This is a genomic window from Enterobacter sp. AG326 (genome assembly GCF_004362415.1).
Taxonomy (GTDB): Bacteria; Pseudomonadota; Gammaproteobacteria; order Enterobacterales; family Enterobacteriaceae; genus Enterobacter; species Enterobacter asburiae.
The window spans coordinates 113,467-169,752 of the sequence record NZ_SNXG01000005.1; the positions used below are offsets into that span (position 1 = coordinate 113,467).

Genomic DNA, 56,286 nt, shown 5'->3' on the forward strand with positions numbered 1-56,286 from the left:
TGCACTACACTTAACGTCCAACCGTGCAAATGAAAGGAATTCTCATGAAGCTATGGCCTGTAGTGACCGGTGTTGCCATTGCGCTGACGCTGGTCGCCTGTAAATCCCCCACGCCGCCGAAGGGCGTGCAGCCGATTTCTGGTTTTGACGCCAGCCGCTATCTCGGCAAATGGTACGAGGTCGCCCGTCTGGAAAACCGCTTTGAACGCGGGCTGGAGCAGGTAACCGCCACCTACGGCAAACGCAGCGACGGCGGCATCAGCGTGCTTAACCGCGGTTACGACCCGGTGAAGAACAAGTGGAACGAGAGCGAGGGCAAAGCGTACTTTACCGGCGAGCCGACCACCGCCGCGCTGAAGGTGTCCTTCTTCGGCCCGTTCTACGGTGGCTATAACGTGATCAGGCTGGACGATAAGTACCAGTACGCGCTGGTCAGCGGCCCAAACCGCGACTACCTGTGGATCCTGTCGCGCACGCCAACCATTCCGGATGCGGTGAAGCAGGATTACCTGAACACCGCACGCAGTCTGGGCTTCCGAACCGAACAACTAGTGTGGGTGAAGCAGTAGCCCTACTGGTAGGAAAACGTAATGCTGGCCAGCGCGTTGGCCGAGCCGGGGACCAGTTCGCCGGTTCGGATGTACTGCGCCTGGAACGGTAACGTGAGCGTCTGTGCCGCCGTGGTGCTCTGGATTAAGAACTGTCCGGTCGCACCCGCGGCCGAGCTGTCCGGCCCCATCGTCAGCGGCCCGCTGCCGTTATAGAAAAACTGCACCCCAACGCCGGACGCCGTGGAGTCTCCGGTCAGCGTCACCACCGACGAGGTGTTCGACGGCGTGGTCTGATCGGTCATCACCGCGTGAACCGCCACGTTCGCGTCGCAGGTCAGGCCGACGGTAAACGTCCCCGATGGCGACGTGCTTCCCACCGTGGGCAGAGTGCGAATATCAATGGTGCCCAGCGCCACGCTGGCGTTTTTGCTGCCGACCGTACACCCGCTGGCGGTTACCGTGATGGTGGTCGGGCTGATAATCACCTGCGCCGTTTTCGTCTCGTTGTTATAGGCGGTGAGCACCGCGGCGTTGATGGTCGGGATGTTATAGACGCCGGATTTCAGGGCGGCACCGGTTTTAATAAAGGTGACCTTTGCCGACCAGCCCAGATCCTGGGCATACCCACTGGTGCCCTCTGCCGGGTAGCTTTGCGTGATACCGGTTTGCAGGGGAATATATTGCGTACTCTTAAAATCCTTCAGCCCGATGATATAGCCCACGCCCGGTACGCCGGTCTCAAAAATGGTGTAATTCGCGCCGTCGACGGTGACAGTCGCACCGCTAGAGATGGCGCTGCTGCTGGGCTGCAGCGTGCCTTTGGTGCAGGTAAAAATAAGCCCGCACCAGAACACCTGCTGCACGCTGGCGGTGGCGCTCCAGGTCGAGCCGATAATGCTGCCCGGCACCACGGAATCCGCCGGCCCGCTGTAGGTCATCGGCTGAGGGGAGAGCGTAATATCCGATTTCCAGTCCAGCGCCTGCACGCTGGCGCAGAAAAGTAATCCGCTGAGAAGAAACGCTAAACGCATCATAGATACTCCGTTGTCCAGGTGGCGAGGGCTGACACATCGCCGGCGCTCACCGGCGTGGCGGTGGCAACCAGCTGCGCGTAAAAAGTCATCTGTACGCTGTCATCCCCCGCCGTTCCGTACGCGGTGGTTTGCGTGTTCAGGGGAATGAGTACGCTCTCTTTATCGAGGATTTGCACCGCCACGCCGGTAGCGCCGCCGTCGGCAATCTTCAACAGCTGCAGGTTGGCATCATCCGGCGTACCGCTGAAGCGGATTTTTACGCCCGCAAAGGTTGGCCCGCACGCTTCAAGCCTGAGCGTGAAGGGCGTTTTGATATTGCTGACGGCCCCGGCACGGCTGAACTGTTTAATACCAATGGTGCCCAGAGGCACGTTTTGCTCCCCGGAGTCCTGCGCCACCACGCAGGTGTTGCCGATCAAATTGCCGGTGACGGCAACCAGCACGTCATACCCGCGAACGGGGAGAGCGAAAGCCAGCAGTGCGATGCAGCCGATCCGAAACGTTACTGACATACCACCTCCTGAGAATAGAGACCGGTGCGGGCGTTAAAGTGCTGCTTGTTTAAGGCATAGGTAATAGCGCAGCGCTGGCGGCTGCCGCGGCCCCACACGGCGTTCAGCGTGCCCTTTTCTGATAAACCGGAAAGATACAGGCTGCCGCCATCGCCGACGATGCCGCTGGTTTTGTCATCATCGAGCGAGACCAGCGTGCCGAAGGGGAGCACATCGTTGCCGTGACGCACGATAAACATCGCTTTTGCTCCCTGATGCGTGGTGAAGGTGGCGCGAACCAGGGCGCCGTCGGTAGGCGTTTTGTTGGCGATGGCGTTTTCCAGCTCCACGTCGTTGCCGGCGGTCGTCACGTCCAGCGCGACCTGGTTAACGCGGTACGGCGTGGCGTACGGGATCACCGCGTAGCCACGGCTGTCCGTTTTGATGCCCTTATGGTTAAGCACGGCGACGCTGCTGGCCCCCGGCGCTTTTACCAGAATGTTGGTATTTCCGAGCGGCTGGCTCAGCGTCAGGCCATCTTCATGCACTACCGCACCGCCGCTGATGCCGTAGCTGAGGTTGCGGGAGTCGCTGGCGTAGCTGTAGCCCAGGTTGTAGTCTCCCCACGCGCCTTCGTACTGCAGGGTGGCATCGCCGCCGTAGTGCTGCTGGGCGCTGTAGCGCTGGTTGACGCTATAGAACAGGTTTTCCTGGCCCGGCAGGTAGCCGCTCACGCCCGTGCTGGCGGTTGTGCCGGTGGAGTCCGCATGGGTCGTGGTAAAGCGCGCGCGGGTCGACAGCGTCGGGTTGCCCAGCGGGACCGAAATCGACATCGACAGGATGTTATCTTTCTTGTCGTCATACAGGCTCGAGCTTCGCTGGACGCTGACGCCAAGCGACACGTTGCGAAACGTGGCGTTCCACGCAAACTGCAGGCTTTGCGTGGTATTTGACGTGTTCCAGTATGTCTGCTGATCCCACGACAGTGACAGCGAGCCGTATTGTCCCATCGGCTGCGACAGCAGCAGCTGGTTTTTTGCCTTGCGCGACATGCGCAGGTTGTACACGGTGTCGTATTGGGTGGTGACGGTGCCATCGTCTTCCACCGTCTGCTTTGGCGATCCGCCCGACATCCCTTTGTACGTCGTGTCGCTGAGGGTATAAAACCCTTTCGTGGAGTAGCGCAGCGAGAAGAAGTTCACCCGCGTGCCAATGTCGTTCAGCAGCTTGCTGTAGCGCAGGCGCACCGAATCACCGCTGTAGTGCCGATCGTCCGCCAGCTGGCTGCGGGCGTGGGTCAGGTCGATGGAGTAGGCGCCAAAGCGGCCGAGGTTCTGCCCAAACCCGAGGGCCAGGCCGTTATAGCGATCGGCAAACTGCGCCCCGCCGTAAAACGTCAGGCCGTATCGCCAGCCGTAGAACAGCTCGCCCTGCGCGAAAGAGGGCGCGTCCTGATTGCCCGTCGGACGGTATTTCCCGGCACCGAGGGCATATTTCACCTGTCCGTTACGCACCAGGTTCGGCACGCTGGCAAAGGGAAGCGTGTATTGCGTTATGCTGCCGTCGTTCTCCTGAATGGTGACCGCCAGATCGCCTCCCGAGGAGGTCGGGTAGAGATCTTTCAGCACAAACGCCCCCGGCGGGACGGAGGTTTGATAGATGATGTTGCCGTTCTGGCGAACCGTTACGGTCGCGTTGCTGCGCGCGATGCCGCGAACTTCAGGCGCATAGCCGCTGAGGCTGGCGGGCAGCATGTTGTCATCGGTTTTCAGGGCGATACCGCGCAGGCCCACGGAGTCGAAGACTTGCGCCGAGGTATACGTTTCCCCGGCATACACCTGCGCGCGCAGGGCGTGAATATCGCGCTGCAGCCAGGTCTGCACGTGGGTGAGCTCATTGCTGTCTTTGGTCCACGTGGTGAAATCACGCAGCCGCCACGCGCCCAGGTTGACGCCGCTGTTGAGGCTTGCAAACAGCTGCTGTTCCCGCGTGCGCGTCTCGCCGCGATACTCATTGTTCGAGCCGTTGACCACGTAATTCAGCCACGCGGCAGGAATGCCCGCCTCCCAGCTTTCCGGGCTGACGTATCCGCGCGGCAAATTGCGCATCGCACTTTGCGGTACGGTGAAGCTCAGGGTGAGCGTCTTCTGGTCCAGATCAAACTGCGTATCCGCAAACGCCTTCGTTAAGAAGATGCAGCGCTGCGCCAGCGGCAGCGCTCCGCCCTTCGCCTGATGGCTATCGATGCCCAGCGCGTCGAATTGCTCAGGCGTGAGGCAGGGCAGCGCTTCACCTGTGCTGTCCTCAGCAAGGCGGAACGTGACGTTACCCGTGAACGCATAATTCGTATTGATATACACGTTGAGGTTGTAATCACCCGGTGGCAACGCGCTCCCGGCGTTGACCCAGGCGAGATCGGCGCTGTTTGCGCTCTCGCCGTTGAGGAACGCGGGGTTAAATTGCAGCTCGCTTTCAGCAGCCACGGCTTGCCGAATCACCAGGGAGATCACCGTGGCGCACAGGATTTTTATTTTCACGTGGTCACGCCTTACTGTTTTTATTATTGGGATAACGACGCGCGCGTGGCGGGGGTCCATGCCCCGTAATCGTTAATGGTCTGATAGCTCATGCTGCCCGCATGGCTGAAGGTTTCGGCCAGCGTCACGCTGCCTTTCGGGGGCACCATCACCGGCTGCACCGGCATACCGTCAATTTTCACGTTGATGGTGGTGAGGTAGTACGGCGTGGGGTTGCTGAGCGTCACTTTTCCGGCGCGATAGGCACCGGCCAGTTTTTTCCACGCCTCTCCCGGGCTCTCACTGAGTCCTTCCGGGCGATAAAAGACCTTGATGCGGTTAGCCGACGCAAACTGCAGCGTATTTCCGGCGCCGCTTTTCGCCTGCTGGGGGATGGCTTTGACCGTCATCCAGTAGAGCGTCTCCCGATCCGCTGGCAGGGCTTTGCCGTTAAACATAATTTTCACCGCGCTTTCGCTGGCCGGCTTCATGACGTACAGCGGCGGCGTGATCGCGAAGTCGTTGGTGCGTTCGCCTTGCTCATTCTCCATCCATGACTGGATCAGGAACGTGGCGTCGGGATGGGTGTTTCTCACCTGCATCATGGCCTGGCTGGTGGCGCTGGAGTAGACCATTCGCGTTGCGCCCAGCCCCACGCCGCCGGCATAGACGGCGGAGGAACATAACGCGCCCGCCAGGCAAATCCATGTGTTTACGCGCATAGTGCTTCTCCTGAAAGCTAAGACAGGCCCGGCTCGCAGACCGGGCCTGAGGATTACGAATAGGTTACGGTGTAGGTTGCGACGGCGCTGGCATCACCCGCGGTGGCGCCGCCCTTCGGCGAGTAATATTTCGCGCTGAAGTTCAGGGTGTTGGCACCCTTACGCAGAGGGATGGCCGCAGCAGGTTCACCCAGGTTCACCACGTTGCCCTGCTCGTCATAAAGGCGAATAGCCACGTTTTGCGCAGAGTTGGCGCTGCCGTTTGCCCCGACGGACAGGCTATTAACATCGGAAGTGTCCGGCGTGCCGGTGAAGGTGACGGCCACGGTTGTGGCGGCAATCGGGTTCTCATCCGTAGAGGCTGATGTATCGGCGATTTCGCAATCTTCCAGGGTGATGGCAAACGCTTTTGCCGTGCTGGCAACGCTGCCGGCGGTCGCCAGCGTTGCGGTACGCACTTCACCCATATCAACGTCAATGTTGGCGCTTCCTGCGCTGATGGCGCAGGCGGAGGTCACCACTTTGCCGCTAAAGTTCACCGTGCCGCCGCTGGTGCCGGCAGCCAGGGCCGTGCCCGCTGGCAGTAATGCCGCAATAGCGATCGCGAGCAGCGTTTTATTATTGAATTGAGCTTTCATTGTCCTGATTCCATTATGGTGTTATGTCGAGATTTGCTCTGAAAGCAGCAGGTCTAACTGGTTAAAAAGACCAGCAAATCTGTCTTGTTCCTGAGCCCGAGTTTTCTTATCGCTGAGCTTTTTAACGCGCTGACACGACGGTAAGAAAGCTGCTCTGTTTCGGCGATGTAACGCATATCCAGACCCTTTCGCAGTTCCTTCAATACCCTCCATTCACCCGGCGTCAGCGATAACGCCGTGGGTTTTTTTAGTGGGCGATAACGGCTATCGACCATTTTTAATACGCTGGCTCGCCAGTGATAAAGCGGGTCCTGCAGCGAGAGATAGGCGTCTATTTCACCGCGTATCCACAGCCAGGAATTTGCCGGTGCGGAATACATGCAAATAAGTACGTCGGGATAAAGGACTTTCATCTTCCTGATATATTTCAGGCAGTCATATCCCGCGTGATATTTCTCCATGCCGGATAAAAAAATCACGTCTACCGGTGCGGCCGCGAGTATCGTTTCGATCTCCGCGTAATTATCGATCGATGCTGTAATCTGCATAGCCGGGACAATATTTTTTAATAACGCGGTGATCCCCTGGCGCGCAAAGTGATCTCCACCCAATAGCGCGATATTTAAATGACGTGTGTTGTTGAGCTTATTCGCCATGTCATTCCCTCGATTTATAATTGTAATGAGACTCGTCTGTCTGGCAGAACGATGCCTGTATTTTCGAAGCAATTAAGCATTGCACGGTGTGAGCCCACTATACTCAGGGCGTAAAAGAGGTAACCTGAATTAATCTTAATTTGTTTTAAGTACGGTTTAGGTGTAGCGTCAATTTCTCCTCGCTGAACCGGCTTTTGCTTATCTGCCTGCAAATAATCATACCGGTAGTTTTTATTGAAAAGTTGGCTTTAATAAATGTTTTGTAAGGAAATAGTCTGGGGACGTCATGCGAAGCGGGTTGTTACTGACGGTGGCTAACAGTTTCGCACCGAAATTGTTAATTAAGACGACAGCTTTCGAATTGGTCGTAATTTCGAAACCCGCTGGCAGAGCGCGTCCTTTCTGCTTTTTATTAAAAAAACAAATTAAGCGCGCTGAATAATTCAGACAACGATGGCTAAAGCGTTCAACAGGCGCCTTTGTCGAGTTTTGTCAGTGTCAAGACGGCTTAAAATGGTGGTTAAGAAAACTTCAGACCGGTCAGATAAAGAGAAAGGAAAAATAAGATTTTTCGCCAGGCGCCAGGATATACAGTTGCGCATTAATCCGTCACATTAATCCTTACACAGGCGAGGGATACGCAGGTTAACCGTGAAGGGAATCTACTGGAGCAACAGGCGTTGACCGGAGGTATTTAGCCCATTCTATGCATAAGCATTACATTATTAATGGCCTGGTAGAGTTTCATCCAGCGGCCAGCACATTACGCGATCTCAACAATCCTGACCGGGTGGTGGTATTAAATTCCCCGGCGGGGCGCTGTTTGTTGTTATTAATAGAAAGAGTCGGAAGTATAGTGACTCAACAGGAGTGCATGGATATTGTCTGGCAGCGCCGGGGGATGCTGGTTTCGCCTAATACCTACTACCAGAATATTTCTATTCTGCGTAAGGGGCTGAAGAGAGTAGGGTTTGAAACCGATCCGATTGTCACTATCCCGCGCATTGGACTGACGCTCGCAAGCGATACGCAAATCACCGTTAAAGAGACGCCGCCGCAGGCTGAAGAGGAAGAACGTGCTGCTCCGGATGTCTGCGAAGAGGCTGTCGCCCCGACGGTCTCGACGCGCCGCTTCTGGCTGCCGGGCGCGCTGGTGCTATTGCTGATGCTGGCTGGCGTGAGCGTTATCAGCCATAACCTGCTGCATGACAGCTATTTCGTCGACGGGTACCGCTTCGCGATGAAGATGGGCGAATGCCAGCTCTATTTTTCTCGCGATATTGAAACGCAGCGCGACCGGGATAAAGCCCTGGCCTATGCCGCCCCGTTTAAGGACCAGTGCGCGAACTATCCCTGGGTGTACGTCAGCGGCTACATCCTGCTTCCTCGCGCATCGGTCATTCGCTGTGACAGGCCGATGACGGAACCCAACCGCTGTATGTCCGATTATTTTATAGAGGATCGCTAGCATGGTTCGCTACCGTCAAACGCTTGTTGCGCTCTGCCTGTGCCTGCTGATGGGGGCTGTCGTGGCGGCGTATTACCTCTGGCATCGCCATTACATCCAGCCCTTTTCATGCCAGGCGAACTTTATTCAGCATCACCGTGATGAAACGCTCTCTCTGTGGCTGAATTACACCGTGGAGGGTAACAGCGGAATACTCAGCATGAATGGCCGGTTGAAAAGCGATCCTACGAAGACCCTGAATCGCAAAGTTTTCTTTCAGATTGAGCGCAAAGACAGCGTCTTTAATCTGACGTCCATACGCAATATGAAATTTCCGGACGACAACATCAGCGACAGCTGGCTGGAGAAGTACGAGCCCTTATTTTTTATCTATCCAAATAAGAATATTTATATGCGTATTAAGAAACAGCAGAATGAGAATTATTTATTTATTCTGGGGACGCTGCCGACCTATGTGTGCCACACGTCAAAAAACGGATAGCGACAGGGAGAAATGTTTTTAAGTTTTTGCGACCATCATTTATGCTTGATTTAACAGCCAGGACCTATCTTAGGAAAATATAACAGCAACAATAATGTTGCGATAATGTAATTATTCTTCGGCAAGTTAATGAAAAATATAATTGATGATAGCGTCAGAATGACGCCTGCACGGAATAAATCCCTGCATATGGGTTTACTCCTGTGGCCCCATTTCTCGCTTTTCGCATATTCAGGATTAATAGAGGCGTTACGCATTGCATCCAGCGTCCAGAAGCGTAGCCAGAAAATACGCTTTAAACTCAGCCTGATAAGCACTTATCCCGACTTACCGGTAGTGAGCAGCTCAGGGCTCAGCGTGCGGCCCGAGGCCGCCCATGCACCGCCCGGCAACTTTGACTATATTGCGGTGATTGGTGGGGGGCTGGAGCATCTTCACCAGGGACACCGTGGCGACAGAGCGTTTCTCACGGATGCTTATCACAACAACGTTCCTCTGATTGGTATTGGTACCGGCAGCTTTATCCTGGCGGAGGAAGGCTTACTGAACGAGCGCCGCGCCTCGATTCATCCTCATCACCATGACGTTTTCACCCAACGCTTTCCGCAGGTTTATGCTGAGCAAGGCCTCGATTTTATCGACGAAGGCGATGTGCTGACCTGCCCGGGCGGGATCTCAACGCTCACCCTGATAACGGCGCTGATCCGCGCCCACGGGGGAGACGACATTGCGGCCACCACCTCCCGGCGGCTGTCCCTTCCTTCGCATGACGCCGCCACGCCGCGGCCCGCGAATATCGCCATGATCCCTGATTCACGGCTGCGCAGGGCGGTGACGATCGTCGAACAGTATCTGACTCACCCGCTGAACGCCGCCAGGCTCGCGCAGGACGTCAAGCTGAGCGAACGTCAGCTTAACCGCCTGTTTCACGCCGAGTTTGGCAAAACGGCGCGGGAATTTATCCGCAGCGCCAGGCTACGCTATGCCTGCTGGCTGCTGAAAAACTCTCAGCAAAGCGTGACGGATATTGCGCGGCGGATGCGGTTTAGCGACTGCGCCCATTTTATTCGTCATTTTCAGACCGAGTACGGCTGCACGCCGGGGGTATGGCGCACGTCGCAGAACTGATGCACCTATTTCGTGCTTTCTTCGTAGGGTATTACTGGCCCGCCTGGATAGACTTCCGTTAAAAGCCTAACGGAGGGAAGACGACATGAACTGGCAGCCTTTTCGCGGCGATGCACCGGAAAATATGACGATTTTCAGCGCGTCATTTCCCGACGTCAGCGACCAGTGGCCGATGAAAGACGACGCTGCCCGTGAGATCGCCTCCCTTGACCGCGCCCTGAAAGCCGAGCCAGCGCTCCGGCCTCCGAGGGTGGAATACGACGAAGGGGGGCAGGCCGTGCTTGTCCCGCAGAACCGCTATTCCGAACAGGCCTTCCGCAACCGCCCGGCGCTCACCGCGTGGCGCACCCGGCTGGTGCCCTCCGCGCTGGCGCTGTTTGTGGTGCAAAACCCGCTGGAAGACCGCCTGCCCGACGGCACTAAAATGGACAGCGACAGCCGCCAGTGGTTTATCCACGCTAACGATGCGATTGGCGTGCGCTCCCGCGCCCGGGTGCTGGCCGCGCTGGTGGATAAGTACATTCATAATGAGAGCGAGAACAACTGGGTCAGCCTCGCGAGCGGTGCCGCCATCCCGGTGCTGGAGGCGCTGCGTGAAGCAAAGCTCGACGGCCAGCGGGTGTATCTCACGCTGGTGGACAAAGACCCGGTGGCGCTCAGCTGGGCCGAAACTATGGCGGCGCAGGAAGGGATTGTGGTGGGCGAACAGCTGACGCTGCTCAGGCGCAACCTGCTCCATGCGCTGGTGCGTAACGAGGACCTGCTGCTGGAGCTGGGCGAGCATCAGGCCGAACTGGTTGACGCGCTGGGGATTTTCGAATACTTCAACGATACCGATGCGGTGATTTTTCTCCAGCGCGCGCTGCGGCTGGTCAAGCCCGGCGGGGCGGTGATTGTGTCGAACATGCTGACCAGCAGCCCGCAAATTGACTTTGTGCTGCGGGGTATCGGCTGGGAGGATATTCACCCGAGGTCGTTACAGCAGCTGCAGGATATCCACCTCGCGGCGGGCGTGCCGGTGGAAAACGTCACCGTGGTGGTGCCGAAAGATGGGGTGTACGCGGTGATGGAGATTAGGGTTTAGCTCGATCTGTTCCCTCTCCCTTGAGGGAGAGGGCTAGGGTGAGATGGGGAAGAGCCCGCAAAGCGTGGCTTGAAATAGTTCGGTTTTCCAATCATGATCCGCCCCATGAAAATAGAAACCGCACTCCACACACACTTCGAACGTCTGGTCGCGATCTGGGAATCCTCCGTCCGCGCCACCCATCACTTTTTACAGGAAAGCGATATTGCGGCGTTGCGCCCGTTATTGCTCAACGCCTATCTGCCTAACCTCAAGGTCGTGATCGCTCGCGATGACGCAGGCGTTATACACGGCTTTTTAGGCGTGGATGAAAACCGCATTGAAATGCTGTTTGTTGACGACGCGAGCCGCGGGAAGGGCGTCGGGAAATTACTGCTGCAACACGCCATCGCAGCGTTTGGCGTAAACGAAGTGGACGTGAATGAGCAGAACCCGCAGGGCGTCGCGTTTTATCGTCATATGGGGTTTGAGCAGGTCGGACGCTCGGAACTGGACGGGCAGGGGAATCCGTTTCCGCTACTACATATGCGGTTGGGTGAATGAATATTAACTTAACGCAGAAATCATACTTTTAGATATGAAATGCAACGCGTTTTCCTGTGGGAAGTTCAATGTCGATATGAAGTTTCCCCCCCATTGCCTCAATGTAGCGCTTAAGCGTGGCAATTTTGAGTTCATTTCCACGTTGCTCTAGCTGCGTTACTGCGGGCTGACTCACCCCCATCAGATCGGCAACATTTTTTTGCGAAAGTCTCAGCTCTTCACGTAAAAGTTGCAGACCCGTCTCGAGGATCATTTCATCTGCCATCTCTTTAATACGTTGTTGGCTTTCCGGTGAACGTGACGCAATCACTTCATTTAAGGTTTTCACTTGGTTGCCTCCAGGCTTGTCAGATGGAAGGAAAATTCGGCATCTGCGATGCGAATCATTTTTTCATAAAAGGCTTTGTCGTTATTCTTATCGCCCGCGCAAAGCACAATGGCCTGACGGACAGGATCAAATGCGAAGAAAGCACGTATCGGACGTCCAGCATATTGAATACGTAATTCCTTCATATGGTTATACCGTGAGCCTTTAACCGTATCTGCATAGGGCCGTGGAAGACGTGGCCCATATTTTTGCAGATTTAGCAGGTCTGCCAGTATCTTATCCTGTAATCCTTCTTCCTGCTCAAGCAGTCATTGCTCGAATACCTTTCCGAACAGAACCGTCCACATGCTTTCGTCCATGATAAGCTGTAGCTTATAAATAGAATATAAGCTGTAGTTAATAAATGCAATGGCTGCCATCGACAGCCAGGCTGTTAGTGGCAAGAGTATGACAAAGAAGGGAAATCAAACTGATCGCGCAATTAAATAATTGCGAGGCACTTTCCAGCATTTTTTCTATTCATGCTGGCGAGTATTGCTTCGAGGTTATAGTGACCTATCTCTCTGAAAATTTGGCGTTTTCCTAACTAGTGAACTATCCAGGATAACCGGTTGGTTGAATGTTATTCAACTTTGCGACCAGAAAAATTTTTCATGAGATGCCCATTAATAGTTCGAACATCTTTACCTTACAGATCGGCAATGGCTGCCGGAGATTGGATTACGTCTCAAGAAAAAGAAACCAAATCTTGACCGCACAAAAAGCACGAGGAATAACATCCGGTTCGAGGATGAGCTTTTGGAAAATGTTGAGAAGGCTGCGGGGAAAGGAAATTTGAGTACGTGGTTGAAAGAGGCGTGTAGGCTTAGGTTTTTGAGTGAGTAGTCATCAAAGCTTTATAGGTCGTGTTGACGATGAAATAAATGATAAGTTAGGAATATATGCTCCAAACTTATCATTGATGATGATGTTATAATTATCAATTATATCCTTAAAATGAATCAGCTATTTTTAACCGAATCTGCTTTTAAATTTTTGCGAACTTATCCGTCGTTGCATTTTTCCATTACAATTGGGACATAAATGTTGTTTCTTCCCTTCAATTTCCCATGTGTAGTATTTCTTCTTAAAGTGATTATGACAGATATCACACTGTCTGGGCTTCAATATAGCACCAATAATGACCATTAAAATTACAGCACCTATAATCCATTCCATTACACCTTCCCTTGGTGATAGTTTTGAAATGGGGGAGAGAATAACACTCAATATTTAAATTAATAAGTGATCATGTTCACTTAAGGTGACTGGATTGGGCGAATCTATTTATTAATAAAGTTTTTATTAAAGCGGATGGCATTTTGGCGGAAGATCACAGGAGTCGAACCTGCCCGGGAACGCTGGCGTCCCCAACTGGATTTGAAGTCCAGCCACCTCACCGGAGATGACGATCTTCCGCGCCTCGATTGCTACATGGAGGCGGGGCGCATTATAGCTACTTTCAGGCATTTACCACATACCCCGACACACTTTTTTCACCTCTCTTTTGACCTGTACACCCCTGTTTCAGTTAATTCCTAAGAAAATCCTCATGTTAGCCCCTCGTGCTCCCAACATTTACCGCGATCACAAAAAACAAGAAACGTAATCTGCTAACCAGAAAACGCAATACCCGCCTTTGAAACAATGGTTTAAAACCAATGCAACCGGTCTCAGCGCCCCCTACAGCGTGAAGGATAAAAAAAGATGAGAGAAGTATTGTCAGTAAAAGAGAAGATTGGCTACGGCATGGGAGACGCCGCCAGCCACATCATTTTTGATAACGTCATGTTGTACATGATGTTTTTCTACACCGACATTTTCGGCATTCCCGCCGGGTTTGTCGGCACCATGTTCCTGCTGGCGCGCGCGCTGGATGCGATCTCCGACCCGTGCATGGGGCTGATTGCCGACCGCACCCGCAGCCGCTGGGGCAAGTTCCGTCCGTGGATTTTGTTTGGTGCCATCCCGTTCGGCATCGTCTGCGTGCTGGCCTACACCACGCCGGACCTCAGCCTCAACGGCAAAATGGTTTACGCTGCCGTTACCTACACCCTGCTGACCCTGCTCTATACCGTGGTCAATATTCCCTACTGCGCGCTGGGCGGCGTGATCACCAACGACCCGACGCAGCGTATCTCCCTACAGTCCTGGCGCTTTGTGCTGGCGACGGCGGGCGGCATGCTCTCCACGGTGCTGATGATGCCGCTGGTGAACCTGATTGGCGGCGACGATAAGGCGTTCGGCTTCCAGGGCGGGATTGCCGTGCTGTCGGTAGTCGCGTTCCTGATGCTGGCGTTCTGCTTCTTTACCACCAAAGAGCGCATCCAGGTGCCGCCGAGCACTACCTCCATGCGGGAAGACCTGCGCGACATCTGGCACAACGACCAGTGGCGCATCGTCGGCGTGCTCACCATCCTCAACATCCTCGCCGTCTGCGTGCGCGGCGGCGCGATGATGTACTACTGCACCTGGATCATGGGCTCGCCAGAGGTGTTCGTCGCGTTCCTCACCACCTACTGCGTCGGCAACCTGATCGGCTCCGCGCTGGCGAAACCGCTCACCGACTGGAAGTGCAAGGTCAGCATCTTCTGGTGGACCAACGCCGCGCTGGCGGTGGTCAGCGTGGCGATGTTCTTCGTCCCGATGCATGCCACCGTGCTGATGTTCGCCTTTATCTTCGTCATCGGCGTGCTGCACCAGCTGGTGACGCCGATTCAGTGGGTGATGATGTCCGATACCGTCGACTACGGCGAATGGACCAACGGCAAGCGCCTGACCGGCATTAGCTTTGCGGGCACGCTGTTCGTGCTGAAGCTCGGCCTGGCGCTGGGCGGGGCGATGATCGGCTGGATGCTGGCAGGCGGCGGCTACGACGCGGCAGCCAAAACTCAGAACAGCGCGACCATCAGCATCATTATCGGCCTGTTTACCCTGGCCCCGGCGGTCTGCTACGTGCTGAGCGCCATCATCGCCAAACGCTATTACACGCTGAAAACCCCCTTCCTGACCAAAATCCTGGGCGAGCTGGCGCAGGGCGCGCGCCGCAATCAGCAGGAGTTTGAAAAACTGCCGGTCAGCAAAGAATTACAGAACTAAGAGGACGAGAGCATGAAAATCAGTGATGGAAACTGGCTTATTCAACCGGGCCTGAACGTGACGTATCCAGTTCAGGTGTTCGACGTGGAGCAGCAGGGCAATGACCTGGTGGTGTTTGTTGCGCCGCGCGACGTGCGCGAGCGCACCTGGCAGCTCGACACGTTGATGTTCACGGTGCGCCTGTTTGCCCCGCAGGAAGGGATTGTCGGGGTGCGCATCGAGCACTTCCAGGGTGCGCTGAATAACGGCCCGCACTATCCGCTGAACGTTCTGAAAGACGTGAAGTTAGAGATTGAGAACAACGCCGAGTTTGCCGAGCTGAAAAGCGGAAGCGTCAGCGTGCGCGTCACCAAAGGCGAGTTCTGGGCGCTGGATTTCCTGCGCAACGGCCTGCGCATTACCGGCAGCCAGCTGAAAAACAACGGCTACGTGCAGGACAGCAATGCCGACCGCAATTACGTGTTCGAACGTCTGGATCTGGGCGTGGGGGAAACGGTCTACGGACTGGGCGAGCGCTTTACCGCGCTGGTGCGCAACGGCCAGACGGTCGAAACCTGGAACCGCGACGGCGGCACCAGCACCGAGCAGTCCTACAAAAATATCCCGTTCTACCTGACCAACCGCGGCTACGGCGTGCTGGTGAATCACCCCGAGAACGTCTCGTTTGAAGTCGGCTCCGAGAAGGTCTCCAAAGTGCAGTTCAGCGTCGAAGGGGAATATCTCGAGTACTTCGTGATCGAAGGCCCGACGCCAAAAGAGGTGCTGAACCGCTATACGCAGTTCACCGGGCGTCCGGCGCTGCCGCCTGCCTGGTCGTTCGGCCTGTGGCTGACCACCTCGTTCACCACCAACTACGACGAAGCGACGGTAAACAGCTTTATCGACGGCATGGCCGAGCGCGACCTGCCGCTGCACGTGTTCCACTTCGACTGCTTCTGGATGAAGGCCTTTCAGTGGTGCGACTTCGAGTGGGACCCGGTGACCTTCCCGGATCCGGAAGGGATGATCCGCCGCCTGAAGGAAAAAGGGCTGAAGGTCTGCGTGTGGATTAACCCGTACATCGGCCAGAAATCCCCGATCTTCCGGGAGCTGAAAGAGAAGGGCTACCTGCTTAAGCGCCCGGACGGCTCCCTGTGGCAGTGGGACAAATGGCAGCCGGGGCTGGCGATCTATGACTTCACCAACCCGGAAGCGTGCCGGTGGTATGCCGACAGGCTGAAAGGCCTGGTGGAGATCGGCGTCGACTGCTTCAAGACCGACTTCGGCGAGCGTATCCCGACGGACGTGCAGTGGTTCGACGGGTCCGATCCGCAGAAGATGCACAACCACTACGCCTACATCTATAACGAGCTGGTGTGGAACGTGCTGAAAGAGACGGTGGGGGAGGAAGAGGCGGTGCTGTTTGCCCGTTCGGCGTCCGTGGGTGCGCAGCAGTTCCCGGTGCACTGGGGCGGCGACTGCTACGCCAACTATGAATCGATGGCCGAAAGCCTGCGCGGCGGGCTGTCGATTGGCCTGTCCGGCTTCGGGTTCTGGAGCCACGATATCGGCGGGTTCGAAAACACCGCTCCGGCGCACGTCTATAAACGCTGGTGCGCGTTCGGGCTGTTCTCCAGCCACAGCCGCCTGCACGGCAGCAAATCCTACCGCGTGCCGTGGGCTTACGATGACGAGTCCTGCGACGTGGTGCGCCACTTCACCCAGCTGAAGTGTCAGCTGATGCCGTATCTGTATCGTCAGGCGGCGCTGGCGCGCGAGTTCGGCACACCGATGCTGCGCGCGATGATGCTGGAGTTCCCGGACGATCCGGCGTGCGATTATCTCGACCGCCAGTACATGCTGGGGGATTCGGTAATGGTCGCGCCGGTGTTCTCCGAGGCGGGCGACGTGCAGTTCTATCTGCCGGAAGGCCGCTGGACGCACCTGTGGCACAACGACGAAATTCAGGGCAGCCGCTGGCATAAGCAGCAGCACGATTTCATGAGCCTGCCGGTCTACGTGCGCGATAACACCCTGCTGGCGCTGGGTAACAATAACCAGAAGCCGGACTACGCGTGGAATGAGGGGACGGCCTTCCAGCTGTTTAACCTGGACGACGGGGCAACGGCGGTGAGCGAGGTGCCTGCGGCGGACGGCTCCGTGACGTTTACGCTGAAGGCGTCACGTCGGGGCGACATCGTGACCTTTACCGGCGCGGGAGACGCACAAAACTGGTCGGTGTGCTTGCGCAACGTGCAGAAGGTGAGCGGCGTGAAGGGTGGTTCACACGCGGGCAGCGAGTGGGGTGTGGTAGTGAAAGCGGAGGGGAATGAGGTGGTGGTTCACCTTTAATTCCCCTCACCCTAACCCTCTCCCCAAAGGGGCGAGGGAAGGGTTTACTCCCTCTCCCTTTCAGGGAGAGGGCTGGGGTGAGGGTGCGGTCGATACCACACCGCCCGTCATCGTCTGCTGAACCTGCTGTTTATCCATATTCACCGCGTTCAGCTTGCCGTTCACCGTTGGCTTCAGCGGGGCATTTGCCTGCACGCTGCCGCTGGCGGTGAGCTGAATATTGCCGTCGCCCGTAATCGGCAATGCAGGCCAGCCCCACTGCTGCAGTACGTTGAGCGGCACGCCGCGCCCGTTCAGGCTCACCGTGGTCTGCCGCTGCGGCAGCTGCGAAACCGTCGCCGTGGCTTCCAGAATACCTTTCTCGGTAAACGCGCTCAGGTCGGTAATGTTCACCGTGGCGGCGTTGGCATTCAGCGCCAGCGACGGACGACGCACGTCCACGCGGTTAAAGGTCGCCGCCGCACCGTTCAGGGTTGCGCTGCCGCCCCAGATGCCCCACTGGCGATCTTTCACCAGCTGCAGGTTTGCGCCATAGCCGTCCAGAGAGGTGATCTGCCACGGGAAGGCGGGATCGATGTCGATCACCAGGTTGCGGCTCAGGCCGAATTTTTGCAGCGTGACGCTGTTAAGCCATTCCGGCAGAGGCTCCATCCACAGCGTTTTCCAGTTCTGCGGCAGGGTGTACTCCAGCCCGGCGATGGCAACATCGTCCAGCACCAGCGCTTTACCGTCGCGCAGCCAGTTACCGGACGTGCGCACCATGCCGCCTTCCCAGCGGGAGGTGAACTGACGCAGCGCCATGCCCTGCGGGGAAAACTCCGCATTCAGGATCGGGTCGAAAAGATGCAGCGAGCCGTAGATAAACTCGCTGGCGTTCATGGACAGGCGGCCTTCCTGGCTCTGCCAGTCGCCTTTGCTGAGAGTCAGGTTGCGCAGGCTTAAATCGAGATCGGTCACCGCCCAGTCCGGGCCCTGAAGCCGGGCGTCGGTCACGTCCAGACGACCAATCTGCAGAGAGGGAATAGTGGCCAGCGGCGCGAAGAACGCCATCAGCGTTTTATCGCTCTGCAGGCGAATTTCGTTCAGGCGCATCGTTTCGATAATCCAGCTTCCGTCGGCGTTGCGCAGGGCGGAGCCGGTAAGCGAGCCACGGGCCATGTCGGCGCCAATCGTTTTTAGCACCACTTCCTTACCGTTAAGCTGGCCCTCGATCAGCACGTTGGTGGCCGGTACGTCGTTCAGGGTCAGCGAGCCTGCGCTCATCTGGATCTGCGCGTTGTTCCCCAGCACGTTGCCCGCTTCCGGCTGCCACGGGCTGACGCCGCCTGTGACCTTCTGCGCGCTCAGGTCCCATTCGGTATTCGGGCTGTTAAACGCCATATTGTTCAGCTGCAGGCGATCCGCCTGGAAAGGCAGCGGTGCCGTCTGGGGCGAGAGATTCAGCGTGCCGTCGAACAGGGTGATGGTGTCCATATGCAGCGGATCGGTTATCTGGCGGCTGCTCAGGCCAATATCGACTTTTTTGGCTACCAGCGTGGCAGGTTTACCGTCCCGACCGAAGGTGACGTTTTCCAGAATGATGTGGGAAGGCGACGAAAAGCGGTGATTCATCTTGTCGAAACTGAGTTCGTAGTCGGTATTCACCGTCACCCAGCTGCTGACCTGAGAAGCGCCCCAGCGGGTCTGGAGCAGAATGTAGAACGCCAGCAGCACAATGAGCAGGGCTACCAGAAGATAGATGAGGAGCTTTCCAATAAATTTCATGGTCTTCCATCCCGCAAAACGCACATAAGGGAGTTATGCACGATTTATGCGCAATCCTCAAGGCGGGAATGGTGTAATTAGATGTCACGGCAGGCATTGACTGCCTGCCGTGAGAGAAATCAATTTTTCTCAGGCGGGAAAACGAGGTTCAGTACGATAGCGGTGATACCGCCCGCGGCAATGCCGGAAGAGAGCAGGTTTTTCACCCAGTCAGGCGCAAACTGCAGGATCAGCGGCTGCTGGGAAACACCCAGACCGACGGCCAGCGACAGCGCGATAATCATGATCGCGCGGCGGTTCAGCGGCTCGCGGGAGACGATACGCACGCCGGAGGCCGCGATAGTCCCGAACATGACCAGGGTTGCGCCGCCCAGCACCGGCTCAGGAATGTGCTGCACAAAGCCGCTTACCGCCGGGAACAGGCCGAGGACGATCAGCATCAGCGCCACCACAAAACCGACGTAGCGGCTGGCAACGCCGGTCAGCTGGATCACGCCGTTGTTCTGGCCAAAGCAGGAGTTCGGGAAGGTGTTGAATACCGCAGAGACAAACGAGTTCAAACCGTTCGCCAGCACGCCGCCTTTCAGGCGCTTCATGTACAGCGGGCCGGACACCGGCTGCTCGGAGACGTCGGAGGTGGCGGTGATATCACCGATGGTCTCCAGAGAGGTGATCATAAAGACCAGCATCAGCGGCAGCAGCAGGCCCCAGTCAATGCCCAGTCCGTAGTACAGCGGCGTGGGAACGACGATCAGCGCGCTGTTGGTCGGCGCGGTGTTCTCCGGCAGCATGCCCAGCGCCCACGCCAGCAGGTAGCCCACCGCCATGGCGATCACCAGCGAGGCGACGCGCAGGTAAGGGTTACGCTGACGGTTAAGCAGAATAATGATCGCCAGCACGACACCCGCCAGCAGCAGGTTCTTCGGCGCGCCGAAGGTATGGTCGCTCATTGCGGCATAGCCGCCGCCGATGGAGGTGAGGCCCACCTGGATCAGCGACAGGCCGATAATCATCACGACGACGCCGGAAACCAGCGGGGTGATGACGCGGCGAGCCAGATGCAGAACGCGGGAGATGACCATCTCCGTGCAGCTGGCCAGCATCAGGGTGCCGAACAGCGCCGCCATCATGGTCGGAACATCCGCACCGCCGGTCTTCAGCGCCGTACCGCCCATGATCAGCGGTGCCACGAAGTTAAAGCTGGTGCCCTGAATCGACAATAAACCTGACCCCACCGGACCCCACGCTTTAATTTGAATAATCGAGGCCACGCCGGAGGCGAAGAGAGACATGCTGATAATGTGCTGCGTGTCCTGCGCCGGTAAGCCGAGCGCCTGGCAAATCAGCAGCGCCGGGGTGATCACCGCAACAAACATCGCCAGAAGATGCTGGCAGGCGGCGAAAAGCGTTTGCGGTAGCGGCGGGCGGTCCTCAAGGCGGTAAATCAGTTCGCTATTTTGCTTCTGCGCAATCGGTTGCGCATCGGGCGACTCTATGGTGTTAACGGACATCGGCGGCAATCCCACGGTGGAAAAGCGGGCATTTTATCTGACCACCTGGTAAAAGCAAACGATTGCCAGCAAAAAAAGGGAAGAAAATCTGCTGCTGTGAGCAGGTTTTCTACAACGCGTGAGGAAAAAAAATTACACTTTTTGCGCCGGGGGCTCATGACGAGCGCAAACCGGCCCAGGATAACGCCGCGTGTGTATGGAACACGCGCATAACAGGAGCCTTTTATGATTCATCTCGATACGTTGTCGACCCTTGTTGCCGCAACGCTGGTTCTTCTGCTTGGTCGCAAGCTGGTACACAGTGTTTCCTTTCTGAAAAAGTACACCATTCCTGAACCTGTCGCCGGCGGTCTGCTGGTGGCGCTGGCCCTGCTGATACTGAAAAAAAGCATGGGCTGGGAAATTGATTTTGACATGTCCCTGAAGGACCCGCTGATGCTGGCCTTCTTTGCCACCATCGGCCTGAACGCCAATCTGGCAAGCCTGCGCTCGGGCGGTAAGGTGCTGGGCGTCTTTCTGATTGTGGTGGTGGGGCTGCTGCTAATGCAAAACGCCATCGGCATCGGGATGGCGACGCTGCTGGGGCTGGATCCGCTGATGGGGCTGCTGGCGGGGTCGATTACCCTTTCGGGCGGTCACGGTACCGGGGCCGCGTGGAGCAAGCTGTTCATCGAGCGCTACGGGTTTGAAAACGCGACGGAAGTGGCGATGGCCTGTGCGACCTTTGGCCTGGTGCTGGGTGGTCTGATTGGCGGCCCGGTGGCGCGGTATCTGGTGAAGCACTCCACCACGCCAAACGGCAGGCCGGATGATGAGCTGGTGCCGACCGCTTTCGAAAAGCCGGACGTTGGCCGCAGCATCACCTCGCTGGTGCTGATTGAAACTATCGCGACGATCGCCATCTGTCTGACCGTGGGCAAAGTGGTTGCGCAATGGCTTGCGGGTTCCGCATTTGAACTGCCGACGTTTGTCTGCGTACTGTTTATCGGGGTGATCCTGAGCAACGGTCTGGCGCTGATGGGCTTCTACCGCGTGTTTGAACGGGCGGTATCGGTGCTCGGCAACGTCTGCCTGTCGCTGTTCCTGGCGATGGCGCTGATGAGCCTCAAACTGTGGGAGCTGGCCTCGCTGGCGCTGCCGATGGTGGCGATTCTGGCGGTACAGGCGCTGTTTATGGCGCTGTACGCCATGTTCGTGACCTGGCGCATGATGGGCAAAAACTACGATGCGGCGGTGCTGGCGGCGGGTCACTGCGGGTTTGGTCTGGGGGCCACTCCAACGGCTATCGCCAATATGCAGGCGATCACAGAACGGTTCGGGCCATCGCACATGGCGTTTCTGGTGGTCCCGATGGTTGGCGCCTTCTTCATTGATATCGTCAACGCGCTGGTGATCAAGCTGTACCTGATGCTGCCGATGTTTGCCTGAGATCAGGCGTTGGAATAGCGTTCGGTTTCCGGCATCCAGCGCTCAATTAACGCTGCCGCCTGTTCGGGGTAGCGTTCATGAATATGGCGAGCCAGGCGCTGAACTTCGGGGATTATGGCCTGATCGCGCAGTAAATCCGCTACTTTGAATTCCGCGTTACCCGTCTGACGCGTGCCCAGCAGTTCGCCCGGGCCGCGGATCTCCAGGTCTTTTTGCGCAATCACAAAACCGTCGTTGCTGTCGCGCAGCACCTGCAGACGCATCTGGGCGGTTTTGGAAAGAGGCGCTTTGTAGAGCAGTACGCAGTGGGACGCAACCGCGCCACGGCCGACGCGCCCGCGCAGCTGGTGGAGCTGGGCAAGGCCGAGACGCTCCGGGTTTTCGATGATCATCAGGCTGGAATTGGGGACGTCCACGCCGACTTCGATCACCGTGGTGGCGATCAGCAGATGCAAATCACCCTGTTTGAACGACTGCATCACCGCCTGTTTTTCGGCGGGCTTCATGCGTCCGTGAACCAGACCCACGTTCAGCTCGGGCAGCGCCAGCTTAAGCTCTTCCCACGTTGCTTCGGCAGCCTGTGCTTCCAGCAGTTCAGACTCTTCAATCAGCGTACAGACCCAGTAGGCCTGACGCCCTTCCTGGGTGCAGGCGTTGCGCACGCGGTCGATGATATCGCTGCGGCGCGTGTCAGGAATCGCGACCGTTGTGACCGGCGTACGGCCCGGCGGCAGTTCGTCGATGGTGGAGGTATCCAGATCGGCGTAGGCGGTCATCGCCAGGGTGCGCGGAATCGGCGTGGCGGTCATGATCAGCTGATGCGGGTGGAAACCCTGCTGCAGGCCTTTCTCCCATAATGCCAGACGCTGATGTACGCCGAAGCGGTGCTGCTCGTCGATTATCACCAGCGCAAGACCGTTAAACTGCACCTGCTCCTGGAAGATGGCGTGCGTGCCGACAATCATCTGCACCTGCCCGCTGGCAATAGCCTCCTGTTGCGCAAGGCGAGCTTTGCCTTTTTGCTTCCCGGCAAGCCAGCCCACTTCAATCCCCAGCGGCGCAAACCAGGCGCGGAAATTATTGGCGTGCTGCTCGGCCAGCAGCTCGGTCGGCGCCATCAGCGCCACCTGCTTACCGTGGGCGATCGCGCGTAGGGCGGCCAGGGCGGCAACCAGCGTTTTACCGGACCCGACGTCGCCCTGCACCAGGCGCATCATCGGCACGTCGAGCGCCATATCGCGTTCAATCTCGGCGGTGACGCGCGCCTGCGCGCCGGTGGGTTTAAACGGCAGAGAGGCCAGCAGCTTATCTTTGAGCTCATCACGCGGGCTTAAGGGTTGGGCGTGGAAACGCTGCGCGCCCGCACGAAGTGCCAGCATGCTCAGGTTATGGGCCAGTAATTCCTCAAGGATAAGACGCTGTTGGGCGGGGTGTTTGCCGCTTTCTAAATCGCTGAGCTGCAGCGTTGGCGGCGGGCGGTGCAGGGTGCGCAGCGCCTCGGGCAGGCTCATCATGCCCTGCGCCAGCTCGGGCGGCAGCAGCTCGGTAATGGCGCAGGTATCCAGCAGCTCCAGCGCCTGATCGGTGAGCTTACGCAGCGTCGCCTGCTTGATGCCTTCGGTTGTCGGGTAAACCGGGGTGAGCGTCTCCTGCATTTCCGGCGTGCTGAGATCGCCCTGCACGCGGTACTCCGGGTGGATCATCTCTGCGCCGTACTTCCCGCGTTTGGCTTCGCCATAGGCCAGCACCCTGCGGCCCGTCGCCAGGCTGTTTTTCATCGCCGCGCTGAAGTTGAAAAAACGCATGGTGAGAATGCCGGTGCCGTCGCTGATCTGGCAGGTCATCATCCGGCGTCCGCCGAAGGTGATGTTGCAGTTCAGGACTTCGCCTTCAACGGTGGCGTAAATGGCGGGAAGGAGATCGCCAATCTTGTAGAGCTGGGTGCGGTCTTCGTAACGCAGGGGGAGGTGAAGCAGGAGATCCTGCACGGTGTGCAGGCCAATTTTTGCCAGCTTATTGCTTTGCGCCGCGCCCACGCCCGTCAGGCTGTTAAGCGGGATGGCATCCAGCAGGCGGCCTTTCATCGCTTACCCGGCGTACTGCATGGTGGCCCACCACTCGGCATCGGCTTCAATTTCGCCCTGCGCGTTGACGTGGGGGTAAGGCAATTTTTTCTGCTTCGCAACGCGAGCCAGCACCGGATAACCACCTTCAAACAGCAGGCGCTGCTGTTCCTCTTCCGGCAGCATGCTGTTGCTGCGCTCGTACATCCCGGCGTTCTGACGCTGGCGCTGCGCTTCATACAGAATGAGCGCGGACGCCACGGAGACGTTGAGAGACTGGACCATGCCGATCATCGGAATGATGATGTCCCGATCCGCCAGATCCAGCGCTTCCTGGGTGATCCCGGTTTTCTCCTGACCCATCAAAACGCAGGTCGGGCGGGTGTAGTCGATCTCGCGGAAATCTACGGCTTTAGCGGACAGGTTAGTGGCCAGGATCTGCATCCCGCGCCCTTTCAGGTGCGATACGGCTTCGCCAATGGTGTGATGATTTTTGACAGACACCCAGCTGTTGCTGCCTGCCGCCGCCGAGACCGTATTGCGCATACGGCCGTCCGGCCAGACGGCGTGCACTTCATGCACACCGACTGCATCTGCGGTACGAACGATAGCAGAGACGTTATGAGGTTTATGCACCTGCTCCATGCAGACCGTCAGGTCAGGCTGACGCCTGGCGAGCATTTCGCAGATACGTGCATAACGTTGTGAATTCATAAACCTAGTTTCGGTTTCGGGTGACTTTAATCACGTCCGGCATGACGCGGATCTTGCGCATAATATTCGCCAGATGCACGCGGTCGCGGGCGGTCAGACGAATAAAGGCGCTGTACACGCGGCCGTCTTTTTCTTCCGTATTCAGGCTCTGAATGTTGGAAGAAGCCGTGTTGATCGCTGCCGTCAGATTCGCCAGGGCACCCTGGTGGTTGAACATATCCACCTTAATTTCGGTGATAAATTCCTGTGCGGTCTCTTTATCCCACTCGACGGCCATAAACTTCTCGGCTTCTTTCTGGTAGCCGCGAATGTTACGACAGGACTCGTGGTGGATAACCAGCCCTTTACCCGGGCTGACGTGCGCAATAATCGGGTCGCCAGGAATTGGACGACAGCATTTTGCGAAGGTGATCAGCACCCCGTCCGCGCCTTTAATCGGCAGGTGTCCGTGGCTTTGCGTCGTTGCCGGCACCGCTGTCGTATCGCCTTGCTGCAGGTTCTTCGCCACCACTACGCTCATGGCGTTGCCGAGACCAATCTCTGCCAGCAGGTCGTCAAGCGACGCGAGCTTCATGCGCTCCAGCTCGCGCTGGACGTTCTCCTGCGGAATTTCAGCCAGCTTACGGCTGCCGCCCAACGCGTGGTTGAGCAGACGACGTCCCAGGCTGACGGAATCATCACGCTTGAGGTTTTTCAGCAGCTGGCGGATTTTGGCGCGTGCTTTGGAGCTCACGACAAAGTTCAGCCAGGCCGCGTTCGGACGTGCGCCCGGCGCGGTAATAATTTCTACCGTCTGGCCGCTGGAGAGCGGCTGAGACAGCGGATAAGGCTGTCTGTCGACACGCGCGCCGACGCAGGCATGCCCGATATCGGTATGCACGGCGTAGGCGAAGTCGACCGGCGTGGCGCCCGCAGGCAGTTCGACAATGCGACCTTCTGGGGTGAAAACGTAAATCTCATCCGGGAAGAGATCGGATTTAACGCTCTCGATAAATTCAAACGAGCTACCCGCACTCTGCTGAAGCTCCAGCAGGCTCTGCATCCAGCGCTGGGCGCGGATTTGTGCGGTCGTGCTGCTTTCGCCACCGTGCTCTTTATACGCCCAGTGTGCGGCAACACCCATCTCTGCCATCTGGTCCATGTCTTCGGTGCGAATTTGCACCTCAACAGGCACGCCGTGTGGCCCGATCATCGAGGTGTGCAAAGATTGATAGCCGTTCGCTTTTGGAATGGCGATGTAATCTTTCATGCGGCCCGGACGCGGTTTGTAGAGGCTGTGCATCTGCCCAAGCACGCGATAGCAGGTGTCCGAGTCGTGGACAATCACGCGGAAAGCGTAGATATCCATGATCGAGTGAAAACGCTGCTCCTTGAGCACCATTTTGCAGTAGATGGAGTACAAATGTTTTTCGCGACCGCTGACGCGGCACGGAATTCCCGCTTCCTGTAAGCGCCCTTCAATTTCCGAGAGGATTTTTTGAATCATCTCTTTACGATTACCGCGTGCGGCTTTCACCACCTCTTTAATCACGCGATAGCGGTTCGGGTACAACGCTTCAAAACCCAGCTCTTCCAGCTCGGTTTTAATGTGGTGAATACCTAAACGGTGCGCCAGCGGACTGTAGATTTCGAGGGTTTCACGGGCAATGCGGCGGCGTTTATCCGGGCGAAGTGAGCCCAGCGTGCGCATATTGTGGGTACGGTCAGCGAGTTTGATGAGAATGACGCGGATATCCTGCACCATCGCCATAATCATCTTGCGGAAGTTTTCGGCTTGCGCCTCTTTCTTGTCGCGGAAATTCAGCTTATCAAGCTTAGAGACCCCTTCCACCAGTTCGGCAACGCTTTTGCCAAACAGCTGTTCCATGTCCTGATAGGTGGCAGGGGTATCTTCGATCACGTCATGCAGCAGAGCGGCCATCAGCGTTTCGTAGTCGAGTTTCATCTCGGCCAGAATACAGGCCACCGCTACCGGGTGCGTGATATAGGGTTCACCGCTTGAACGTGTCTGGCCCTCGTGAGCGTCACGTGCAACGAGATACGCCTGCTGAAGACGCTTAATCTGGTCTTCAGGCAGGTAGGTTTGAATCAGTTGATTCAGGCTTTCAAACAGATACAAGGGCGACCCGCAGGTTTAATTAACGACGACCTTCAGCAATAGCGGTTACGGCCTGCAGTTCTGCGGCTTCCTGCTCTTGCTGCTCCTGGCGCTCACGCACGTCGAGGATCTGGTTGTTGATCAGACCTTCTTCGATTTCGCGAAGTGCAATAACGGTGGTTTTATCGTTTTCTTCCGGTACCAGCGGATCTTTACCGCCTACCTGCATCTGACGAGCGCGACGCGCGGCGACCAGCACCAGGTCAAAACGGTTACCAATTTTCTCTACAGCGTCCTGAACAGTTACGCGTGCCATACTTAAAATGCTCCACAGGTGAAGAAATGACTGGGCATGATACTGAAAGTGGGTTCAGTCTGCCAACAGTTTGGTGATTAATGCGTCATGTCGCTGCTTCTGGCGGCTCATACGCAGACGTTCTGCACGAAGAATGGTTTTGAGATCGCTCAGCGCGGCATCAAAATCATCATTCACAATAAGGTAATCATATTCCGCGTAATGGCTCATTTCTGCAACAGCCTGTTCCATACGCTTTGCGATCACTTCTTCGCTGTCCTGACCGCGGCCACGCAGGCGGCGATCCAGCTCATCTTTCGATGGCGGTAAAATAAAGATACTGCGCGACTCAGGCATTTTCTTGCGAATTTGCTGTGCGCCCTGCCAGTCGATATCCAGGAACACATTCACGCCCGTGGCCAGAACCTGCTCAATGGTTTCACGCGAGGTACCGTAGTAATTACCAAATACTTCAGCGTGTTCAAGAAACGCGTCTCTGCCGATCATCGCTCTGAATTCGTCGTGATCCACAAAGAAATAGTGTTCACCGTGCACTTCACCCGGACGCGGCGCTCGCGTGGTGTGAGAAACAGAAACCTGTGTGTCGTACAACGGTTGGGTTTTTAACAGTGCCTGAATAAGGCTGGATTTACCCGCGCCACTAGGGGCAGAAACAATATAAAGCGTGCCTTGAGCCATGAGAGTCTTTTGTATGTGTTAACGAAGAAGTCCTACATACGGGCTTATTATACACGTCACCGACGTGTGACGTAGCCTTTGTCACACTTTTTCCCCTGGATTATTGAATTTTGCGTGCCGTTTTCAGGTTTTATCCGTGGTTTTCAGCAACCAAAAGAAACACCGGATAGCGTCTCGCATTGTGAAATGTTGCCGTTAGCGTTGTTTCAGGCATCCGGGTATACCTCCTGCAATGAAAAGGAGGGGTAGCGATGTGGCGATGGATAAGCGGGTTAATGCTGTTGTGGTGTGGCTATGGCGCGGCGGTGTGTCCGGTGTGGTCGCAGGCAAAAGCAGAAAAAGAGATGGCGTCGTTAAGCGCGCAAATCAAACGCTGGGATGAGGCCTACTGGAAGCAGGGCGTGAGCGAGATCAACGACGAGGTTTACGACCAGCTTCACGGGCGATTGACGCAGTGGCAGCGCTGTTTTGGCAGCGAGACTTCAGAAGATAAACTCCCGGCGCTGACGGGAAGCGTAAAACATCCTGTTGCCCAAACGGGCGTGCATAAAGTGGCCAGCAAAGAGGAGTTGAGACAGTGGATGCGTGTCCGACAGCATCTGTGGCTGCAGCCCAAAGTTGACGGTGTTGCGGTAACGCTGGTCTATCGCAACGGAAAGTTAACTCAGGCTATTAGTCGCGGTGATGGCCTCACAGGGGAAGACTGGACCGGGAAGGTACGTTTAATCCCGTCGGTTCCGCAAAAGCTCACCGGCGCGCTGGCGAATAGCGTCTTACAGGGCGAGCTTTTCTGGTTACGCGACAACCACATTCAGAACCAGATGGGCGGAATGAACGCTCGCGCAAAGGTGGCGGGGGCGATGATGCGGCAAAAGGATAACGCGCTATTGAGCAAGATCGGCGTATTCATCTGGGCCTGGCCGGACGGACCGAAAGATATGCGTACCTCCTTAGCTGAACTGTCTCAGGCCGGTTTTCCGCTGTCGGCACGGTACACGTTACCCGCCGAGTCTGTCGATGCCGTCGAGAAACAGCGCGCGGCCTGGCACGTGACCGCATTACCCTTTGCCACGGATGGCATTGTGGTGCGTTCGGAGGATGAACCCGCGGGCGAAGAGTGGTTACCGGGAGAAGGCAGCTGGGTTGTCGCGTGGAAATATCCTCCCGCAGCCCAGGTCGCTGAGGTGAGAGACATTCATTTTTCCGTAGGGAGAACGGGTAAAATTTCCGTTGTAGCAGCGCTGGAACCCGTGCAACTGGATGATAAACAGGTGCAGCGGGTGAGTCTGGGCTCGGTTGGGCGCTGGCAGAATCTTGATATTGCTCCAGGGGATCAGATACAGATCAGCCTGGCCGGGCAGGGTATCCCCCGGTTTGATAAGGTGCTCTGGCGCGGGACTGACAGACATAAACCAGAGCCTCCGGCCTCGCGCTATCATGCTTTCAGCTGTTTCTATGCTTCGCCGGAGTGTATGGAGCAATTCTTTGCCCGGCTGACCTGGCTCAGTTCAAAGCAGGTATTTGATATTGAAGGAGTAGGTGAGTCAGGCTGGCGGACCCTCTGGCAGGCGCATCATTTTGAACATCTCTTTTCATGGCTGTTATTAACGCAGGCGCAGCTGCAGGCTACACCGGGGTTTTCCTCAGCACGCGGGCTGGCGCTCTGGCATCGATTTAATCTGGTGCGCGATAAGCCGTTTATCCGCTGGCTCATGGCATTGGGTGTACCAATGACGCAGGCTTCGCTAAAGGCGATGGGCGACATATCGTGGCAGGAGATGAGCGGGCGCAACGCAAAGGACTGGCAGGCCCTGCCGGGAACGGGCGAGGAGAAGGCAAGGCAAATCGTTAACTGGATTCACGCGCCTCAGATTAATGTGCTGGCGAAATGGCTCGCTGAACAGCACATCAACGGGTTCTGAAGCTAGTGGGCGCTGTGTTTGTAATGAAAAACGGGCAGCCCGAGCTTCAGACGCAGCGCCAGCATGCGGGCCGTAAAGCCAAACAGCAGCGTCGAGATGACCACCACGTCATGGTTCGAAACGTAATGCTGCAGCGCGATATAAAGCACCGCTGCCGCAAAGGAGATGCCGGCATACAGCTCTTTTTGAAAGACCAGGGGGATGCGTTTGCAGAACATATCGCGCAGCACACCGCCGAATACGCCTGTGACCACGGCGGCGATGGTGGCAATAACCGGTCCTTCCCCCATATCGAGCGCGATTTGCGCGCCGATGATCGAAAAGACAATCAGCCCCAGCGCATCAAGCACCAGGAACAGGCGGCGAAGATGGGGCATAACGGGCGCCACAATGGTGGTTAACACGGCGGCCGTCGCCACAATAATCACGTACTCAGGGTGTTTAACCCAGCCGAGCGGGTAATGGCCAAGCAGAATATCGCGCACGGAACCGCCACCCAGTGCGGTCGCCGTAGCAATAATGATCACGCCGAAGGTGTCCATACGGTGACGTCCGGCGGCAAGCGCGCCGGTCATGGCTTCTGCGGTGATGCCAATGAGATAAAGGATGTGAAGCAGCATATACCCTCCGGTGTGAACGCGGGGGAGGTTAGCGATTTGTGCGCAAGATCACGATTGAGATTTTCTAAGGCGAGTCAGTTTGCCCTATAAATTTTTATCAAGTTCTATAGAGAAAGCTTAATAAAAGGCGGTAAACCGACAAAATGGACGTTAAGATGGATTAGAAATAGTAATGGGTGGTGCTGTCGACACCACCCAAAAGGCATTACTCGATATTCTGGATCTGCTCGCGCATCTGCTCAATCAGCACTTTCAGCTCAATCGCTGAATTCGTCACTTCTGCATTGATCGACTTCGACGCCAGGGTGTTCGACTCGCGGTTGAACTCCTGCATCATAAAGTCCAGACGGCGGCCCACAGCTTCTTTCTTCTTCAGAATGTTGTAGGTTTCTTTAACGTGCGCTTCCAGACGGTCCAGCTCTTCAGCGACATCAATACGCTGCGCCATCAGCACCAGCTCTTGTTCCAGACGGGTGTTTTCCAGCTGAACTTCCGCTTCTTCCAGTTTGGCGACAAGGCGCTCGCGCTGCCATTGCAGTACTTCTGGCATATGGGTGCGGACTTTGGCAACTTCGGTGCTCACGCCTTCAAGGCGCTGCTCAATCATCGCTTTCAGCGCCTGGCCTTCGGTTTCGCGGGCAACGATAAAGTCGTCCAGCGTGCCATCGAGGGCTGCCAGGATTTCAGCGGCAATGGCGTCCAGATCCTGCTCACCAGCCGCCATGACGCCAGGCCAGCGCAGAATATCAACCGGGTTGATTTCGCCTTCATCGCTCTGCATTTTGACCCAGTTCGCTGCATTCACGAGCTGTTTCGCCAGTTTTTCGTTGAGGATGAGCTCGCCCTGTGCGCTGGCATCGGGCTCAAAGCGCAGGTTACATTCCACTTTTCCGCGCGTCAGACGCGTACGGATACGTTCACGTACGACAGGCTCAAGGCTGCGGAACTGCTCCGGCATACGGAAATACGTTTCCAGGTAACGCTGGTTTACCGAGCGCATTTCCCATGTGGCGCTACCCCAGCTACCCTTGATTTCGCGCCGGGCGTAGGCGGTCATACTGCGGATCATAGACATTCCCGTTTTTAAAGGAGAGATGGGGGGATTATAGCTTTCGGGGGCTTCTCAGGATAGGAATAAGCGTCCTTTATCCGTATAATGCGCAGCCACATTCGTTTCAAGCCGGAGAATCCATCATGCGTCCATCAGGTCGTAGCGCCAATCAGGTGCGTCCCGTCACCCTGACCCGTAACTATACAAAACACGCTGAAGGCTCCGTGCTGGTTGAGTTTGGTGACACTAAAGTGCTGTGCACCGCCTCCATCGAAGAAGGCGTTCCGCGCTTCCTGAAAGGTCAGGGCCAGGGCTGGATCACCGCAGAATACGGCATGCTGCCGCGTGCGACCCATACCCGTAATGCCCGTGAAGCGGCAAAGGGCAAGCAGGGCGGGCGTACCATGGAAATCCAGCGTCTGATCGCGCGTGCGCTGCGCGCCGCCGTTGACCTGAAAATCCTCGGCGAATTCACCATCACTCTCGATTGCGACGTCATTCAGGCAGACGGTGGTACACGTACCGCGTCCATTACCGGTGCCTGCGTAGCGCTGGCCGATGCCCTGAACAAGCTGGTTGCGGCCGGTAAGCTGAAAACCAACCCAATGAAAGGCATGGTTGCGGCGGTTTCTGTTGGTATCGTTAACGGCGAAGCGCTTTGCGATCTGGAATACGTTGAAGATTCCGCAGCCGAAACCGACATGAACGTAGTGATGACCGAAGACGGCCGCATCATTGAGGTGCAGGGCACGGCGGAAGGTGAGCCGTTCACCCACGAAGAACTTCTCTCCCTGCTGGCGTTGGCCCGAGGGGGAATCGAATCCATTGTAACGACGCAGAAAGCGGCGTTAGAAAATTGATTTTAAAGGCGACCAATGAGTCGCCTTTTTTTTGCCTGTAAGACAGAAAAACCAAAGGAGCAAATCCATGAAATCGTATCAGCGCCAGTTTATTGAGTTTGCGCTTAACAAGCAGGTACTTAAGTTTGGCGAGTTTACGCTGAAATCCGGGCGTAAGAGCCCCTATTTCTTCAACGCCGGGCTGTTTAATACCGGGCGCGATCTGGCACTGTTAGGCCGTTTCTATGCCGAGGCGCTGGTGGATTCCGGGATTGATTTTGACCTGCTGTTTGGCCCGGCCTATAAAGGCATTCCGATTGCGACCACCACCGCGGTGGCGCTGGCGGAACACCATGACCGCGACGTGCCGTACTGCTTTAACCGCAAAGAGGCCAAAACCCACGGTGAAGGCGGGAATCTGGTCGGCAGCGCGCTGCAGGGCCGCGTCATGCTGGTCGACGACGTGATCACCGCGGGTACGGCGATCCGTGAATCGATGGAGATTATCCAGGCCAACGGTGCGACGCTTGCTGGCGTGCTGATTTCTCTGGATCGTCAGGAGCGTGGTCGCGGGGAAATTTCCGCTATTCAGGAAGTCGAACGCGATTACAGCTGTAAAGTGACGTCGATTATCACCCTGAAAGACCTGATTGCGTATCTGGAAGAGAAGCCTGAGATGGCGGACCATCTGGCGGCGGTACGTGCGTACCGGGAAGAGTTCGGGGTGTAGTTAAATGGCCCGGTGGCGCGACGCTTACCGGGCTTACGGATTACTGCAGCTGAGCAGCCACTAACGGCCAGCGGGCGTCAAAATCGTCCGTTGGACGGTATTTGAATTCGCTGCGCACAAAGCGGGAGAGCATCCCTTCACAAAACGCCAGAATCTGGCTCGCCAGCAGCGTTTCATCAATGGTGTAACCTTCCCCTTCACGCATTTTCTTTTCGCGCAGTACCTGGCGCAGCTGCGCTTCAATACGTTCGAAAAGCTGGTTAATGCGGCCCTGCAGTCTGTCCTGCTCAAACATCAGCGCGTGGCCGGTGAGGATGCGGGTTAAGCCCGGATTGCGTTCACCGAAGCCCAGGATTAACAGCACAATCAGACGCAGACGCGCGGTGGTGTCTTTTTCGTCTTTCAGAATCAGGTTGATGCGCGTGATCAGGCTGTCTTCAATAAACTCGATCAGGCTGTCGAACATTCGGGTCTTGCTCGGGAAATGACGGTACAGCGCCGCCTCAGACACGCCTACAGAGGCGGCCAGTTTAGCGGTGGTGATGCGTTGACTGCCATCGCTGGATTCAAGCATCAGAGCCAGAGATTGAAGTATTTCTTCGCGACGATTCCTTTTCGCGGTTTGTTTTTCTGCCATGTTACAAAATACCCCTGAAAATAAGCACTTGCCAGGCTGGCATCCACACAGCGACCGCAAACGGGCGTTTGCGGTTTGTTATTGCATTATAACGCTGTGAGATACGTGTCTTTCGGGCCGTTATTTGCGCCCGGAATGGCCGAAGCCGCCTTCGCCACGGTCGGTGGCGTCAAAGTCTGCCACCAGGTTAAATTCTGCCTGTACCACCGGTACAAAGACCATCTGGGCGATACGCTCGCCCGGTTCAATGGTGAAGCTATCCTGACCGCGGTTCCAGACGGAGACCATCAGCTGACCCTGGTAGTCGGAGTCGATCAGGCCCACCAGGTTACCCAGCACAACGCCGTGCTTATGGCCCAGACCAGAACGCGGCAGGATCACGGCTGCCAGCGACGGGTCAGCAATGTGAATCGCCAGGCCAGTTGGAACCAGGGTAGTGGCACCCGGAGCCAGTTCTACGGCGTCATCGAGACAGGCGCGCAGGTCAAGACCGGCAGAGCCGGAGGTGGCATAGGTTGGCAGCGGGAATTGCTCGCCAACACGCGGGTCCAGAATCTTAACGTCGATTTTTTTCATCATAACGGGTAACGATCTCGTCCAGTAATTGTTGGCCCAGGAGTTCCTTGCGCTCAAGCGGTAAGACTTTATCTCCATCCTGCCAGAAAAGGTGCAGTGCGTTGCTGTCGCTGTTAAATCCTTGTGTGGCCAGCGATACGTCGTTCGCGCAAATCAAATCGAGGTTTTTGCGGGTACGTTTTTGCCGGGCATATTCTTCCACATTATTCGTTTCTGCGGCAAACCCAACAACGTATGGACGATGGCTTTTTAGTGCGGCGACGCCGGCAACAATGTCCGGGTTTTTCACCATTTTTAGTGTTAATTCATCGCCTTGCTTTTTAATTTTAGCCTCGGCGATCGTCTCGGCACGATAGTCTGCAACGGCCGCACAGCCGATAAAAATCTGCTGGCTTTGCGCATGTGCCTGCACGGCGGCTTCCATCTCCTGCGCGGTAGTCACGTCAATTCGCTTCACAAATGCAGGGGTAGGTAGCGATACCGGGCCGCTCACCAGCGTGACGTGCGCGCCACGCCTTGCGGCGGCGGCGGCAATCGCGAAGCCCATTTTGCCGGAGCTGTGGTTGGTGATGTAGCGCACCGGATCCAGCGGCTCGCGCGTGGGGCCCGCGGTAATCATGATGTTGAGATGTTGCAGATCGTTGACAGGCGAAAAATGGGCTGCGGCCATATCAACAATCGTCAGCGGGTCAAGCATGCGACCCGGGCCAACGTCGCCGCAGGCCTGGCTGCCGCTGTCCGGACCCCAGATAAGCAGGCCGCGTGAGGCCAGCGTCTCCAGATTATGCTGGGTGGCCGCGTTACGGTACATCTGCTGGTTCATGGCAGGAACGACGGCAACAGGCGCAGGCGTGGCCAGACAAATGGTAGAGACCAGGTCGTTTGCCATACCGGCCGCCACCCGAGCGATTAAATCAGCCGTGGCGGGGGCGAGGATAACCAGGTCTGCCCATTTACCCAGCTCAATATGGCCCATCGCGGCTTCGGCAGCCGGATCGAGCAGGCTGTCAGATACCGGGTATCCTGAAACGGCCTGCAGGCTCAGGGGAGTGATAAAGGCTTTACCGCCTTCGGTTATCGCGACCCGCACATCTGCCCCGCGCTCGCGCAGACGACGCACCAGCTCCGGCGCTTTATAAGCAGCAATGCCACCGCTCACGCCAAGAACGATTTTTTTACCGGCCAGGCTCATCATGATTCTTTCCTGTTGGGTTTCACCAGAGAGCGGGCATTTTATCACAATCCCCAAAGCGGAGTGATTTTGTACGTCGTCCACTTTGCGAGGCGCTACGCAAGAACACAATGTGACCGTCGAGCGACGGATTAGCCTGTGGCAGCATGAGGTTAAAAAAGGAGAAAGAGCATGGAAGAAGAGGATGAGGAGCTGCTGCCGCGCGAAAAACTGCTGCGCTATGGCGTCACCCTGTTAAAAGACGATGAACTATTGGCGCTCTTTTTACGTACCGGAACGCCCGGAAAAACGGTATTTACGCTGGCAAATGAGCTGATAGCACATTTCGGTTCGCTGTACGGTTTATTGACCGCCGATCTGGCGCAGTTTAAGCACGTTGAGGGGATTGGCGTGGCGAAATATGCCCAGCTGAGGGGCATTGCTGAACTTGCCCGCCGTTTTTACAATGTCCGCATGGAGAAGGAAGATCCGATCCTGACGCCAGAAATGACGCGTGAATTCCTGCAAAGCCAGTTAACCGATATTGAACGCGAGATCTTTATGGTGATCTTTGTCGATAACAGAAATCGGGTGCTGAAACATAGCTGTCTCTTTGCGGGCACGTTGAGCCACGTTGAGGTGCATCCGCGTGAAATTGTGCGGGAAGCGATAAAAGTGAATGCAGCGGGCGTGATCCTCGCGCATAATCACCCCTCTGGCTGTGCAGAACCGAGCAGAGCGGACAAAGAAATCACCGAACGCATTATCAAATGCTGTCAAATCATGGACATTCGTGTGCTGGACCATCTGATAATTGGCCGCGGTGAGTACATTTCTTTCGCAGAACATGGCTGGATTTAGGCTATTTCTCGCGATCCATCGGGATCTTTGTCTGTTCGGGACTTGAGCACACCGCCGAGTCAGCGTATACTACGCCACCTTTGAGAATCTCGGGTTTGGCATTTGGGCCTGGCAATCGAGAGTTCACTTAGAACTATGCGATGACCGGGCTGTAAAGCCTGACGAGGCGCCGATACCCCATACGAAGCTCGAGCTAATTTGATTTTTGGAGAATAGACATGTCCCGAGTCTGCCAAGTTACTGGCAAGCGTCCGGTGACCGGTAACAACCGTTCCCACGCACTGAACGCGACTAAACGCCGTTTCCTGCCGAACCTGCACTCTCACCGTTTCTGGGTTGAGAGCGAGAAGCGTTTTGTCACCCTGCGCGTATCTGCTAAAGGTATGCGTGTAATCGATAAGAAAGGCATCGATACAGTTCTGTCCGAACTGCGTGCCCGTGGCGAAAAGTACTAAGTACTTAAAGAGGAAATAAATCATGGCTAAAGGTATTCGCGAGAAAATCAAGCTGGTTTCTTCTGCTGGTACAGGTCACTTCTACACCACCACGAAGAACAAACGTACTAAGCCGGAAAAACTGGAACTGAAAAAATTCGATCCAGTTGTACGCCAGCACGTACTGTACAAAGAAGCTAAAATCAAATAATTTTAGTCTCCTTGTATCGAAAAACCCCGCAACTGCGGGGTTTTTTGCATTCTGCATCTCAACGGAGGAACCATGCCTGAATTACCTGAGGTAGAAACCAGCCGTCGCGGCATTGAGCCCCATCTGGTCGGCGCGACGATTCTTCACGCGGTGGTCCGCAATGGACGTCTGCGCTGGCCGGTGTCCGATGAGATCCATGCCCTGAGCGATAAACCCGTCCTTAGCGTACAGCGTCGCGCGAAATACCTGCTGCTGGAACTGCCCGACGGCTGGATTATTATCCACCTGGGAATGTCCGGGAGCCTGCGCATTCTTACCGAAGAACTGCCTGCGGAAAAGCACGACCACGTCGATCTGGTGATGAGCAACGGCAAAGTGCTCCGTTACACCGACCCACGGCGCTTTGGCGCGTGGCTGTGGACGAAGGAGCTGGAAGGGCATAACGTGCTGGCGCATCTGGGCCCGGAGCCGCTCTCAGACGCGTTTAACGAGGAATACCTCAAGGCGAAGTGTGCGAAGAAGAAAAGCCCGATTAAGCCCTGGCTGATGGATAACAAGCTGGTGGTCGGCGTGGGGAATATCTACGCCAGCGAATCGCTGTTTGCGGCCGGGATCCATCCCGATCGGCTGGCCTCTTCGCTGTCGGCGCAGGAGTGCGAGCTGCTGGTCCGGGTGATTAAGGCGGTACTGCTGCGCTCTATTGAGCAGGGCGGGACAACGTTGAAGGACTTCCTGCAGAGTGACGGCAAGCCGGGCTATTTTGCCCAGGAGCTGCAGGTATATGGCCGTAAAGGCGAACCGTGCAGAGTCTGCGGCACGCCCGTTATTGCTACGAAGCACGCCCAGCGCGCCACGTTCTACTGCCGTCAGTGCCAGAAATAGGGCTACTTTAGCTTTTCCATCAATGCCTGGTGGACGTTAGTCGGCAGGAAATGGGTGACGTCGCCGTGATGACGCGCCACCTCTTTTACCAGCGTAGAAGAGATAAACGACCACTCTTTGGAGGGCATCAGGAACACGCTCTCCAGCTCCGGCATCAGGTGGCGGTTCATGTGCGCCAGCTGCATCTCATACTCGAAGTCTGCCACCGCGCGTAAACCACGGATCAGAATGTTTGCCTGCTGAGCGCGGGCGAAGTTAGCCATCAGGTCGCTAAACCCGACTACCTCAACATTCGGCAGGTGCGAAATGGCATCGGTGGCGAGCTGTACGCGCTCGTTGAGGTCAAACATCGGCTTTTTGCTGGGGCTGGCGGCAATGGCCAGGATCACCTTGTCGAACATGCACGCCGCACGGGTGATGATATCAAGATGACCGTTGGTGATCGGATCGAAGGTACCCGGATAAATCGCTTTTGTGCTCATGGCTCACGTTTTCTCTGAGTAGCCGCGGCAGAGCGCCCACAGCTCGGTGTATTTGTTGAAAGTATACTGGGCATTCACTACCGCGAGTAACCAGCCCTGCTTACCGTCCAGGACGCCACCACGCAGCAGCAGCGTTTTCAGAAACGCGCCCAGCGTGTGGGTGAAGATACCCGTCAGCGAGGCCTTCTTGCCGCGCTGGTGACGCTCCTGCGCCCATGCGGTGGCATAGTTGAGCTGTTTACGCTGGAAGCTCGCGAAATCACGGCAGGTCAGGTGCAGCAAATCGCCCGTCAAGGGGATGACCTGAGCGCTATCGCAGCTCAGGGATTCATGCACCAGATTGTCGTTGTACTGATACCGCTCGCGCTCGTAGAGGCGCATCACGCGGTCAGGATACCAGCCGCTGTGGCGCATAAAACGGCCAAGAAAGTAGTTGCGGCGGGCAATGCTGTATACGGCGCCAGGCTGGGGCGAGGAGAGTACAGCCTGAATGGCCTGCTGAAGCTCCGGCGTGATGCGTTCGTCGGTGTCGAGCATCAGGACATAATCACCTGTGGCATGTCCCTGCGCGCGCTGGCGCTGGATGCCGTAGCCTTGCCAGTCAGCGTCGACAAAGACTTTTGCGCCCGCTGCCCGGGCAACGTCCACCGTGTTGTCCGTACTTCCGGAGTCAAGAATGACTATCTCGTCAGCCCAGGCAACCGACGCCAGGCAATCCGAAAGCAGGTCGGCGGCGTTTTTGGCGATCATCACGACCGACAGACGCGTTGACATTAGTGGCTCCGCTGGGGCAGATAAGGTTGCAGAAGCTGCAGCAGACGGGTCAGTGCGCCCTGGTTCTGGTGCAGCACTTCGACGGCATGACGCCCGTACCACAGGCGATAATCTTCGTCAGTCAGAAGGGTCGATACCTCTTTAACCACCGAATCCGCATCGGTCACGGTAATTAAGCCATCGGCCTGCTGTAATTTCGCGCAGATATCTTTGAAGTTAAACGTGTGCGGCCCCATCAGCACCGGAATAGCGTGGGCTGCCGGCTCCAGCGGGTTGTGACCGCCGCGCTCGACCAGGCTGCCACCGACAAACGCGAGGTCAGCAATGCCGTACAGCAGCATCAGTTCGCCCATCGTATCGCCAATCACCACCTGGGTGCTGCCGGAAGGGATTTCACCGCTGCTGCGCAGCGTGAAGCTGAATCCGCCTTTCTGGACCATTTCACGGGCATCCTTAAAACGCTCTGGATGACGAGGCACGAGGATCAGCAGTAAATCAGGGAATTTTTCCAGCAGCTTGCGGTGAGCCTGCAGGATGATCTCTTCTTCGCCATCATGGGTACTGGTCGCAATCCAGACCTGACGACGCGGGGCCCACTGGCGACGCAGCGTGATGGCGCGGGCGGCGAGCTCAGGGGTAACGGAAATATCGAACTTCAGGCTCCCCGTTACCGCAAGCTGGTTGCGTTTCAGGCCCAGAGAGATAAAGCGTGCCGCGTCCTCTTCGTTCTGCGCGGCAATCAGCGTAATTTTGCTCAGCAGGCGGCGCATAAATTTACCCAGCTTGCCGTAACCTTTCGCCGAGCGCTCTGACAGGCGCGCGTTGGCAATGACCAGCGGAATTTTACGGGCATGCAGGGCGGAAATCATGTTCGGCCACAGTTCGGTTTCCATCACGATCACCAGCTTCGGGCGAACGGTATTCAGGAAACGATTCATGGCGCAGGGCAGATCGTAAGGCAGATAGACGTGCTGCACGTCTTTACCGAAAGCGGATAACGCGCGCTCGGAGCCGGTTGGCGTCATCGTCGTGACGGTGATTGGCAGCGAAGGGTAGCGGTGACGCAGGGCGCGAACCAGCGGGATCGCCGCCAGCGTTTCACCGACAGAAACGGAATGCAGCAAAATACCGTCCGGTACGACTTTATTGCGGCAGAAGCCATAGCGTTCAGCCCAGCGTTTACGATACGCAGGCGCTTTCCGGCTACGAAGCAACAGTCTCAGCCACACCAGTGGCTGAATGATGTAGAGCAGAGCGGTATACAACAATTCCAAGCGATTATCCGTTTTTTTAGTTTCGGCGGGCAAATTCTAAGCATTTAGGCCAGGTAAAGCTATCTCTTATGCCAGATACCGTTTCAAACGGAAATAACGTCGACCCAGCCGCCAGCGCAGACGCGGACTTTTTGCACTTTTCCAGATGAGTTTCCAGATGCCTGTTTCGAAGAACTCTTTAATAATCATTGATTTCTTCTTCTCATCCTTCATGTTGTCGAAGGTGTGAATAATGCCCAGCCCCTCTTTGGCAATTTGCCAGTGGCAGGCAGGGATCCCTTTTACTTTATCCGGGTAGCGCTGATTGATGGCATCGAGCATCTGCAGGATTTTCATGTAGTGACGCGCGGAGCGAATCAGCGTGTCGTCATTGTCCGGCATATGGGACACCGATGCGGAGTGAATGTAGTAGTCGTAATAACGTTCACTGGTGTACTGAACCCGCTCTGCCGCAAGCAGCACTTCGGTGGTCCATGGGATATCCTGATGGCGCAGGCCGGGTTCGAAATGGAAACTGTGTTTACGGATAAAGTCGTGGCGATAGATGTTCAACCAAGTGACGTGAAGGAACTTACGTGAATCCAGCGCCATTTTTAACCACGCAGGGCCAGCCATGACCCCTGTCGAAGCCAGTTTGTCTTCAGGGAAGATCGGGCGCGAGGGTTTCTTGTTATTCTCCCAGACGTAGTTCCCGTTACAGGTGGCAACATCCAGATCCTGCGTGACGGCCATATCCAGCAGGCGCTGGTACATGCCGGGTTTAAAGACATCATCAATATCCGGGAAAGAGAGATATTGACCCGTCGCAACGGCCAGACCGGTGTTACGCGCGATGGATACGCCCTGGTTTTGCTGTTCTATAACCTGCATCAGCGGTAGTTTTTCTCGCCATTTTTCGACGATCTCCATCGAGCGGTCAGTAGAGCCGTCATTGACAATGATGACTTCCATGTTGTCGATGCGTTGATTCACAAGGCAGGTAAAGAACTGATCCAGGAAAGCTTCACCGTTATAAACGGCAACCACCACGCTTAACAATGGGGCAGAATTTTGCATAAGAAACCTGATTATTTTTGATTGTCGACCAGAGCAATATATTGCTGGCAAATGGCATTGATACCGAACGACGCGATGGTCGCATCGCCAACGACCGGCGGGGCGGTATAAATATCCGCCAGCGTTTTTGCCAGTGACGCGTCATTTAACTCTGCCAGCCCGCGCGCTAAGGCGCCGGTGAGGATTTCGGCAGGGCCTCCGGGGCAATTTGTACTGACCGGTGGCGTCTGGCAGATAATGGCTTCGACCAGCACATTACCAAAACCTTCGCAGTCAGAACTTAACACTAAAAGGCGTGCCCCTTTAATCCAGGGATAGGGATTGGAATCGAACGGGCGGAAAACCGTTTTGTTTTCAATACCCAGCTCGGCTGCAAGCTGCTTGAGTTTGCGAATTTGAGCGTCAGATCCATTGCCCATCATGACCAGCGTGGTGTCAATTTTACTCAGGGCGAACGCACGTAAGAGTCGGTCGTGGCGTTTGTGCTCATGGAAGCGGCCAACATGAATAATGTAATCCTTTCCCTGCATCTCGAAGGGCGCATCCGCCAGACGCTGAATTTCAGGAATATCGAATGGATTATGGATAACCGCTTTGCGTCGAAGATTGAGCGCCAGCGTCTCGGAAAGATCTTTCAACACGGCGCCTGAGACGGCGACAACGTTGCGGTTCTCGTAGGTATGACGAATTTTAAGATGTTTAAACCAGCGCGAAAGTCCGCTGCGATGGCGAAGATAGGAAAACGAGAACATGCCGTGCACGCAGAACCAGACTTTGTCACGTTCCAGCGCGCGGCAGTGCGCCACAATGCGGTCGGTTTTGTGCAGGTGAGAGAACACCACATCAAATTTGCCGCTGCGTTCAGCTCGCTCAATCGCCTGATCCAGCAGTTGGGCGCGGCGTGGAATCTCCGTCAGCTTTCGCCACGGTTTTTTACATGTGTCCTGAACAACCTGATAATCGATGCCTTCCGGGATGGCGTAGTCGCACACTTTCCGCAGAGAGAATAGAGAGACCTGATGCCCCATTTCTATTAACCCGCGGGAGAGTGTAAGAACCGTTTTTTCAGCTCCTCCACCGGGTAAACCATCAATAATCATTAGGATGCGCATTTTTAATCCAGTAATTTTTGATAAAGCGTAATAAGCTGACTTGATAGTTTTTCGGGAGTTGCGTCTTTTACACGTTCACGTGCAGCTCGTCCCATATTGTTATTTTTTTCCAGTGAAGGGATGGCGGCTACCGCTTCCTTCAATGTACTGATATCAAGTGCGTCACAATAAAATCCGTTCTGGCCTTGTTGAATAAACTCTGCACCACCGCAACTCTCTGAAGTAATGACGGGCAAGCCGCAGGCCATCGCTTCAAGAATGACGTTAGGAAAGGGATCATACAGCGTTGGCAACAGTAAACCATCGGATAGCTGATAAAAAGGCAGAGTTTCTTTTTGCATCCCCAGGAAACGGATTTGCCCCTCGCAGCCTAACGAACGGGCGAGGTCGCGATAACGACGTTCTGCTTTATCTTGTCCAACCACAATCAGCCAGGCTGATGTTCCCGCGATAGCGCGTATGGCGCTGGCCAATCCTTTTCGTTCAAACCCTGAGCCTACAAAACAGAACACAACGGCATCGGCTGGCAAACCAAATTGTTGGCGCAAAATCGCACGCTGTGACTCCTGGGCCGGAATGAAGCGGCTGGAATCAATAGAATTATAAATCACATGAATTTTCTTTGCGTCAATATCAAAGTCTTCAACGATTTCGCGTTTGATCATCTCCGCATTACAAATTACGGCTTTTAACTCAGGCGCCTGATACATTTCCCGTTCCGCACGCATCACGTAGCGGTGATAGCGGTCATACATCAGCATTTGCGCACGCCAGGCAGGTAAAATGCGCGCGCGCTGCAGCAGCCAGCGACGATGCACCCCATCACCCGCGCGATAGATATCACACCCCGGGATGCGCTCATGGCTTTGAACAATATCAAACTGCTGTTGCTGCCACAGCGCACGCGCGGCCTGTGCAAATCCGCGTTCTCGACTGATGCGGCCCCATTTTTGAGGATTGCAAATGTGGATATGCCAGTCGTCTTGCTTCTCTCCCTGCCACTCACGCGTGATGACGTTGAGCTCAAGGTTCTGATTGCTCAGCGCGGTGAGCGCGCGCGAAACGAAGCGTTCCGCCCCGCCATCAGGGCGATATTTTTGGCGAACAATGGCCAAACGATGGTGTTTCATGACAGATATCTCCTTGCGGCGGAGACGACAGCATCAACGGGAATGGCGTCGAGATAGCGTTCTTTCGTTTTGGTATCAATGGCATCCGGATCGGGTAGCGGGCCGTAATCGCCGGCCCAGATCACTTCCCCTTTAACCTGCCACGGTGACCAGAACGTCAGTTTTGATGGACCAAACAATGCCACGCAGGGCGTTTGCAGCGCGGCGGCCATATGCATTGGAACGGAGTCAACGCCAATAAAAAGACGCGCATGATCGATGAGTGACGCCAGCTGGCGCAACGTTAGCTGGCCCGCCAGAGAGACGACTCCCGTCTTCGGTGAGGCGGCGAGAATGCGATCGATCATAGCCAGCTCTTTTTTATCCGGCCCCGCTGTGAGCACAACCGTATGACCATCCTGCTGCAGTGCAGTAATGGTTTGCGCCATTTTGTCCTCGCTCCAGCATTTAAAGAACCAGCGGGACGTCGGCTGGATCACGATGTAGCTGTCGCCAACACCCGTCTGCGTCAGTCTTTGACGGGCATGATCCCAGTCTTCTGCGGTGTAGGCCATGGTGACGGCAGGCTGCGGCGCGACAGGTAATGGCGCCAGAATGGAGAGATTCTGTTCGACCGTATGCAGGGATTTGTGGCCGTCGACAGAGACCAGATCGGTATGACAAAAACGCCAGAAGGCACTATTGCGTTTGTTAAACGCAAATCCGAGGCGAACGGGTGCACCGGTGAAGCGGGTGACAATTGCGCTACGCCATTGATCGGCAAGGTTAATGACCAGATGATAATGCTGATTCCTTAACGCACACAGCAGCCGCCACTCTTTTTGAAGATGCTTCAGCGTGCCCAGCTGCTTCCATTTACGATCGATTCCAAAAATTGTACCGATCGCCGGATGCGCGGCGAGCATATCGCGCGTTTCTTCATACAGCAGGACATCAATCTGCGCCTGCGGCCATTTTTGACGTAACGAATCAATGACGGGAGTGGTCAACAACATGTCGCCATGATGGCGGAGTTTGATAAGTAAAATGCGCAAATCAGGCGTGTCAGGTAAGTTATTCATCATCATCTTATCGGCGTTGTACTGATGGCAATTCTAATAGACCTGATAGCGACTTGCACTCTTTCTCCATAATCTCAGTAATTTCCCAGGAAGGGTTTACTCATGCTTTGGAGAGTGCGTAACATAGCGCTAACTTTCCTGTCTTGCGGACTCATTATGAACAAACCAGCGTTTATCATCACGATTGATACTGAGGGCGATAATCTCTGGCAAAATCACCGCGTCATTAAAACGGAAAACGCGCGCTATCTGGCGCGGTTCCAGGCGCTTTGTGAGCGTTTCGGTTTTAAGCCCGTGTGGCTGACCAATTACGAGATGGCGATCGAGCCCGTTTTTATCGAATTCGCCAGGGACGCGATCGCCCGCGGTCAGGGGGAGGTGGGGATGCACCTTCACGCATGGAATAGCCCGCCGGAACACGATCTCACGGGAGACGACTGGCGCTGGCAGCCTTATTTGATTGAATTTTCGGATGAGGTGATGCGCGAGAAAGTTCTGTTCATGACCCGCCTGCTGGAAGAGACATTCCAGACCAAAATGTTAAGCCACCGTGCCGGACGTTGGGCATTTGACAGTCGCTACGCAAAATTGCTCGTTGAACTGGGTTACCAGGTTGATTGCTCCGTGACGCCGCGGGTGAACTGGCGCAATGCGAAAGGTGCGCCGCAGGGTAATGGCGGAACGAATTACCAGCATTTCCCCGACCACGCCTATTTTATTGATTTAGATAATATTTCCCGGGCGGGCAATAGCCCATTACTCGAAGTGCCGATGAGCATTCAGTATAAACACCCGGCCTGGTTGAACACGATCAAACAGGGTTACGACAGGCTTCGCGGTAAATACCGCTCACCCTCCGTCAACTGGCTAAGACCGTCCGGTGGGAATGCGGCGCAGATGATTCAGGTCGCACAGCAATGCCTGTCTCAGGGAAGTGAGTACGTGGAGTTTATGCTTCATTCGTCGGAATTTATGCCTGGCGGAAGCCCTACGTTTAAAGATGAGGCGGCGATCGAAGGGCTGTATCAGGATTTAGAAACGCTCTTTAGCTGGTTATCCGATAAGACGGTGGGGATGACGCTGGCGGAGTTTTATCAATACAAGAAAAAATAATGCCCGCGAGGCGGGCATTATCACTTATTGGCGTTGTCTGGTTTGCGAAAAAGGTGTGCTCAGCGCAAACACGGTGACAAAGAAGATTAAGGCTTCTGAACTCAACAGTATGACATCCGTCAGGCCATAAAGTAATAAAAGAAGCATGGTCGTCAGCAGCAGGCCATTTCTGTTTTTAAGTGCGTAAGCGATCATCGATATATAGAAAAAGAATAATATCGCGACCCCGGGGATCCCCTGCAGAGAATATTTTTCAATAAACTCATTGTGTAGATGCACCCTGATATAATCGAGTGCAGCCGCGAGGTGTGGGTGCCCATTTTTCACATATTGCTGTGTCCATACTTCGCGGTCTTCAACTGACTGCCCTAAAGGATGGGCAAGACCGTTTTGAATACCAACACTCCACATAGAGAAGCGTGCACCGAGCGAGGTTGCATCAATACCTTTTTGATAACCTTCAACTTCAGTTTGTGTTTGTTGTAACTTGGGTAAGATTAATGGTTTGTAGCTAACGATAACAATACCCGCCACAATACATAAGAAAATCAACGTAGATTTAAGGTGAATTCTTCTGAAGTGGTAGAGCGTGAGTACAATCGCCAGGATCAAATATAATCCCATTGCGGCACGCGTTCCGGTTAGAAGAATAACAAAATAAGATATTAAGATGATGAGTCCTGCGGCAATATACAGTTTTATATTTTTCTGTAAGTAAAGGCTGTATACAAACGCCAGCGACAGTACAGAGTAAACATAGGCCGACACGGTCGCACGGTTTATGGCCATCTCAATACGTCCCATACCCTGTGATGCCTGCCATAAGCCATAGCCAGTGGCAAGTATAAACCCTGCACCAGAGGCGTATAAAAAATATTTCTGGAAGGATGTTTTATCAATATAAAACTTAAACCGGTCAAGATAGAAAATGAGGATGCTCGCCAGAATCAATTTTTTACTTGCACCAAGATAATCGCTATAAACGTTCAGGCCTTCGCTGTGGTATTCATACACCATGTACCAGCAAAGATTAAGTAACCCAATGAGCAAAATTGGTAGTGCGATAGAAAAAGGACGCATTGTGATTTTTTTATATTCGCACGCTAAGCCGATAATGCTGGCATAAATTGCAATATAGAAAAACTCTCGCTGTTTACCTGAACTCAGCAGCGCCAGCGCAAGCGAAATAAGGCTCAAAATCAGCGTCAGCTGATAAAGCCGCAGTTTTACTTTTTCCATAATGCCTCAATGACCCTTTTTTTGTAGCTGAAACGTACATCTCTGGAGAAGAAGAAAGAGAGAGAATAAAGTGCATTAACCCGCTGTTTAACCAGTTTAAGCTGCAGGTCAGTCAGATGCTGCCGATGGTTTCTGTAGATATCAAACCAGTGACAATTAACAAGATGTTTAAAAGAATGAGGGAATGTTTTTTCCATTTGCAATGTGCAATCAACCAGCGTAGCGATTTTACTGGCGTCGAGTCGGCTCGACAAACTATCGTTACGTTTGATGTAATAATAGTGTCCCTGACGCTGATAGACTATTTTACTCGCCTGCATCAGCATGCCGGGAAATACGGCGAAATCTTCATAGCAAACCATCGAAGGAATCGGGTTATTTACATACAATTTCCGATGAATAAATTGCCCGATGAGATGTGCCTGAAAATCTTTGTGCTGCAGGAATCGCTTTATTGCCTCATGTTGTGACAAAGCAACAGGAGAGAACCCCTGCCAGTCGGCTGTCATTTTTTTGGTGTCGCGAATTTCCAGCAGGCGCGTCAGGAGCATATCAGGGCGCTCTGATTTGAGAAACGCCACGGCATCCCTGATGCTGCCCGGTTTCATTCGGTCATCGCTATCCAGCATGGTGATGTATTCACCAGAGGCCAGCGAGAGGGCACTGTTTCGAACATGGCCTACGTTACGGTACTCTACGTATCGGGATTGCGCATTCGGAAGCATTGGCAGCCACGCTTCAATAATATCCTGTGTTGAGTCATTGGAACTGTCGTTAAAGATAATGATCTCTACATCATCGCCCGCACCTTCAATCGCGTTTTGCAGGCTTTCTAACGTGGTGTGAAGCGTATCTTTGGCGTTATGCGCGGCAATAATGATGCTTAGAAAAGCCATAATAATTAGTTTCCCTGAGCATCAAAGGAGTATGCGTCTGTATTAATTGTGGGTAACTCGCAAATGAAGTGTTTGAGTTCACGTAGCGCTTCGTCTGTTACAGCGAAGAGTTCTTCCCGGCTCTGTGAGAAGTAATATCGTGTTTCAAAAACATATGAGCAAATGTTGTCATCATTACCAATCAGCAATACGTTGCCCAGCGGACGCTGTTCATAGTGGCAACAAGGCCCGAACAGTAAGATTACCGGCACGCCGACCGCATCGGCAATGTAGACGTTACCCGAATCAGACGCGATATAGCAATCCATTTTAGAAATGGCCCACGGCAGCTCTTCAAGCGAGATTTTGCCAATCAGGTTAATAAAGTTGGGCAGTTCACCGTAAGCGCGGGTGATATCATCCATCCACGATTGTTCATTCGGGGCGCCAAACACATAAAATTCGCAGGGCAGGTCGGCGAGACGATCGGCAATTTGCTTCCAGATGACCGGCGGAACGGTTTTCGCTTTATTCCCGGCGGCTACGCTGATGCCAATGCGGATCACGCCGGGTTTATCGAGGATTGCCGGATAGGTCGCAGGTTTGAAAAGTGGCTTTGTGGCGTGCTTTGGCGAGTCTTGCCAGGTTAAGGTGCGATCGGCCAGTTTGAGATAGTTCGTGACTGAAAGAGTCTTCTTACCGTGTTCAACAGTACCGTCTGCCGTTGCATAGAAAATACCGTGATACCATCTTCGCGTGTAAGTGCTTAAAAACTGTTTGTTTTTAGCGTTACACACGGAGGCGAAAAAGAGGTTCACGCTGTTGGGTTGCAGGAGATAGACATTGTCATAGCGGTTCATGATCCGGCAGGCAAAGATCAGTTTTCGCCACAGGTTACGCTTTTGCTGCTCGATAAAAAAAATCTTATCGATCGTCTCATCATGCTTTGCCAGCGCACCCACGCTACGACTGATGAGCACGTCGCTTTTTTGCAGGTATGCCAGAAGGGGCGTTGCATTAACAAAATCGCCGATTTTTGCGGTCTGTATGACCAGGTTTTTACCTGTCTCTTTGCGGAACAGTTTCCGGATAAGCTTCACCGGAAAGAGTAAAATCAGCAGAAATACGTAACTCATGCGTTAGATATCCCTGTTGGAAAGCCAACGGCTGCCCTGTAAAAATGAAAAAATAGCATCTGCGCTGATATCCTTCGTTTGCTGGGTCGGGCTGACCATCTGATGCTGGTTTTTGCCGTAACCCCCGATCAATCCAGGATCGGTCGGACCAAAAATCGTAATATTCGGACGATCCAGCGCCGCGGTTAAATGGCTTAAACCTGTATCAACGGAAACAACAGCATTCGCTCCCGCCAGCTGCGCTGCAACCTGCGCCAGCGTGAGTTTCGGCAATACCTCGACGTGTGAAAAGCCTGCTGCCAGACGCTCTGCACGCTGCCGCTCATGTTCAGCGCCCCAGGGCAGTTTAATATGGATGCCGGTGGGTTGCATTAGTTCAATCAGGCTTCTCCAGTGCGATTCCGGCCAGTGTTTATCGTCGCGCGTTGTGGCATGCAGGAAGACAAGATAAGGCTGAGCACAGGGATCTGTATTGCGCAAAAAGTGCTGCGCAATGGCGTAGTCGCCCTGGGTTTCCGGTTTCGCGTAGCCGAGGCTTTTTGCAAACAGCTCGCGGGTACGTTCGACGGCATGCTGCTGCTTTGCGATGTGGTGGCGGCGGTTATAGAACAGGCTCGCCAGCGGTTCGCGGGCCGTGTGCCAGTCCATACCGTGCTTTACGCCGTGTGCCAGACGCGTGACCAGCGCGGCGCTTTTCACCAGCCCCTGGGCGTCGATGATAGCGTCGTAACGCTGCGCCTGCACCGCCTCACGGAAGGCTTTGCGTTCGGCTTTAATCGGCGCGGAGAACCACGCTTTGCGCCAGCGGCGAATCGCCACCGGGATCACGCGGTCAACCGCTTCATGCCAGGTGGGGATCTGCGCGAAGCCTTCCTCCACCACCCAGTCAAAACGAATGCCGGGAACGGCCCGCATCGCGTCCGTCAGCGACGGCAGCGTATGCAGAACATCGCCCATCGAAGAAGTTTTAACGATCAGTACCCGCATTCGTTATCCTTCTTCGCTCAACAGCAGTTCGTTAAGCTCTTCGAGAACGCGCTCTGGCGTAATGTCGATCAGGCTCTGATGGTAGCCTTCTGCGGCATCGCCCTTGCGAACTTTATGGTAGCCGGTGATCAGGCGGATGACGCGCGCTTTATGAGAAAGCGGGGGCGTGAAGTCCGGGCTGCTTGGGCCATACAGCGCCACCAGCGGGCGGTTGAGCGCGGCAGCGACGTGCATCAGGCCCGAATCGTTACTGACCACGGCCTTACAGGCGGCAATCAGAATAACCGCCTGTTCAAGCTGCGTTTCTCCCGCCAGGTTGCGGCACCAGGCCTGCTGTTCATTACTGAGCGTCGCGAGAATTTCGTTGCCTGCCTCGTGGTCCTTTGCCGAACCGAACAGGACGATCTGGTAGCCTTCGTCAATCAGCTGTTTCGCCAGCTCCGCATAGTGGTAGTGCGGCCAGCGTTTTGCCGGGCCGAACTCGGCGCCGGGGCAGAAGCCAATCATCGGGCGTTCAGACGAAAGACCAAACGCGCTGCAGGTCTGGGATTTTTCACCGTCGTTAACCTGAAGCTGTGGCCAGAGCAGGGGCTGCGGCAGGTCTTGCGCACTGCGCATCACGCCTTTGTCGTAGGCCAGCGCCACATAGCGCTCCACCATCAGCGGCCAGGCCTCTTTATCCAGCACCCGCGCATCGTTCAGCAGGCCGTAGCGCATTTCACCGCGCCAGCCGGTGCGATGTGGAATGCCTGCAAAAAAGGGTACCAGGGCGGATTTGAAGGAGTTTGGCAGGACATACGCCCGATCGTAGCGCTTCTCGCGCAGGCTATGGCCGAGTTTACGGCGTTCGCCAATTTCCAGCGCCCCGTGGCCAAGCGGCATCGGGATCGCCTCGTTCACTTCTGGCATACGCGACAACAGCGGACGGCACCACGCGGGTGCCATCACGTCGATTATCGCCTGGGGATAACGCGCCTTGAGCGTGCGATAGAGACTTTGCGACATCATCATGTCGCCCACCCATGACGGGCCGATCACCAGAATCTTCATACTTACGCGTCGCGGTTCAGCCAGGCCATATATTCCGTTACGCCTTCGGCAACGGTCTTAAACGGCTTGTCGTAGCCTGCGGCGCGCAGGTTGGTCAGATCGGCCTGGGTGAACGCCTGATAACGGCCTTTCAGCTTGTCAGGGAACGGAATGTACTCGATGCTGCCTTTTTTGTGATACGCCAGCGTTGCGTCAGCCACGGCCTGGAAGGACTCCGCGCGGCCGGTACCCAGGTTGAAGATGCCGGATACGCCGTTTTCCCAGAACCACAGGTTCACTGCGGCAACGTCGCCCACGTAAACGAAGTCGCGCTTAAAGCCGTCGCTGCCTTCGAACAGTTTCGGGCTTTCGCCGTTATTCAGCTGGGTGTTCAGGTGGAACGCCACGCTCGCCATGCTGCCTTTGTGGCCTTCGCGCGGTCCGTAGACGTTGAAGTAACGGAAGCCGACAATCTGCGAGTTCGCTTCTGGCAGCACCTGACGCACGTACTCGTCGAACAGGAATTTGGAGTAACCGTAGACGTTCAGCGGCTGCTCGTACTCGCGGGACTCGATGAAGTCAGAGGTGCGACCGCCGTAGGTTGCCGCGGAAGAGGCATACAGGAACGGAATTTCACGCTCCAGGCAGTAGTGCAGGATCTCTTTGGAGTACTGATAGTTGTTGTCCATCATGTACTTACCGTCCCACTCGGTGGTGGAAGAGCACGCACCTTCGTGGAAGATGGCTTCGATCTCGCCGAACTCTTCGCCTGCCATAATCTGGATAAGGAAGTCTTCTTTATCCATGTAGTCAGCGATGTTCAGATCCACCAGGTTGACGAACTTGGTGCCGTCTTTCAGGTTGTCAACCACCAGGATGTCGGTGATGCCTTTGTCATTGAGAGCCTTAACAATATTGCTGCCGATAAAGCCCGCGCCGCCGGTAACGATGATCATAACTGTAACCTTTGAAGTGTGGAGCCCGGGGACAATCCCGGACGCTAATGTCTCTATCATATCATTAGTATGGCTGCCCTTCAGCCATTCACCTTCACAGCGCAGGGGTACGCGTGATTTATGCTGCAAAAACGACAAGAGATGACGTGTCATCTCGTCATGAACTATAGGTTTGGGTAATATGTCCCGAAATTTGCCGAGTCTGGAGAATTGCAATGCGTGGTGATTTTTACAAACAGTTAAACAGCGACCTCGACACCGCACGTGCGGAAGGGTTGTTCAAGGAAGAGCGTATTATCACGTCTGCCCAGCAGGCGGACATCACCGTTGCCGACGGCAGCCATGTGATCAACTTTTGTGCGAACAACTATTTAGGTCTTGCGAATCACCCTGAGCTGATTGCCGCTGCAAAAAACGGCATGGACACCCACGGTTTCGGCATGGCCTCCGTACGCTTTATCTGCGGTACGCAGGACAGCCACAAGCAGCTTGAGCAAAAGCTGGCGAGCTTCCTCGGAATGGAAGACGCGATTCTGTACTCCTCCTGCTTTGACGCCAACGGCGGTCTGTTTGAGACCCTGCTTGGCGCAGAAGATGCGATTATCTCCGATGCCCTGAACCACGCCTCCATCATCGACGGCGTACGCCTGTGTAAAGCGAAGCGTTTCCGCTACGCCAACAACGACATGGTCGAGCTGGAAGCGCGCCTGAAAGAGGCGCGTGAAGCGGGGGCTCGCCACGTGCTGATCGCCACCGACGGCGTGTTCTCCATGGACGGCGTGATCGCCAACCTGAAGGGCGTGTGCGACCTGGCGGATAAATACGACGCGCTGGTGATGGTTGATGACTCTCACGCGGTCGGTTTTGTCGGCGAAAACGGCCGCGGTTCCCACGAATACTGTGACGTGATGGGCCGCGTGGACATCATCACCGGTACGCTGGGCAAAGCGCTCGGCGGCGCGTCCGGCGGCTATACCGCCGCGCGTAAAGAGGTGGTCGAGTGGCTGCGTCAGCGCTCCCGCCCGTATCTGTTCTCCAACTCCCTGGCGCCGGCCATTGTTTCTGCCTCCATCAAAGTGCTGGAGATGGTGGAGTCCGGCGCTGAGCTTCGCGACCGCCTGTGGTCCAACGCCCGTCTGTTCCGTGAAAAAATGAGCGCCGCAGGGTTTACCCTGGCCGGTGCTGACCACGCGATCATTCCGGTGATGCTGGGCGATGCGGTCGTCGCGCAGCAATTTGCCCGCGAGCTGCAGAAAGAAGGGATTTACGTCACCGGGTTCTTCTTCCCGGTGGTGCCAAAAGGTCAGGCGCGTATCCGCACTCAGATGTCTGCGGCGCATACGCCTGAACAAATTGAACGTGCGGTGGAAGCCTTTACCCGCATCGGCAAACAGCTGGGCGTAATTGCCTGAGGACGTGTGATGAAAGCGTTATCCAAACTGAAAGCGGAAGAAGGGATTTGGATGACCGACGTGCCGGAGCCGGAAGTCGGTCATAACGATCTGCTGATCAAAATTCGTAAAACCGCCATCTGCGGTACTGACGTTCACATCTACAACTGGGACCAGTGGTCGCAGAAAACTATTCCGGTACCGATGGTTGTCGGTCACGAATATGTCGGTGAAGTGGTGGGTATTGGCCAGGAAGTGAAAGGCTTCCAAATTGGCGATCGCGTCTCCGGTGAAGGCCACATTACTTGCGGCCATTGCCGTAACTGCCGCGGCGGGCGTACGCACCTGTGCCGTAATACCATTGGCGTGGGCGTAAACCGCCCGGGCTGCTTCGCGGAATACCTGGTGATCCCGGCGTTTAACGCGTTCAAAATCCCGGACAATATCTCTGACGATCTGGCCTCCATCTTCGACCCGTTCGGCAACGCGGTGCATACGGCGCTCTCCTTCGACCTGGTCGGTGAAGACGTGCTGGTCTCCGGCGCGGGCCCAATCGGCATTATGGCCGCTGCGGTGGCGAAGCACGTGGGTGCGCGCAACGTTGTGATCACCGACGTGAACGAATACCGTCTGTCGCTGGCGCGCAAAATGGGCGTCACCCGCGCGGTGGATGTTTCGAAAGAGAGCCTGACCGACGTGATGGAAGAGCTGGGCATGACCGAAGGCTTTGACGTTGGCCTGGAGATGTCCGGTGCGCCGCCGGCATTTCGCACCATGCTCGACACCATGAACCACGGTGGCCGTATCGCGATGCTGGGTATTCCGCCGTCAGATATGTCTATCGACTGGAACAAAGTCATCTTCAAGGGGTTGTTCATCAAGGGCATCTATGGCCGCGAGATGTTCGAGACCTGGTACAAGATGGCGGCGCTGATCCAGTCCGGTCTGGATCTGTCCCCGATTATTACTCACCGTTTCTCCATCGATGAGTTCCAGCAGGGCTTCGACGCGATGCGTTCCGGCCAGTCAGGGAAAGTGATCCTGAGTTGGGATAAGTAATCAAAAAGGGGCCTGAGGCCCCTTCTTTCATTGATTCTTTTTCTCTTCGTCCGTCAGATAACGCACCTTGCGGGTGTAGTCCTGACCTTTGAACAACAGTTTGTTATCCGGCGATTCAAGATACTTCTGCCATTCGGAGAGAGGGAAACCGCCGTGCGCGCCAATCACCTCTTTCGGCACAACGGCTTCCTGACCACCGATCTTCTTGGAGACCGGCCAGTTCATCCAGTCGCCCAGGTTAACCGTTTTTAAATCCAGCATGTCCAGCAGCGCGGCGAGCGGCAGCTGATCGGTCGGCGGCTGCGTATCGTCCATCAGCTCCCAGGTATCCTGGAAGAGCGTCAGCCACAGCGGGCAGATACGGCGCCAGGTTTTTTTGGTTGCCGCAAGAAACGCGCCGTTAACGTGATCGACCAGATACGGGCGTACCGTCTCTTTGTAATACGCCGGCACTTTCTCCGCTGGCGCACCGTCCAGCTTGGCAATCATTTTGCCCTGACGGAAGCTGGAGTAGATGTGCATGTCGGCCATGTTGATTTCGGGCATTTTCAGCAGGTTGAGATCGGAATCGATCATCAATACGCCTTCACCGCGCGCCTGCAGCGGGGCGTTAAGCTTCACCAGACGGCTGAGGTAGATCTGCTTATAGCGGTAACCTTCCTCACGAACCGGAAGGTTAAGGGTCACTACGCGTGTTTTCGGCGGCAGTACCCCAAAGGCGGATTCAGGCTGATCGCTGACGATGACGATTTCGCTCACCCCGGTGGCGTAGCGTTCCGCGAAGGTGGCAGAGAGTAATGCTTCTTCGACGAAATCTGCGCCGGTACACGGAATCACAATAGAATCCACCGCAGCAAGCGCGCCCGTCACGTGCAGAGAGCTGTAAGGAATGTTGTGTCGCCCGGTGATATGACGATAGCGAGCATTAAGAAATTTAAACATAGTTATCTCGTTTGGTTAGTGCGCGCCAAGCACGGCTTCGACACCGCTGACATAGTTTTCGATGGCATAGGTATGACAGACGTTCTGGTATGCAGCCGCAGCCAGTCGAGCCCGCAGCTCCGCGTCTGCCCAGATATTGTCCAGATGCTGTGCAAGCTGTGAAACATCGCTCCAGGGGAAGAGCAGCCCTGTCGAATCATGATCAATCAATTCCGCCGTGCCGGTCACCTGAGAGCCAATCACAGGGATATTGAGAAGCATCGCTTCCAGCACCACGCGCGGCAGCCCTTCACTTTTTGAGGCGAGAATAAAGGCGTCAAACGTAGCAAGGTAATCAAAGGGGGTATTCTGAAAACCGGTGAAGATGACGCGGGATTCAATTCCCAGCGCTCGGGCCTGTTCTGTTAAAGCGCGGCGTTCGGCACCTTCTCCGACCAGCACCATTTTCCATTTCGCCTGGGGATGTTTCTGGCTGAACTGTGCCAGCGCCTCCAGCGTGTGGTGGTTGGCTTTGCGAGGGATTAACGACCCGATACTGCCGAACACAAACGTGTCGTCATCAATGTTCAGGCGCTGGCGCATCGCGCGTCGGTCAGGTAAGGGCTGGTGGATGTCGATGGCATTATTGACCGTCGTACACAGTTCGGGCCGGACGCCATGCTGAAGCAACACGCGTTCAACGCCGTGCGAGACGGCGATGATTTTTGTGGCATGGGCATTAACCAGCTTTACCAGCGGCGGGGTTAAAACAGGCTCAATGCGGCAGTGCTGGATCAACCGCGCCTTCAGGTTCGCCGCCGCCAGATAGCCTTCCTCATTTGAGCCCGGCTGGTTATTCATATAGAGCGTATCGAAACCGCCCTGCGTGAAAAGGGTTTCGATTTTGCTGACGTTAGGCCTGATGCGCCACATGATATCCACATGACGCGTAAATGCCTTGCGGGCGCCGCGTGAGAAAAACAGCAGGCTACGTCCCGCTTCCTTCAGCAATTTGGCCCAGACCGGCTGCGGACGTTGAGGGATCACGATGAGCGGGATGCCGATGCCGTTGAGCA

General features: G+C 55.5%; 55 protein-coding genes and 1 tRNA gene (1 of these 56 only partly in view). 20 read left to right on the forward strand and 36 right to left on the reverse strand.

The genetic code is table 11. The features are described from left to right. The first annotated feature begins 44 nt into the window (after positions 1-44). Positions 45-569 carry a lipocalin family protein gene (locus DFO52_RS16505; RefSeq protein WP_121932580.1) on the forward strand — a complete coding sequence of 175 codons (525 nt, stop codon included), beginning with the start codon at positions 45-47 and terminating at the stop codon, positions 567-569. Positions 570-571: 2 nt separating this feature from the next. Here DFO52_RS16505 and DFO52_RS16510 read toward each other — a convergent pair whose 3' ends face one another. The 6 genes from DFO52_RS16510 to DFO52_RS16535 are packed head-to-tail and all read right to left on the reverse strand — an operon-like array spanning position 572 to position 6,608. Continuing rightward, positions 572-1,582, reverse strand: coding sequence for a fimbrial protein (locus tag DFO52_RS16510; RefSeq protein ID WP_133550836.1), 1,011 nt, complete (start codon positions 1,580-1,582; stop codon positions 572-574). After that, positions 1,582-2,097 carry a fimbrial protein gene (locus tag DFO52_RS16515; RefSeq protein WP_133550787.1) on the reverse strand — a complete coding sequence of 172 codons (516 nt, stop codon included), beginning with the start codon at positions 2,095-2,097 and terminating at the stop codon, positions 1,582-1,584. Before DFO52_RS16515 ends, DFO52_RS16510 begins: the two co-directional genes overlap by 1 nt. Next, positions 2,088-4,613 (reverse strand): fimbria/pilus outer membrane usher protein, encoded by a 2,526-nt coding sequence (locus tag DFO52_RS16520; protein ID WP_133550788.1) that lies wholly within the window; start codon positions 4,611-4,613, stop codon positions 2,088-2,090. The genes DFO52_RS16515 and DFO52_RS16520 overlap by 10 nt, the downstream gene beginning before the upstream one ends. 23 nt (positions 4,614-4,636) lie before the next feature. Next, positions 4,637-5,314, reverse strand: a complete 678-nt coding sequence (locus DFO52_RS16525) for a fimbria/pilus periplasmic chaperone (protein WP_059347355.1) — start codon at positions 5,312-5,314, stop codon at positions 4,637-4,639. A gap of 53 nt (positions 5,315-5,367) precedes the next feature. Then, positions 5,368-5,952: a fimbrial protein gene (locus DFO52_RS16530; RefSeq protein WP_029740784.1), complete on the reverse strand. Its 585-nt coding sequence runs from the start codon at positions 5,950-5,952 to the stop codon at positions 5,368-5,370. Between the two features lie 53 nt (positions 5,953-6,005). Continuing rightward, positions 6,006-6,608, reverse strand: coding sequence for a LuxR C-terminal-related transcriptional regulator (locus tag DFO52_RS16535; RefSeq protein WP_133550789.1), 603 nt, complete (start codon positions 6,606-6,608; stop codon positions 6,006-6,008). A gap of 706 nt (positions 6,609-7,314) precedes the next feature. Here DFO52_RS16535 and DFO52_RS16540 point away from each other — a divergent pair. From DFO52_RS16540 to DFO52_RS16560, 5 genes are all read left to right on the forward strand, one after another. After that, positions 7,315-8,076, forward strand: coding sequence for a winged helix-turn-helix domain-containing protein (locus DFO52_RS16540; RefSeq protein ID WP_133550790.1), 762 nt, complete (start codon positions 7,315-7,317; stop codon positions 8,074-8,076). 1 nt (position 8,077) lies between these two features. After that, positions 8,078-8,557 carry a hypothetical protein gene (locus tag DFO52_RS16545; RefSeq protein WP_133550791.1) on the forward strand — a complete coding sequence of 160 codons (480 nt, stop codon included), beginning with the start codon at positions 8,078-8,080 and terminating at the stop codon, positions 8,555-8,557. A gap of 189 nt (positions 8,558-8,746) precedes the next feature. Next, positions 8,747-9,685, forward strand: coding sequence for a helix-turn-helix domain-containing protein (locus DFO52_RS16550; RefSeq protein WP_133550837.1), 939 nt, complete (start codon positions 8,747-8,749; stop codon positions 9,683-9,685). A gap of 85 nt (positions 9,686-9,770) precedes the next feature. Continuing rightward, positions 9,771-10,769, forward strand: a complete 999-nt coding sequence (locus tag DFO52_RS16555) for a class I SAM-dependent methyltransferase (protein WP_133550792.1) — start codon at positions 9,771-9,773, stop codon at positions 10,767-10,769. 105 nt (positions 10,770-10,874) lie between these two features. Beyond that, positions 10,875-11,312: an acetyltransferase gene (locus DFO52_RS16560; protein ID WP_047646721.1), complete on the forward strand. Its 438-nt coding sequence runs from the start codon at positions 10,875-10,877 to the stop codon at positions 11,310-11,312. Between the two features lie 28 nt (positions 11,313-11,340). On the opposite strand, the gene DFO52_RS16565 is transcribed toward DFO52_RS16560, so the two are convergent. Beyond that, positions 11,341-11,640 carry an XRE family transcriptional regulator gene (locus DFO52_RS16565; RefSeq protein ID WP_023309874.1) on the reverse strand — a complete coding sequence of 100 codons (300 nt, stop codon included), beginning with the start codon at positions 11,638-11,640 and terminating at the stop codon, positions 11,341-11,343. Further along, positions 11,637-11,948, reverse strand: a complete 312-nt coding sequence (locus DFO52_RS16570) for a type II toxin-antitoxin system RelE/ParE family toxin (RefSeq protein WP_230598699.1) — start codon at positions 11,946-11,948, stop codon at positions 11,637-11,639. The genes DFO52_RS16565 and DFO52_RS16570 overlap by 4 nt, the downstream gene beginning before the upstream one ends. 406 nt (positions 11,949-12,354) lie before the next feature. Between DFO52_RS16570 and DFO52_RS23315 the strand changes: the two genes are divergently transcribed. Beyond that, positions 12,355-12,525: a DUF3950 domain-containing protein gene (locus DFO52_RS23315; RefSeq protein WP_072034184.1), complete on the forward strand. Its 171-nt coding sequence runs from the start codon at positions 12,355-12,357 to the stop codon at positions 12,523-12,525. Positions 12,526-13,002: 477 nt separating this feature from the next. Here the strand turns inward: DFO52_RS23315 and DFO52_RS16585 are convergent. Further along, positions 13,003-13,097: transfer RNA gene (locus tag DFO52_RS16585), tRNA-Sec, on the reverse strand. A gap of 289 nt (positions 13,098-13,386) precedes the next feature. Here DFO52_RS16585 and DFO52_RS16590 point away from each other — a divergent pair. Together DFO52_RS16590 and yicI are read left to right on the forward strand one after the other, a co-directional pair. Then, positions 13,387-14,778, forward strand: coding sequence for a glycoside-pentoside-hexuronide family transporter (locus tag DFO52_RS16590; protein ID WP_133550793.1), 1,392 nt, complete (start codon positions 13,387-13,389; stop codon positions 14,776-14,778). Between the two features lie 12 nt (positions 14,779-14,790). Then, positions 14,791-17,109: an alpha-xylosidase gene (gene yicI, locus DFO52_RS16595; RefSeq protein WP_133550794.1), complete on the forward strand. Its 2,319-nt coding sequence runs from the start codon at positions 14,791-14,793 to the stop codon at positions 17,107-17,109. 60 nt (positions 17,110-17,169) lie between these two features. Here the strand turns inward: yicI and DFO52_RS16600 are convergent, their stop codons facing one another. Both DFO52_RS16600 and xanP read right to left on the reverse strand, forming a co-directional pair. Continuing rightward, positions 17,170-18,873, reverse strand: coding sequence for an AsmA family protein (locus DFO52_RS16600; protein ID WP_133550795.1), 1,704 nt, complete (start codon positions 18,871-18,873; stop codon positions 17,170-17,172). 119 nt (positions 18,874-18,992) lie between these two features. Continuing rightward, positions 18,993-20,384 carry a xanthine/proton symporter XanP gene (gene xanP, locus DFO52_RS16605; protein WP_054829885.1) on the reverse strand — a complete coding sequence of 464 codons (1,392 nt, stop codon included), beginning with the start codon at positions 20,382-20,384 and terminating at the stop codon, positions 18,993-18,995. 225 nt (positions 20,385-20,609) lie between these two features. On the opposite strand from xanP, the gene gltS reads away from it, so the two are divergent. After that, a complete protein-coding gene (gene gltS, locus DFO52_RS16610; RefSeq protein WP_029740798.1) occupies positions 20,610-21,812 on the forward strand; it encodes a sodium/glutamate symporter in 1,203 nt (400 codons plus the stop codon). A 2-nt stretch (positions 21,813-21,814) separates the two neighbouring features. On the opposite strand, the gene recG is transcribed toward gltS, so the two are convergent. The 5 genes from recG to gmk are packed head-to-tail and all read right to left on the reverse strand — an operon-like array spanning position 21,815 to position 27,681. After that, positions 21,815-23,896 carry an ATP-dependent DNA helicase RecG gene (recG, locus tag DFO52_RS16615; protein WP_133550796.1) on the reverse strand — a complete coding sequence of 694 codons (2,082 nt, stop codon included), beginning with the start codon at positions 23,894-23,896 and terminating at the stop codon, positions 21,815-21,817. A 3-nt stretch (positions 23,897-23,899) separates the two neighbouring features. Further along, entirely contained in the window at positions 23,900-24,589 is a 690-nt protein-coding gene (gene trmH, locus DFO52_RS16620; RefSeq protein ID WP_133550797.1) for a tRNA (guanosine(18)-2'-O)-methyltransferase TrmH, read from the reverse strand. 4 nt (positions 24,590-24,593) lie between these two features. After that, entirely contained in the window at positions 24,594-26,708 is a 2,115-nt protein-coding gene (gene spoT / locus DFO52_RS16625; RefSeq protein ID WP_023309883.1) for a bifunctional GTP diphosphokinase/guanosine-3',5'-bis pyrophosphate 3'-pyrophosphohydrolase, read from the reverse strand. Positions 26,709-26,727: 19 nt separating this feature from the next. After that, positions 26,728-27,003, reverse strand: coding sequence for a DNA-directed RNA polymerase subunit omega (gene rpoZ, locus DFO52_RS16630; RefSeq protein WP_000135058.1), 276 nt, complete (start codon positions 27,001-27,003; stop codon positions 26,728-26,730). Between the two features lie 54 nt (positions 27,004-27,057). Further along, positions 27,058-27,681, reverse strand: a complete 624-nt coding sequence (gene gmk, locus DFO52_RS16635; RefSeq protein WP_133550798.1) for a guanylate kinase — start codon at positions 27,679-27,681, stop codon at positions 27,058-27,060. A 251-nt stretch (positions 27,682-27,932) separates the two neighbouring features. On the opposite strand from gmk, the gene ligB reads away from it, so the two are divergent. Beyond that, on the forward strand, positions 27,933-29,603 hold the full coding sequence (ligB, locus tag DFO52_RS16640; RefSeq protein ID WP_133550799.1) for an NAD-dependent DNA ligase LigB: 1,671 nt from the start codon (positions 27,933-27,935) through the stop codon (positions 29,601-29,603). Positions 29,604-29,605: 2 nt separating this feature from the next. Here ligB and DFO52_RS16645 read toward each other — a convergent pair whose 3' ends face one another. Next, a complete protein-coding gene (locus DFO52_RS16645; RefSeq protein ID WP_133550800.1) occupies positions 29,606-30,223 on the reverse strand; it encodes a trimeric intracellular cation channel family protein in 618 nt (205 codons plus the stop codon). 205 nt (positions 30,224-30,428) lie between these two features. Further along, entirely contained in the window at positions 30,429-31,292 is an 864-nt protein-coding gene (locus DFO52_RS16650) for a YicC/YloC family endoribonuclease (RefSeq protein ID WP_023309886.1), read from the reverse strand. A 125-nt stretch (positions 31,293-31,417) separates the two neighbouring features. Between DFO52_RS16650 and rph the strand changes: the two genes are divergently transcribed. Beyond that, the gene (gene rph / locus DFO52_RS16655; protein WP_010426431.1) at positions 31,418-32,134 is read left to right on the forward strand and encodes a ribonuclease PH; all 717 of its coding nucleotides are present in this window, start codon (positions 31,418-31,420) and stop codon (positions 32,132-32,134) included. A gap of 67 nt (positions 32,135-32,201) precedes the next feature. Further along, positions 32,202-32,843, forward strand: coding sequence for an orotate phosphoribosyltransferase (gene pyrE, locus DFO52_RS16660; RefSeq protein ID WP_010426430.1), 642 nt, complete (start codon positions 32,202-32,204; stop codon positions 32,841-32,843). A 40-nt stretch (positions 32,844-32,883) separates the two neighbouring features. Here pyrE and slmA read toward each other — a convergent pair whose 3' ends face one another. The 3 genes from slmA to coaBC all read right to left on the reverse strand — a co-directional run bounded on the left by slmA (position 32,884) and on the right by coaBC (position 35,248). Further along, entirely contained in the window at positions 32,884-33,480 is a 597-nt protein-coding gene (slmA, locus tag DFO52_RS16665; RefSeq protein WP_010426428.1) for a nucleoid occlusion factor SlmA, read from the reverse strand. A 120-nt stretch (positions 33,481-33,600) separates the two neighbouring features. Then, positions 33,601-34,059: a dUTP diphosphatase gene (gene dut / locus DFO52_RS16670; RefSeq protein WP_008502691.1), complete on the reverse strand. Its 459-nt coding sequence runs from the start codon at positions 34,057-34,059 to the stop codon at positions 33,601-33,603. Continuing rightward, positions 34,037-35,248 (reverse strand): bifunctional phosphopantothenoylcysteine decarboxylase/phosphopantothenate--cysteine ligase CoaBC, encoded by a 1,212-nt coding sequence (gene coaBC / locus DFO52_RS16675; protein ID WP_133550838.1) that lies wholly within the window; start codon positions 35,246-35,248, stop codon positions 34,037-34,039. The genes dut and coaBC overlap by 23 nt, the downstream gene beginning before the upstream one ends. 171 nt (positions 35,249-35,419) lie before the next feature. Between coaBC and radC the strand changes: the two genes are divergently transcribed. The 4 genes from radC (at position 35,420) to mutM (ending at position 37,615) form a co-directional block, all read left to right on the forward strand. Next, positions 35,420-36,088 carry a DNA repair protein RadC gene (gene radC, locus DFO52_RS16680; RefSeq protein WP_133550801.1) on the forward strand — a complete coding sequence of 223 codons (669 nt, stop codon included), beginning with the start codon at positions 35,420-35,422 and terminating at the stop codon, positions 36,086-36,088. 218 nt (positions 36,089-36,306) lie between these two features. Then, on the forward strand, positions 36,307-36,543 hold the full coding sequence (gene rpmB, locus DFO52_RS16685) for a 50S ribosomal protein L28 (RefSeq protein ID WP_002436699.1): 237 nt from the start codon (positions 36,307-36,309) through the stop codon (positions 36,541-36,543). Positions 36,544-36,565: 22 nt separating this feature from the next. Beyond that, positions 36,566-36,733, forward strand: a complete 168-nt coding sequence (gene rpmG / locus DFO52_RS16690; RefSeq protein ID WP_003024094.1) for a 50S ribosomal protein L33 — start codon at positions 36,566-36,568, stop codon at positions 36,731-36,733. Positions 36,734-36,805: 72 nt separating this feature from the next. Next, on the forward strand, positions 36,806-37,615 hold the full coding sequence (gene mutM / locus DFO52_RS16695; RefSeq protein WP_029740801.1) for a bifunctional DNA-formamidopyrimidine glycosylase/DNA-(apurinic or apyrimidinic site) lyase: 810 nt from the start codon (positions 36,806-36,808) through the stop codon (positions 37,613-37,615). A gap of 2 nt (positions 37,616-37,617) precedes the next feature. Here mutM and coaD read toward each other — a convergent pair whose 3' ends face one another. The 7 genes from coaD to rfaQ all read right to left on the reverse strand — a co-directional run bounded on the left by coaD (position 37,618) and on the right by rfaQ (position 44,510). After that, entirely contained in the window at positions 37,618-38,097 is a 480-nt protein-coding gene (coaD, locus tag DFO52_RS16700; RefSeq protein WP_023334018.1) for a pantetheine-phosphate adenylyltransferase, read from the reverse strand. 3 nt (positions 38,098-38,100) lie between these two features. Continuing rightward, complete coding sequence (locus tag DFO52_RS16705) at positions 38,101-38,871, reverse strand: glycosyltransferase family 2 protein (protein ID WP_121932596.1); 771 nt, start codon at positions 38,869-38,871, stop codon at positions 38,101-38,103. Next, positions 38,871-40,145, reverse strand: a complete 1,275-nt coding sequence (gene waaA / locus DFO52_RS16710; RefSeq protein ID WP_029740803.1) for a lipid IV(A) 3-deoxy-D-manno-octulosonic acid transferase — start codon at positions 40,143-40,145, stop codon at positions 38,871-38,873. Before waaA ends, DFO52_RS16705 begins: the two co-directional genes overlap by 1 nt. A 66-nt stretch (positions 40,146-40,211) precedes the next feature. Further along, positions 40,212-41,201, reverse strand: coding sequence for a glycosyltransferase (locus DFO52_RS16715; protein WP_133550802.1), 990 nt, complete (start codon positions 41,199-41,201; stop codon positions 40,212-40,214). A gap of 11 nt (positions 41,202-41,212) precedes the next feature. Next, positions 41,213-42,313, reverse strand: coding sequence for a glycosyltransferase (locus tag DFO52_RS16720; protein WP_029740805.1), 1,101 nt, complete (start codon positions 42,311-42,313; stop codon positions 41,213-41,215). A gap of 2 nt (positions 42,314-42,315) precedes the next feature. Beyond that, complete coding sequence (locus DFO52_RS16725) at positions 42,316-43,443, reverse strand: glycosyltransferase family 4 protein (protein WP_133550803.1); 1,128 nt, start codon at positions 43,441-43,443, stop codon at positions 42,316-42,318. Then, a complete protein-coding gene (gene rfaQ / locus DFO52_RS16730; RefSeq protein WP_133550804.1) occupies positions 43,440-44,510 on the reverse strand; it encodes a putative lipopolysaccharide heptosyltransferase III in 1,071 nt (356 codons plus the stop codon). The genes DFO52_RS16725 and rfaQ overlap by 4 nt, the downstream gene beginning before the upstream one ends. Before the next feature lie 150 nt (positions 44,511-44,660). Here rfaQ and DFO52_RS16735 point away from each other — a divergent pair, with 150 nt between their 5' ends. Beyond that, positions 44,661-45,617: a polysaccharide deacetylase family protein gene (locus DFO52_RS16735; protein ID WP_047646711.1), complete on the forward strand. Its 957-nt coding sequence runs from the start codon at positions 44,661-44,663 to the stop codon at positions 45,615-45,617. Positions 45,618-45,641: 24 nt separating this feature from the next. Here DFO52_RS16735 and DFO52_RS16740 read toward each other — a convergent pair whose 3' ends face one another. The 6 genes from DFO52_RS16740 to rfaD are packed head-to-tail and all read right to left on the reverse strand — an operon-like array spanning position 45,642 to position 51,839. Beyond that, complete coding sequence (locus tag DFO52_RS16740; protein ID WP_133550805.1) at positions 45,642-46,856, reverse strand: O-antigen ligase family protein; 1,215 nt, start codon at positions 46,854-46,856, stop codon at positions 45,642-45,644. Then, on the reverse strand, positions 46,844-47,752 hold the full coding sequence (locus tag DFO52_RS16745) for a glycosyltransferase family 2 protein (RefSeq protein WP_133550806.1): 909 nt from the start codon (positions 47,750-47,752) through the stop codon (positions 46,844-46,846). Before DFO52_RS16745 ends, DFO52_RS16740 begins: the two co-directional genes overlap by 13 nt. 5 nt (positions 47,753-47,757) lie before the next feature. Continuing rightward, the gene (locus DFO52_RS16750; RefSeq protein WP_133550807.1) at positions 47,758-48,867 is read right to left on the reverse strand and encodes a glycosyltransferase family 9 protein; all 1,110 of its coding nucleotides are present in this window, start codon (positions 48,865-48,867) and stop codon (positions 47,758-47,760) included. Between the two features lie 3 nt (positions 48,868-48,870). Further along, positions 48,871-49,854, reverse strand: coding sequence for a lipopolysaccharide heptosyltransferase RfaC (gene rfaC, locus DFO52_RS16755; protein WP_047646707.1), 984 nt, complete (start codon positions 49,852-49,854; stop codon positions 48,871-48,873). 3 nt (positions 49,855-49,857) lie between these two features. Beyond that, complete coding sequence (rfaF, locus tag DFO52_RS16760; RefSeq protein ID WP_029740812.1) at positions 49,858-50,904, reverse strand: ADP-heptose--LPS heptosyltransferase RfaF; 1,047 nt, start codon at positions 50,902-50,904, stop codon at positions 49,858-49,860. A gap of 2 nt (positions 50,905-50,906) precedes the next feature. Further along, positions 50,907-51,839: an ADP-glyceromanno-heptose 6-epimerase gene (gene rfaD / locus DFO52_RS16765; RefSeq protein WP_008502707.1), complete on the reverse strand. Its 933-nt coding sequence runs from the start codon at positions 51,837-51,839 to the stop codon at positions 50,907-50,909. A gap of 215 nt (positions 51,840-52,054) precedes the next feature. Between rfaD and kbl the strand changes: the two genes are divergently transcribed. Both kbl and tdh read left to right on the forward strand, forming a co-directional pair. Then, positions 52,055-53,251 (forward strand): glycine C-acetyltransferase, encoded by a 1,197-nt coding sequence (gene kbl, locus DFO52_RS16770; RefSeq protein ID WP_032661893.1) that lies wholly within the window; start codon positions 52,055-52,057, stop codon positions 53,249-53,251. Positions 53,252-53,260: 9 nt separating this feature from the next. Next, positions 53,261-54,289: an L-threonine 3-dehydrogenase gene (gene tdh, locus DFO52_RS16775; RefSeq protein WP_023309906.1), complete on the forward strand. Its 1,029-nt coding sequence runs from the start codon at positions 53,261-53,263 to the stop codon at positions 54,287-54,289. Positions 54,290-54,316: 27 nt separating this feature from the next. On the opposite strand, the gene DFO52_RS16780 is transcribed toward tdh, so the two are convergent. Next, positions 54,317-55,231: a hypothetical protein gene (locus DFO52_RS16780; RefSeq protein WP_133550808.1), complete on the reverse strand. Its 915-nt coding sequence runs from the start codon at positions 55,229-55,231 to the stop codon at positions 54,317-54,319. Between the two features lie 15 nt (positions 55,232-55,246). Continuing rightward, on the reverse strand, positions 55,247-56,286 hold the 3' portion of the coding sequence (locus DFO52_RS16785) for a glycosyltransferase (protein WP_133550809.1). 166 nt of this gene lie beyond the right edge of the window; the window shows 1,040 of its 1,206 coding nt (coding positions 167-1,206); the start codon falls outside the window, past its right edge; its stop codon occupies positions 55,247-55,249.

What these genes read in the sequence shown, in the direction of transcription:
- radC (WP_133550801.1), top strand. Translation starts at nt 35,420, where the DNA reads ATGGAAGAAGAGGATGAGGAGCTGCTGCCGCGCGAAAAACTGCTGCGC.
- rfaD (WP_008502707.1), bottom strand. Translation starts at nt 51,839, where the DNA reads ATGATCATCGTTACCGGCGGCGCGGGCTTTATCGGCAGCAATATTGTT.
- rph (WP_010426431.1), top strand. Translation starts at nt 31,418, where the DNA reads ATGCGTCCATCAGGTCGTAGCGCCAATCAGGTGCGTCCCGTCACCCTG.
- DFO52_RS16745 (WP_133550806.1), bottom strand. Translation starts at nt 47,752, where the DNA reads ATGGCTTTTCTAAGCATCATTATTGCCGCGCATAACGCCAAAGATACG.
- coaBC (WP_133550838.1), bottom strand. Translation starts at nt 35,248, where the DNA reads ATGAGCCTGGCCGGTAAAAAAATCGTTCTTGGCGTGAGCGGTGGCATT.
- DFO52_RS16735 (WP_047646711.1), top strand. Translation starts at nt 44,661, where the DNA reads ATGAACAAACCAGCGTTTATCATCACGATTGATACTGAGGGCGATAAT.
- yicI (WP_133550794.1), top strand. Translation starts at nt 14,791, where the DNA reads ATGAAAATCAGTGATGGAAACTGGCTTATTCAACCGGGCCTGAACGTG.
- dut (WP_008502691.1), bottom strand. Translation starts at nt 34,059, where the DNA reads ATGATGAAAAAAATCGACGTTAAGATTCTGGACCCGCGTGTTGGCGAG.
- DFO52_RS16740 (WP_133550805.1), bottom strand. Translation starts at nt 46,856, where the DNA reads ATGGAAAAAGTAAAACTGCGGCTTTATCAGCTGACGCTGATTTTGAGC.
- tdh (WP_023309906.1), top strand. Translation starts at nt 53,261, where the DNA reads ATGAAAGCGTTATCCAAACTGAAAGCGGAAGAAGGGATTTGGATGACC.
- slmA (WP_010426428.1), bottom strand. Translation starts at nt 33,480, where the DNA reads ATGGCAGAAAAACAAACCGCGAAAAGGAATCGTCGCGAAGAAATACTT.
- DFO52_RS16650 (WP_023309886.1), bottom strand. Translation starts at nt 31,292, where the DNA reads ATGATCCGCAGTATGACCGCCTACGCCCGGCGCGAAATCAAGGGTAGC.
- rpoZ (WP_000135058.1), bottom strand. Translation starts at nt 27,003, where the DNA reads ATGGCACGCGTAACTGTTCAGGACGCTGTAGAGAAAATTGGTAACCGT.
- ligB (WP_133550799.1), top strand. Translation starts at nt 27,933, where the DNA reads ATGTGGCGATGGATAAGCGGGTTAATGCTGTTGTGGTGTGGCTATGGC.
- recG (WP_133550796.1), bottom strand. Translation starts at nt 23,896, where the DNA reads ATGAAAGGCCGCCTGCTGGATGCCATCCCGCTTAACAGCCTGACGGGC.
- coaD (WP_023334018.1), bottom strand. Translation starts at nt 38,097, where the DNA reads ATGAGCACAAAAGCGATTTATCCGGGTACCTTCGATCCGATCACCAAC.
- mutM (WP_029740801.1), top strand. Translation starts at nt 36,806, where the DNA reads ATGCCTGAATTACCTGAGGTAGAAACCAGCCGTCGCGGCATTGAGCCC.
- DFO52_RS16525 (WP_059347355.1), bottom strand. Translation starts at nt 5,314, where the DNA reads ATGCGCGTAAACACATGGATTTGCCTGGCGGGCGCGTTATGTTCCTCC.
- DFO52_RS16505 (WP_121932580.1), top strand. Translation starts at nt 45, where the DNA reads ATGAAGCTATGGCCTGTAGTGACCGGTGTTGCCATTGCGCTGACGCTG.
- DFO52_RS16720 (WP_029740805.1), bottom strand. Translation starts at nt 42,313, where the DNA reads ATGCGCATCCTAATGATTATTGATGGTTTACCCGGTGGAGGAGCTGAA.
- rpmB (WP_002436699.1), top strand. Translation starts at nt 36,307, where the DNA reads ATGTCCCGAGTCTGCCAAGTTACTGGCAAGCGTCCGGTGACCGGTAAC.
- gmk (WP_133550798.1), bottom strand. Translation starts at nt 27,681, where the DNA reads ATGGCTCAAGGCACGCTTTATATTGTTTCTGCCCCTAGTGGCGCGGGT.
- DFO52_RS16540 (WP_133550790.1), top strand. Translation starts at nt 7,315, where the DNA reads ATGCATAAGCATTACATTATTAATGGCCTGGTAGAGTTTCATCCAGCG.
- DFO52_RS16510 (WP_133550836.1), bottom strand. Translation starts at nt 1,582, where the DNA reads ATGCGTTTAGCGTTTCTTCTCAGCGGATTACTTTTCTGCGCCAGCGTG.
- kbl (WP_032661893.1), top strand. Translation starts at nt 52,055, where the DNA reads ATGCGTGGTGATTTTTACAAACAGTTAAACAGCGACCTCGACACCGCA.
- DFO52_RS16560 (WP_047646721.1), top strand. Translation starts at nt 10,875, where the DNA reads ATGAAAATAGAAACCGCACTCCACACACACTTCGAACGTCTGGTCGCG.
- DFO52_RS16645 (WP_133550800.1), bottom strand. Translation starts at nt 30,223, where the DNA reads ATGCTGCTTCACATCCTTTATCTCATTGGCATCACCGCAGAAGCCATG.
- rfaQ (WP_133550804.1), bottom strand. Translation starts at nt 44,510, where the DNA reads ATGATGATGAATAACTTACCTGACACGCCTGATTTGCGCATTTTACTT.
- pyrE (WP_010426430.1), top strand. Translation starts at nt 32,202, where the DNA reads ATGAAATCGTATCAGCGCCAGTTTATTGAGTTTGCGCTTAACAAGCAG.
- gltS (WP_029740798.1), top strand. Translation starts at nt 20,610, where the DNA reads ATGATTCATCTCGATACGTTGTCGACCCTTGTTGCCGCAACGCTGGTT.
- DFO52_RS16545 (WP_133550791.1), top strand. Translation starts at nt 8,078, where the DNA reads ATGGTTCGCTACCGTCAAACGCTTGTTGCGCTCTGCCTGTGCCTGCTG.
- DFO52_RS16715 (WP_133550802.1), bottom strand. Translation starts at nt 41,201, where the DNA reads ATGCAAAATTCTGCCCCATTGTTAAGCGTGGTGGTTGCCGTTTATAAC.
- xanP (WP_054829885.1), bottom strand. Translation starts at nt 20,384, where the DNA reads ATGTCCGTTAACACCATAGAGTCGCCCGATGCGCAACCGATTGCGCAG.
- DFO52_RS16750 (WP_133550807.1), bottom strand. Translation starts at nt 48,867, where the DNA reads ATGAGTTACGTATTTCTGCTGATTTTACTCTTTCCGGTGAAGCTTATC.
- DFO52_RS16780 (WP_133550808.1), bottom strand. Translation starts at nt 55,231, where the DNA reads ATGTTTAAATTTCTTAATGCTCGCTATCGTCATATCACCGGGCGACAC.
- DFO52_RS16555 (WP_133550792.1), top strand. Translation starts at nt 9,771, where the DNA reads ATGAACTGGCAGCCTTTTCGCGGCGATGCACCGGAAAATATGACGATT.
- DFO52_RS16515 (WP_133550787.1), bottom strand. Translation starts at nt 2,097, where the DNA reads ATGTCAGTAACGTTTCGGATCGGCTGCATCGCACTGCTGGCTTTCGCT.
- rfaF (WP_029740812.1), bottom strand. Translation starts at nt 50,904, where the DNA reads ATGAAGATTCTGGTGATCGGCCCGTCATGGGTGGGCGACATGATGATG.
- rpmG (WP_003024094.1), top strand. Translation starts at nt 36,566, where the DNA reads ATGGCTAAAGGTATTCGCGAGAAAATCAAGCTGGTTTCTTCTGCTGGT.
- DFO52_RS16530 (WP_029740784.1), bottom strand. Translation starts at nt 5,952, where the DNA reads ATGAAAGCTCAATTCAATAATAAAACGCTGCTCGCGATCGCTATTGCG.
- trmH (WP_133550797.1), bottom strand. Translation starts at nt 24,589, where the DNA reads ATGAATTCACAACGTTATGCACGTATCTGCGAAATGCTCGCCAGGCGT.
- DFO52_RS16705 (WP_121932596.1), bottom strand. Translation starts at nt 38,871, where the DNA reads ATGTCAACGCGTCTGTCGGTCGTGATGATCGCCAAAAACGCCGCCGAC.
- rfaC (WP_047646707.1), bottom strand. Translation starts at nt 49,854, where the DNA reads ATGCGGGTACTGATCGTTAAAACTTCTTCGATGGGCGATGTTCTGCAT.
- DFO52_RS16535 (WP_133550789.1), bottom strand. Translation starts at nt 6,608, where the DNA reads ATGGCGAATAAGCTCAACAACACACGTCATTTAAATATCGCGCTATTG.
- DFO52_RS16590 (WP_133550793.1), top strand. Translation starts at nt 13,387, where the DNA reads ATGAGAGAAGTATTGTCAGTAAAAGAGAAGATTGGCTACGGCATGGGA.
- DFO52_RS16725 (WP_133550803.1), bottom strand. Translation starts at nt 43,443, where the DNA reads ATGAAACACCATCGTTTGGCCATTGTTCGCCAAAAATATCGCCCTGAT.
- DFO52_RS16600 (WP_133550795.1), bottom strand. Translation starts at nt 18,873, where the DNA reads ATGAAATTTATTGGAAAGCTCCTCATCTATCTTCTGGTAGCCCTGCTC.
- DFO52_RS16550 (WP_133550837.1), top strand. Translation starts at nt 8,747, where the DNA reads ATGGGTTTACTCCTGTGGCCCCATTTCTCGCTTTTCGCATATTCAGGA.